The organism is Lutimaribacter degradans (assembly GCF_023703375.1).
Taxonomy (GTDB): Bacteria; Pseudomonadota; Alphaproteobacteria; order Rhodobacterales; family Rhodobacteraceae; genus Lutimaribacter; species Lutimaribacter degradans.
Genome location: NZ_JAMQGO010000014.1, coordinates 1 through 57,671, shown reverse-complemented (window position 1 = coordinate 57,671; position 57,671 = coordinate 1). Strand labels below are relative to the sequence as shown.

The following is a 57,671-nucleotide window of genomic DNA, read 5'->3' as shown; positions in this document are numbered from 1 at the left end:
GCTTTGCGTCGATCCTCACGCTGGTCGCGGCGCCGGTATTTTACTACATCGTCTTCCCTGGCGCCCGAAAACTGGAAAAGGCACAGATGGCATAGGCACCTTGCAATCCCGGGGCGCGCGGTACCGATCATGCGTTTTCCGCTGCCCGTGCGCCCGTGGCGTGCCCAAGGTGTGGTGCAAAGTCCCCGATCGGGTGGCAAAGGTCAGGCTTGGGCGGGCCGGGCGCTTGCCGCGCGTTGAACCGTTTTTCGGGCTCTGCTAGCGTTTTCCCGAAAAAGTCGGGGCAGATCCCGATACGTGGTTCAAGGTGTAGCCATCGGATGAGTAACCCTTATGAAACCCTTGGCCCCGAGGCGTATTGGCGCCCCGCTGTCGCGGCGGCTGGCCCCTTTGGCTTGACGGGCCTTTGGTCGCCCAAGTATCGGGTGCGCCCGCAAGACCGTATCGTGACCGCGGGTAGCTGTTTCGCCCAACATATTGGCCGCGCGCTGAGTGAGCGCGGGTTTCAGTGGTACGATGCGGAACCCGCCCCGCCTTTTGTTCAGGATGACGAGGCATGGCGTTATAACTACGGCATCTTCAGTTTCCGCACCGGCAATATCTACACGCCCAAGATGCTGCTGCAGTGGTTGCGCCTGGCCTTTGACGCGGGCGAGGTGCCGGACGAGATATGGGAAGAAGACGGTCGATTCTACGATCCTTTGCGCCCGGTGATCGAGCCCGGCGGTTTTGCCTCTGAAGACGAGCTGCGCGCCGCGCGTGCTGCCACCCTGGCCGCTATCCGCGATGCGGTGCAACGCGCGCATATCTTTGTCTTCACTTTGGGCCTGACCGAAAGCTGGGAAAACAGCGAAACCGGCCTGCAATATGCGCTGTGCCCCGGCACCGTGAAAGGCGCTCGGTTTGACCCCGAGCGTCACGTTTTCCGAAACGGTGGCTTCCGCTCGCTTTACAAGGAATTGCAGGCGGCTCTGCGGTTGATGCGTCAGAAGAACAAGAACCTGCGCGTGCTTTTGACTGTGTCGCCCGTGCCGCTGACGGCTACGGCCTCGGGGCAGCACGTGTTGAACGCGACCAGCTATTCGAAGTCGACATTGCGCGCGGTGGCGGGGCAGATCACGGCCGAGTACAGGTTCATCGATTATTTCCCGTCATACGAGATCATCACCCACCCGGTGTTTCGGGGCATGTTCTACGGGCCCAATATGCGCAGTGTCGAGAAAGCGGGCGTCGACACGGTGATGGGCCATTTCTTTGCCGACCAGGCCCGTGTATTCGGCGCGCCCAAGATGACCAAGCGCAAGCGGAAGGCGTCAAAGCCAGTGATTCAGGATGACGAGTTGAAATGCGAAGAGGAGTTGTTGGGTGCCTTCGCAAAATAAGTCGCTTTGCGTGTTCGGCGACAGTCACATAGGTAGCGTCCGCAAGGCGATCGGTGATGGCAAGGTCAAGCTGCGCGGCATCGACGTGGAGTTCTGGGGCGCCACGGGCGAGAATTTTCGCAACATCAACCTTGTCGACGATGCGATCCGCCCGCAATCCGACGAGGCGGCCGAAGTTTTGAAATCCATCAATGCCCGCGGTCGGCTGTCGATCGCGCCGGGTGACTTTGACCTTGTGCTCTTTTACGGCGCCCGTCTTCGTCTGTCCTCCTTCGTGCCGTCGCTGGTTCATCATATGCGCAAACCGCATGGCTATATGAGCGAGGCCGTGTTGCGCGCCGCGGCGCGCCGTTTCATTGGCAATTGCCGGGCTGCTCGGCTGGCCAAGTGGCTGGCCGGTGATGGCCGGACGCGCGTGTTTTTTGCTCCCACCCCTTTCTTGACATGGGGGGTGTTGGACCACCGCCAGGACAAGCGCACGCTTGCCCTTTACCCCGAGGTTGAAAGTACCACGGCCGAAGAACGCGCGCGCCTTATCGGTGCGCTTTCGGCCGAAATGGCACAGGACGGTGTCACCTTGGTGCCGCAGCCGGAAGAAACCGTGGTCCATGGTGTCTTCACCGACCAGAAATACGCGGTCGAGAATGCAGCGGAAAGCGGCGACATCTCGCACAAGTCGGCGGAATTTGCTGCGCTGATGGTCGATAGCGTCGTTCGGGCGGCGAAATAGGCCATCAGGGCCGGATGGGCGAAAATCACCCTTGATTTCACGAAAGTGGCGTCGTATCCGTCACCCCGGCCTAGGGGTATAGCTCAGCTGGTAGAGCGACGGTCTCCAAAACCGTAGGTCGCGGGTTCGAACCCTGCTGCCCCTGCCAATTTTTCCAGAATTGATAACGTGACTTCAAAAGCCCCGGCGCCCCCGGCAGGCCGATGTATTTTGCATGATCAGTCGCTGCCGATTGCGGGCGGCCGACTTTGCACCATGAAAAAGGCCCGCCTTTTCGGGCGGGCCTTTCAGTTGTTCCGGGCGGGTCGTTTACTGCGGAATTTCGCCCTTGATTCCCTCGATGTAGAAATCCATGCCCAGCAGGGTGCCGTCTTCGGCGGTTTCGCCTTCGGCCAGCCAGGGTGTGCCGTCCTGCCGGTTGATCGGGCCGGTGAAGGGGTGGTATTCGCCCGAGCTGATCGCGTCGATCAGCTCCTGTGCCTCGGCCTTGACGTCATCGGGGATGGCGTCGTTCATTTCGCCGATAACCACCTCGCCTTCGGGCATGCCGGCCCAGCTGTCGATCTGCTCATAGGTGCCGTCCATCAGCGCGCCCACGCGCTTGATGTAGTAGGGCGACCATTCGTCGATGATCGAGGCCACACGCGGCCCGGGGGTGCCGTCGTCGTTGGTCATGAAGGCTGCCATGTCGGAAGCCTGGCCAAAGCCCCATGCATTGCCGTCTTCCTTGCCGATTTCCGCCAGCGGCGCGGTCGAGTCGGTATGTGCGGTAATCACGTCAACGCCCTGGTCAAGCATCGCGCGGGCCGCGTCGGCCTCTTTCGCGGGGTCGAACCAGGTGTAGGCCCAGGTCACCACCAGTTCGACATCGGGGTTGGCCATCTTGGCATGATGGAAATAGCTGTTGATGCCCATGATGACTTCGGGGATCGGGAAAGACCCGATATAGCCGATCTTGTTGGTCTTGGTCATCTTGCCGGCGATATGGCCCACAACGGCGCGGCCCTCGTAGAAGCGCGCGTTGTAGGTCGATACGTTCGGGTGTTCACGCTTGTAGCCGGTGGAATGTTCGAACTTGATGTCGGGGAACTTGGCAGCCACGGCATTGGTGGCATCCATGTAACCGAACGAGGTGGTAAAGATTATGTTGCATCCCGACAGCGCCATCTGGGTCAGCACGCGCTCGGCATCCGAGCCTTCGGGCACGCTTTCCTGCCAGGCGATTTCGACCTTGTCGCCATATTCCTCTTTCAGGGCCAATGCGCCCTGGTGGTGCTGATAGGTCCAGCCGCCATCGCCGATCGGGCCGACATAGACGAAACAGGCTTTCGTCGGGTCTTGTGCAAACGCGGCGGTGCCGAGGCTGGCCGCAAATGCGGCGCTTGCAAGCAAAGTTCTTCTTTTCATGGTCATCCCCTGTTGGTGGTTGAATGATGCCCCTAAGACGAGGCGTGGAATGGACGGCCCAGAGAGGCGGGTGCCCCGTGCATCCCCCGGGCCGAGATGAAGACAAGCACCAAAATGGTTATCACATAAGGCGATGCCGACAATAGCGCCACCGGAACCGCGGCGCCAGCGGCCTGCAGGTTCAGTTGCAATACGGTTATGCCGCCGAAAAGATAAGCACCGACTGCCACGCGACCTGCCCGCCAGCTTGCAAACACCACGATGGCAAGCGCGATCCAGCCCGCACCGGCGGTGACCCCTTCGGTCCATTGCGGCACGCGCACCAGGCTGAGATAGGCCCCGCCCATTCCGGCGCAGGCGCCACCGAACAAGATCGCCAGCAGGCGCACCCGCACGACCTTGTATCCCAGCGCGTGGGCGCTGTCGTGGCTTTCGCCGACCGCCCGCAGGATCAGCCCCCCGCGCGTGTATTTCAAAAAGGCCCAGACGGCGACGACCAGCAGAAGCGACAGGTAAACCATGATGTCGTGTGAAAAAATCATTCGGCCCAGCACCGGCAAGTCGGACAACACGGGAATGTCCAGCCGTGGCAGCGATGGTGCCTTTACGCCCTCGTAGGGTTTGCCGATCAATGATGACAGGCCCAGCCCGACCAGCGTGAGGCCCAGCCCCGTGGCGACCTGGTTCGACAACAGGATTTGCGTCAGGACCCCGAATGTCAGCGACAGCGCAGCCGCCCCAAACGCGCCGAACGCAAAACCCAGGATCGGCGAGCCGGTATTGACCGCCACGGCAAAGGCCACGACGGCGCCGGTGATCATCATTCCCTCGACGCCAAGGTTCAGCACGCCGGCCTTCTCGACCACCATTTCACCGATGGCGGCCAACAATATCGGTGTGGCTGACACCATGATCGAGGCGACCAGGAGGATCGGGTTGATTGAAGACAGATCCATCAGGCAAGCTCCGGTTTGGTCAGGCGGATGCGGAAATTGGTGAACACGTCCACCCCCAGTAGGAAAAACAGCAACATCCCCTGGAACAACTGGATCGACGCACCGGGCACGCCCAGCATCAACTGTGCCAGTTCGCCGCCGATATAGGTCAGCGCCATCAAAAGCCCCGCCAGCAAAATGCCAATCGGGTTCAACCGGCCCAGAAAGGCCACGATGATCGCGGTGAACCCGTAGCCCGAGTTGAAATCGATGGTGATCTGGCCCGCGGGCCCCGAGACCTCGAACAACCCGGCCAGCCCCGCCAGCGCGCCCGCCAGCCCGAGGCACAGAAAGACGACGCGCGCCGGGCTTACCCCGGCAAAGCGGGCCGCCTTGGGGGCGTCGCCCGTCAGGCGGATATTAAAGCCCTGAATATGCCGCGTCAGCATCACGTAAACGCCTATCACGCATATGAAGGCGAAAACCACGCCCCAATGCATGCCGGTATTGGGTATCAACTCGGCGTTATGCGCGGCCTCCCATTGCTTGAAGTTCCGGCTGCCGGGAAAGCCCATGCCTTCGGGGTTGCGCAACAGCCCCGACGACATCGACGCCAGGATGTTCTCGGCCACGTAGACCAGCATCAGCGATACGAGGATCTCGTTTGTGCCAAAGCGCGTTTTCAAAATGGCCGGGATCATGGCCCAGGCCCAGCCACCAAGCGCGCCGCACAGGATCATCAGCGGAAAGACCAGCACGCTGTCAGACGGATACAGTGCAAGGCCGGCGCCCGCGCCGCATATGGCGCCCATGATGTATTGCCCTTCGGCGCCGATATTCCAGATCCCGGCGCGAAACCCGATCGACAGGCCAATCGCGATCAGGATCAGCGGCCCGGCCTTGACCAGAAGCTGGGGCCGCGAAAAGGGCGCGAATTGGGGGTCGAACAGCGGGTCCCAGAAAATCGTGCGGATCGCCTCGAACGGGTTCGCGCCGAGAAACCAGAACAGCGCCCCGCCCACGACCATTGTCAGCAGCACGGCCAAGAGCGGGGCAAGAACTGTCCACAGCCGCGAGGGCTGCGGGCGTTTTTCCAACTTGATCATCACAGCAGTCTCCGCGCCCTGGCGCCGTGCGGATATTTACACATGCGCCACCTCCATTCCGTGGGCCCCGCCCATCATAAGCCCGATCTCCTCGACGCTCAGCCTCCGTGTGGGGCGAATGTCGCTCAGCCGGCCTTCGTTCAGCGCGCCGAAGCGGTCGCTGATTTCCATAAGTTCATCAAGGTCTTGACTGATGACAAGCACGGCCGCGCCGTTGGCTGCCAGATCCAGCAACGCTTGCCGGATGGCGGCGGCGGCGCTGGCATCGACGCCCCAGGTGGGCTGGTTGACCACCAGCACCTCGGGTCGCTGCATGACCTCGCGCCCGATTACGAATTTCTGCAAGTTGCCACCCGATAGCGCCCGCGCGACGGTGGCGGGGCCTGGGGTGCGCACATCGAACCGCTCGATGATCGCCTCGGCAAAACCACGCGCCTTGTTCCAGTTGAGAAACCCGTTCCGCACCAAGCCTTCGCGTTGGGCGGCTGTCAGGATCGCATTTTCCGTCAGGCTCATCTCGGGGGCGGCGGCATGGCCGAGCCTTTCCTCTGGCGCAGTCAGCAAGCCCAGCCGTCGCCGTGCCCCCGGCCCCAGCCGGCCCACCGGCTTTCCCTTAAGCTGTATGGTGCCGGCCGCGCTGCGCAACTCGCCCGACAGCGCGGCAAGCAACTCGTCCTGCCCGTTGCCCGCGACCCCGCCCAGCCCGAGGATTTCACCGGCACGCACCGTCAGGCTGATATCTTTCAGGGATGTTCCGAATTCCGATGGGCTTTTGGCTGACAGCGAAGTGATTTCCAGCGCCACGTCGCCCAAGGCGCGCGCGGCGCGTTCGGGCGGTTGAAAGGCGCTGCCCACCATCATTTCGGCCATTTCGCGCGCGGTCGTCTGCGACGGCACGCAGGTGCCCACGTTGCGCCCATGACGCAAAATGGTGGCCTGGTCGCACAGGGCGCGTATCTCTTCCAGCTTGTGACTGATATACAGGATCGCCACGCCCTCGCCGGTCAGCTTGCGCAGCGTCTCGAACAGGATATCAACCTCTTGCGGTGTCAGAACGCTGGTGGGTTCGTCCATGATCAGCAAGCGCGGGTCTTGCAACAGGCATCGGATGATCTCGACCCGCTGCCGTTCACCGGCGCTCAGTTCGCCCACGGTGCGATACGGATCGAGCGGCAGCCCGTAGGTTTCGCTGACCTCGCGGATCCGGGCGGCCAAGTCGCGCATGGCGGGCGGGTTTTCCATGCCCAAGGCCACGTTTTCGGCCACGTTCAACGCGTTGAACAGCGAAAAGTGCTGAAATACCATCGCCACGCCGGCCGCTCGTGCCGCGCGTGGTTCGTTCGGGGCAAAGGCGGTGCCACGCAGCGTCATGCGGCCGCTGTCAGGTTTGACCAGCCCGTAGATCATCTTGACCAGGGTAGATTTGCCCGCGCCATTTTCGCCGAGCAGGGCATGTACCTCGCCCTCGGCGATGGTGAACGAGACATCATCATTGGCCACGACACCGGGATAGGCCTTTGTCAGCCCCTCGATTGTCAAAAGCGTATCCGTCACCCCGTTGTCCTTTCCCTGTCGCGATCATGCCGCCGCGTTTGTTCAACTATCCCCGCTGCCACCCCGATGGCAATGGCCTGGGGGTGTTTGCCAAGGGCCGGATCGCCGATGGGGCAGGCGATGCGCGCGATTTGCGCAGGCCCGTGGCCCATCTCACCAAGGCGCCGCCGAAACCGTGCCCGTTTCGTGGCCGACCCGATGACCCCCGCGCTGGCAAAGCCCCGCCGCAGGGCTGCATCGCAAAGCGAAAGGTCCAGCGCGTGGCTGTAGGTCAGGACAAGGTGATGCGCGTTGCCGGGCGCGTGGGGCATCAGCAGCGCGGGGTCAGGCACGGGTACGATCTCAACGCCCGGCGACGTTTCACCGGGAAACCGCGCGATATCGGTATCGATCCACACGATGTCCAGTTCGGGCAGGGGGGCCAGCACGTCGACGATGGCCCGCCCGACATGGCCTGCACCCCAGATCCAGACCGGCACAGTTGGGCGCAGGACCGGCTCGATCATCCAGCCGTCCAGCAATTGCGGTACGGGCCGCTCGCCGCGCGCCCGGGCGCGGTCCAGCACGCGGGCCACCGATAGCGGCATGTCGGTGCCGCCGTCACTTGCGCGTGCGAAAACGCCATCCGTTATCTTGCCTGCCAAATGCTCGGGCGACGCAGATTGCCCGCCTTCGAACGCTTCCAGCCGCGCCGCGTCGAACAGGTCGCACAGCACCACCACCGCCCCGCCGCAGCACTGGCCCAGGTCCGGCCCTAAAGCGTGTCGGCGTAGCCAGCCCTCGCCGGTGCGCAGCGCCTTGCGCGCCGCCTGCGCGGCCTGAAATTCCAGCGCGCCGCCACCTATCGTGCCCGATTGCCCGCTTTCCCAGATCAGCATCGCGGCGCCAACCTCGCGTGGCGACGACCCTGCGACCCGCGCAATTACCACGCGCGCTACCATGCCGTGGTCTGCCACAGCGGCGCGCAAGGTGGCGAGATCGAGGCTCACCGGCGCACCCGTTCGATGGCAGCCAACAGCCGTTCGGGTGTGGCGGGGGCATCCAGCGCGGGATAGGCCGGCCCACAGGCTGCCACCGCGTCCGACAGCGCCATCAGCGCCGAGATACCCAACATGAAAGGTGGCTCACCCACCGCTTTTGACCGATAGATCGTGGCCGCCGGGTTAGGCTGGTCCCAGAGTTCGACATTGAACACCGGCGGCGTGTCCGACGTGGCGGGTATCTTGTAGGTTGATGGCGCATGGGTGCGCAGCCGGCCCGCGTCGTCCCAGACCAGTTCCTCCATCGTCAGCCAGCCCGCGCCCTGCACGTAACCGCCTTCGATCTGGCCGATATCCAGCGCCGGGTTCAGGCTGGCGCCCGCATCATGCAGGATATCGGTGCGCAGGATGCGGTTTTCGCCGGTGAGCGTGTCCACGGCCACTTCGGTTACCGCGGCGCCATGAGCGAAATAGAAAAACGGCCGCCCCTGGCCGCGGGCGCGATCCCAGGTGATGTCGGGTGTTTTGTAGAACCCCGTGGCCGACAGGCTGACGCGCCCGAAATAGGCGCTTTGCGCCGCTTCGGCAAAGCTCATATCCGCTTGGCCGACATGCACCCTTCCCTGGGTGAACCGCACGCTTTCGGGGGTCGCCTGGTGGGTCGCGGCCAGGTGCTCGGCGATCCGGGCCTTGATTTTTTCGCAGGCGTTCTGAACGGCCATCCCGTTCAGGTCCGACCCGCTGGAGGCGGCGGTGGCCGAGGTGTTGGGCACTTTCTGGGTGTCGGTCGCGGTGATGCGCACGGTATCGAGGTTCACGCCGAACGCATGCGCCGCCACTTGGGCCACCTTCTGGTTCAGGCCCTGGCCCATCTCGGTGCCGCCATGGTTCAAGTGAATCGAGCCATCCTGGTACACATGCACCAACGCACCGGCCTGGTTGAGATGTGTCAGCGTGAACGAGATGCCGAATTTGACCGGGGTCAACGCGATCCCGCGCTTTATCGTTTCGTTCGCGGCATTCCAATCGGCCACAGCCTGGCGCCGCGCCGCGTAATCGGCGCGGCTGGCCAGCGCCTCGGTCATCTCGTGCAGGATGAAATCGGTCACCTCCATGCCGTAGGGCGTGGCTGAGCGCGCCTTGGCCGGGCTGGGGGAATGGTCCGCGCTGAACCGCCGGCCGGTGCCCGGGCCTGTGGGCCGCGCGGCGTCGTAGTAGTTGACCTGCCGCACCGACAACGGGTCACGGCCCAGCACATGGGCGATATGATCCATCACCCGCTCGATCCCCACCATGCCTTGAGGTCCGCCAAAGCCGCGAAAGGCCGTGGCGCTTTGTGTGTTGGTGCGCAGCCGGTGGCTTTCGATCCGGGCGGCGGGCAGGAAATAGGCGTTATCGGCATGCAACATCGCCCGGTCGGCCACTGGCAGGGTCAGATCCTGCGCCCAGCCCGCGCGGGTGTAATGGCGAAACTCGACCCCGGTCAGCCGGCCCGTGTCATCGAACCCGGCACGGTACTCGATACGGAAATCATGCCGCTTGCCGGTGATCATCATGTCATCGTCGCGGTCGTAGCGCATCTTGCACGCTCGACCTGTCGCACGTGCGGCCACCGCGCAGGCCACGGCCAGCGCGTTGCCCTGGCTTTCCTTGCCGCCGAACCCCCCGCCCATGCGCCGGGTTTCCACCCGCACGTTGTGCATGGACACGCCGAGCGCCTCGGCCACCTTGTGCTGGATCTCGGTCGGGTGCTGGGTCGAGCTGTGCACGACCATGTCGCCATCCTCACCCGGAAGCGCCAGGGCGGCTTGACCTTCAAGGTAGAAATGTTCCTGCCCGCCCATCTCGACCCGCCCTTCGACGGAGTGTGACGCGGAGGCCAGCGCGGCATCGACATCGCCACGCGCCCAGGTAACCGGGCCACCCTCGAAATAGCTTTTGGCGGCCAACGCATCTTCGACCGTCAGGATGGGCGTTTCTTCTGCATACTCGATCCGTGCGGCGCGCGCGGCCCGGCGGGCGTCCAGGTGGCTGTGGGCCACCACGAGGAACAGGGGTTGGCCCACGTAATGCACGCTGCCATCGCTGAGCAGCGGTTCGTCGTGGATGGATGGGGACACGTCATTGGCAAAGGGCAGGTCATCTGCTGTCAGCACCGTCACCACGCCGGGGGCCGTGCGCACGGCGGCGAGGTCCATCGTGGTAATGCGGCCGCGTGCGATGCTCGACAGGCCGAAACACAGATGAAGCGTGTTGCGCGGCGTGGGCAGGTCATCGACATAGCGCGCCTGGCCGGTGACATGCAGCGGGGCCGAGTCGTGTGGCAGGGGTTTCCCGGTGCTCATGGCTGCACCTCGCGCAGGTCGGTGCGGGTGCCCGCAATATCTTGGAAATAACGCTCCAACAGGTTCTGGGCCACGCGCAGGCGATAGGCGGCACTGGCGCGCATGTCAGAGAGTGGCGTGAAATCGTCGGCCATTGCCGCTTGTGCGGCCCGGATGCTGTCCAGCGTCCAGGGCTGGCCCGCCAGGGCCTGTTCCGCATTGGTGGCGCGTTTGGGAACGCCTGCCATGCCGCCAAAGGCGATTCGTGCCGATGCGATGGTGCCGTCGCGGGGGATGATATTGAAGGCTCCCAGAAGGGCGGAAATGTCTTGGTCGAACCGTTTCGAAATCTTGTAGCACCGGAAAACGGGGGCGTCGGCGGGCAGGGTGACTGCCTCGACGAATTCGCCCTTTGATCGGTCCTGCTTCCCGTAGTCGATAAAGAAGTCTTCAAGCGCGATGTCGCGGCGCGTGTCGCCATGGCGCAGGTGCAGCCGTGCGCCCAGTGCGATCAGCGCGGGCGGGTTGTCGCCGATGGGCGAGCCATTCGCGATATTGCCGCCGATCGTTGCGGCCGCGCGCACCTGCGCCGAGCCATAGCGCCGGGTCATCGCAGCGTAAGAGGGGTGATGTGCCTCCATCAGCGTCAGCACCCGGTCCATCGTGACGCCTGCACCGATGCGGATCTTGTCGGCGTCGATTTCGACCTGTTGCAGGTCGGCGCAACGGTTGAGGAAGATCACCGGGTCAGGCTGGCGCAGTTGCTTGGTCACCCACAGGCCCACATCCGTTGCCCCGGCCACCAAGGTTGCATCGGGGTGGGCTGCGTAAACCTGCGCAAGCGCATCGGCCGTTTCAGGCTGCCAACGTTGCCGCGGGGCCGGCTGGCCGTCGTCATCCTGGTTGCCGCCCCCTGCGGACATGTCCGAAGAGATCAAATCGGGGTCGTCTTTCACATGGTCGGGCACCGGCGCCGATCGGGCCGCGCGGGCGGCGCGCAGGATGGGGGCGTAGCCGGTGCAACGGCACAGGTTGCCAGCCAGCGCTGTTTCATGGTCGCCGTCGCCGTTCAGGTGCGCGGCGGCCATCGAGGCGATGAAACCCGGCGTACAGAACCCGCATTGGCTGCCGTGATGATCGACCATCGCCTGTTGCACGGGGTGCAGGCTGCCATCGGGCGCGGTGATTCCCTCAACCGTGCGCAGGGCCTTGCCGTGCAGTTGTGGCAGGAAAAGGATGCAGGCGTTCAACGCACGGGCGCCGCGTTCGTCTGTCACCATCACGGTGCAGGCGCCGCAGTCGCCCTCGTTGCATCCTTCCTTGGTGGCGGTCAGGCCGCGGTGGTCGCGTAGCCAGTCAAGCGCGGTCATCAACGGATTGATGTCGCGCAACTCCACTCTCTCTCCGTTGAGAAGAAAGGTGATATCCATGGGGTTCAGCCTGCCGCCTTACCAAAATGACCGGGTTTCCCGGCTGCGCGCCCTCGATGCGGCGTAGAAAGCGCGCGGTTATCCCTGTTGTGGAAACGAGGCTAGGCAAGGCAGGATGCGTTTGGCAAGCAAAAACGGCCCCCGCGCGGCACGCAGAGGCCGATTCAGCGATCAGAAGGGCAGGAAATCTTCGTCAAGCGTATAGCTTTTGATGGCATGCAGGGGTTGCGCGCCATCATAGGAAAAAACGAAGACATGCGCGGAATCAGCACTCAGGGTCATGCGGCAGAACAGCATGTCGGGGTCGAACTCGGCCGGGCAGGTGGCCAGGTCGACATGGTCTATGGCGGTTTCGAACATCTCGTATGTCAGCGGGCCGTCGTTCAGCAGCACCGTGCCCGGCTGTGCGCTGTCATCCGAGGCATGGGCCGCACCAGCCAAGGCCATCAATGCGACGCAAGAGGTGACAAGTAGGGTTTTCATCGGGGTCTCCTTGCAGGTTGGCGGGTTTATGTTGATAAAAATAGTCGGAAATAGCCAGCCGTCATCCGACCCCGTGACCGGATGCCTCGCCCACGGCAGCGATGGGGCTTTCCCGTCGCGTCGTCGCGGCATATCGTGCGCCTATGACAAATCCCCGATTCATCCACCTGCGCGTCCATACCGAGTATTCGTTGCTGGAAGGTGCCGTGCGGCTGAAAAAGCTGCCCGGCCTGTGCGAAGACATGGCCATGCCCGCCGTGGCCGTGACCGACACCAACTCGATGTTCTGCGCGCTGGAGTTTTCGGTAACCGCCAGTGACGCCGGAATTCAGCCCATCGTGGGGTGCCAGGTCGACGTGACTTATGATGCCGCGCAGCCCGGCCAACGGCCCAAGGCGCCCGCGCCAGTGGTTTTGCTGGCGCAGAACGAAACCGGGTATGAAAACCTGATGCGTCTGTCCACTTGCCTTTACGTGGGCAAGGGGGGCGAAGAGCCGCAGGTTTCGCTGGACCAGCTTGAGGAATTCGCGGACGGGTTGATTTGCCTGTCGGGTGGGTCGAACGGGCCGGTGGGCATGTTGCTGCAAGAAGGCGCGCGCGACAGGGCCGAAGCGCTGATGGGGCGGCTGACGGCGATCTATGGCGACCGGCTTTACGTCGAATTGCAGCGCCACCCCGAGGAAGGCGGGCTGCCGGAGGCCGAGGTCAAAACCGAGCGTGGTTTCGTGGAAATGGCCTATGCGATGGATTTGCCGCTGGTGGCCACGAATGATGTGTATTTCCCGAAATCCGAAATGTACGAGGCCCATGACGCGCTGATCTGTATTGCCGAGGGCGCTTATGTCGACCAGTCCGAGCCGCGCCGCCGCCTGACGCCGCAGCATTATTTCAAGTCGCAGCAGGAAATGCTGACACTGTTCGCGGACCTGCCCGAGGCGCTTGATAATACCGTCGAAATCGCGCGGCGCTGCGCCTACAAGGCCGAAAGGCGCGATCCGATCCTGCCGAAATTCGCCGATGACGAGGTCGAGGAACTGCGCCGCCAGGCGAAAGAGGGGTTGGAGGCGCGGCTCAAGGTCATCCCGCATGCTGCGCCGGTCGAGGAATACGAAAAGCGGCTGGACTTCGAACTGGGTATTATCGAGGGCATGGGATTTCCCGGCTACTTCCTGATCGTGGCCGATTTCATCAAATGGGCGAAAGAGCAGGATATTCCGGTGGGCCCCGGTCGCGGGTCCGGCGCGGGCAGTCTTGTGGCTTATGCGCTGACGATCACCGACCTTGACCCGCTGCGCTACAGCCTGCTGTTCGAACGCTTTTTGAACCCCGAACGGGTCAGCATGCCCGACTTCGACATCGACTTTTGCATGGATCGGCGCGAAGAGGTGATCCGCTACGTGCAAGAGAAATACGGCCGCGACAAGGTGGGGCAGATCATCACCTTCGGGGCGCTTTTGTCCAAGGCGGCGGTGCGCGATATCGGGCGAGTTTTGCAGATGCCCTACGGGCAGGTTGACCGGCTGTCCAAGCTGATCCCCGTTGAAGGGGTCAAACCCGTGTCGATCGCCGAGGCGCTAAAGCAGGAAGAGCGGCTGCGTCAGGAAGCCCGCAACGAAGAGGTGGTCGACCGGCTGCTGAATTACGGCATGCAGGTCGAGGGACTGTTGCGCAACGCCTCGACCCACGCCGCCGGGGTGGTGATTGGCGACAGGCCGCTGGATCGGCTGGTGCCGCTGTATCAAGATCCGCGGTCCGACATGCCCGCCACGCAGTTCAATATGAAATGGGTCGAGCAGGCCGGTTTGGTCAAGTTCGACTTTCTGGGCCTGAAAACCCTGACGGTGGTGCAGAACGCCGTCGACCTGATCAAGAAGGGCGGGCGGCACCTGCATATCGCGCCGGATGGCACGCAATTGTATGATCCGCCCGAAGGTGCCGTGGATGATATCGGCGCCATCCCTTTGGATGACGAGGCGACCTACAAGCTTTACGCCAGTGCCAGGACGGTTGCGGTGTTCCAGGTGGAAAGTTCGGGCATGATGGATGCGCTGCGGCGCATGAAACCGAACTGCATCGAAGATATCGTGGCGCTCGTCGCGCTTTATCGCCCTGGCCCGATGGAGAACATCCCGACCTATTGTGAGGTCAAGAACGGCCTCAAGGAACGCGCCTCGATCCATCCGCTGATCGATCATATCCTGGAAGAAACGCAGGGCATTATCGTCTACCAGGAACAGGTGATGCAGATCGCGCAGGAAATGGCGGGCTACAGCCTTGGTGGCGCCGACCTGCTGCGCCGAGCCATGGGTAAGAAGATCAAGGAGGCGATGGACGCCGAGCGCCCGAAATTCGAATCCGGTGCCGCCGAAAACGGCGTCGACAAGAAAAAGGCGACCGAGGTTTTCGACCTGCTGGAAAAATTCGCCAATTACGGTTTCAACAAATCGCACGCGGCCGCTTATGCGGTGGTCAGCTATCAGACCGCTTGGCTCAAGGCCAATCACCCTGTTGAATTCATGGCCGGGGTCATGAACTGCGATATTCACCTGACAGACAAGCTGTCGATCTATGCCGAAGAGGTGCGGCGGGGGCTGGATATCGAGATCGTGCCGCCTTGCGTCAATCGCAGCCTTGAAACCTTCGACGTTCAGGACGGGCGGCTGGTTTACGCGCTGGGCGCGCTCAAGAACGTGGGGCTTGAGGCGATGCGCCTGATCACGGGGGCGCGGGATGACAAGCCTTTCGTTACCCTGTTCGATTTCGCGCGACGCGTTGATCTGAAGAAGATCGGCAAAAGACCGCTGGAAATGCTTGCGCGCTCTGGCGCCTTCGATCAGCTCGACGCGAACCGCCGCCGGGTGTTCGACAGCCTCGATGCGCTGGTGAATTATTCCGCCGCGATTCACGAGCAGAAGAATTCAAACCAGGTGTCGCTGTTCGGTGAGGCGGGCGACGACCTGCCCGAGCCGCGACTTTCGCCGGTTGATGACTGGCTGCCCGTCGAGCGGCTGGCCGAGGAGCACAAGGCCATCGGCTTTTACCTGTCGGGGCATCCGCTTGACGATTACCTGCCCGCCCTCAAGCGCAAGAGGGTCATGACGATCGAGGCCCTGCGCGAAAAGGCCGAGCAGGATGGCGCGGCGATCGGCAAGGTCGGCGTGCTGGTTTCGGGCCTGCAAGAGCGGAAATCAGGCCGCGGCACGCGCTTTTTCCGCATGAATATCAGCGATCCGACGGGGCAGGTGCCCGGCATGGTCATGTTCTGCGACGATTTCGAAGCGACGCGGAAGGTTTTCGAACAGACCAACCAGGTGGTCATGACGCTTGAGGCCCGGTTCAACGAGGGGCAGTTCGACCCGATGGGGCGTTCGGTCGCGCCGATGGATGGGATCGTTGCCGATGCGGGCGCGGCGGGCCTGCGAATTTTCATCGACGATCCGGGTGCCATCGTGCAGGTCGACAACGTCTTGGCCAAGGCCGCCGAAACGGTGCGTGGTGCGGGCAAGGGGCCGATCCATTTTTGCCTGATGGGCCCCGACCTGCCCGGCGAGGTCGAGATCGACACCGGCGCCGAGTATCCGGTCAACCCGCAAATAAAGGGGGCGATCCGCTCGCTTGCCGGTGTGCTTGAGGTGCAAGAGGTCTGATATGCGCTGCGCGCGTCTGTCGCTGGACGGCGCATGGGTGGATTTGCTATCACCCCCATTAATGGGGAGTGAACCATCGTGAGACATGTCATCGCCGCAGGCGTGGCCGCCCTTGCCCTGGCCGGGTGCAGCGATCCGATGGAGCGCGTCACGCGGTTATCGGATGTCGAGCTGAACGAGGCGGCGCCCACCGTCGAAATGGCCGAGCCGGCATCCGAAGCCGAGGCCGAGAAAACGGGTGGCCTGTTTGCGCGCCTGTTCCAGCCCAAGACAACCGCGCCGGGCCGGGCCACGGCCGGGGACGCCGCCGACGACACCACCCGGGAAAGTCGGCCCGCGGCCACGGAAGATGCCGCCGAGAATGCCAAGCCAGATACGGGTGATGCGACGCCAAGCGCGCCGTCCGACGATGACCGCCCGCGCGGGCTGTTCGGCTTGTTCGCCCGGAATGGTCAGGGTGGCTCGGCGCCTGGCCGCATTGACCCTGACGCGCCCGATGCGCAGGTCGTGTCGCCGGGAACGGCGGTGCCCTATGGCACGGTCGCACGGGTCTGCGACATGCCGCGCCGGGACATGGGCCAGAAAGTGGCCGACTACCCAGAACGCCGCGCGCAATACACGCTTTACGACAGCGCGCCGGGCGGCACCGGCCCCCGCGCCTTTTACATGACGGGCTTTCCCGACGGCTGCGCGCGCCAATTCACTGCCGCGTTGGCGATGTTTGGCAGCCCCCGCATGCATGAGCAATTGCGCTACGGCGCGCCGGCCGACTCGCTGCCCTACAGCGACACGGACAAGGCATATGAACGCATCAAGCGCAGGGTCTGCGGCGTCGGGCGCAACAAGCCTTGCGGTGCGCGTATTTCGCGGCTGGAGCGCGATACGGCCTTTGTCACCATTTACGAACGTTTCGGTGAAAATGCGCGATGGGCCACTATGCTGGTGCATGGCGGTGCGGTTGTCGCGGCCGATCTCAAGTCTGGCAACTGACACCGCCTGTCAGTAATGCGGCGGCCGCTCGTCCGCCAGAACGATGCCACCCGTGCCTTCGGCTTCGCGATTGGCCTCGCGTTCCATCAGCATGGCAACGCGCCGGGTCAGTCGGTCGATCTCGGTCTGTTGGGCGGTGACCACGTCCGACAGCTCGTCGACAGTGCGGATGAGATGCGCCAGCTTTTCTTCGAGAACGGTCATGGATAGCCTCTTGCGGGAATGCGACAGGGCGGAAACTATCACGGCAACAGCGCCAATGGGAGGGGCAGATGACCGTAAAGACAACACTACAGGAGCGCATTGCCATCGTCACGATCGACCGGCCAGCACAACGCAATGCCGTTGATCCCGATACTGCACAGGCGCTCTATTCGGCCTTCCTGGATTTCGAGTCGAACGATGCGCTCGATGTTGCCGTTCTGTCTGGCGCCGGGGGCAGTTTCTGCGCTGGGTTCGATCTGAAATCGGCCGGCAGCGGCTTGGCCGACGACTGGCTGGCCGGGTTGGACATCCCCGACGATTGGACCGATCCGGCCAGCCAGCCCTTGCCGGCGCCGATGGGGCCATCGCGATTGATGCTGTCGAAACCCGTGATTGCTGCGGTCGATGGGCACGCCGTGGCGGGCGGCATGGAACTGGCCGCCTGGTGCGACATGCGGGTGGTATCGTCCGACGCGGTGTTCGGTGTTTTCTGCCGACGCTGGGGCGTGCCCTTGATCGACGGCGGCACCGTGCGGTTGCCACGCCTGCTGGGGCAAGGGCGCGCGAACGATCTTATCCTGACGGGTCGGCCTGTCGGCGCGACCGAAGCACAGGCGATGGGGCTGGCCGACCGGGTGACGGGGTCGGGCCAGGCGCTGGAAGAGGCGTTGATCCTGGCGCGCAGCCTGACACGGTTTCCGCAGGCATGCATGCGGGCCGACCACCTGTCGGCGCGGATGTCCGGGGCCGAACTGGCGGTGGGCTTGCGGCTTGAATGGCGCTCGGCCCGCAGTTTCTGGGCCGAGGGGCGCGCGGGTGCCGCGCGGTTTGCCGGCGGCAAGGGCCGCGGCGGCCGGTTCGACGAGATCTGAGCAAGGGCAGGGTGCCCGCGTGCCCTGCGGATCGCTTGCCCTTGGACAGGGGGTGCGCTAGACGCGAGCGCGAGTTTGCCGCGCAAGGATACCCCTGATGGCCAAGCAGAAAAAAGCCCCCCGCCCAAAGGCCGAAACGCCCAAAGGCTTTCGCGACTATTTCGGGCACGAGGTCACGACCCGTTCCGAGATGCTGCGCAAGATCGCCGGGGTCTATCATCGCTATGGCTTCGATGCACTGGAAAGCAGCGCGGTTGAAACGGTCGAGGCGCTGGGCAAGTTCCTGCCCGATGTCGACCGCCCGAACGAGGGGGTCTTTGCCTGGCAAGAGGATGAGGGCGACTGGCTGGCGCTGCGCTATGACCTGACCGCGCCGCTGGCCCGCGTCTATGCCCAGCACCGCAACGATCTGCCAACACCTTACCGCCGTTACGCGATGGGGCCGGTCTGGCGCAATGAAAAGCCGGGGCCGGGGCGGTTTCGCCAGTTTTATCAATGCGATGCCGATACGGTGGGCACGGCCAGCATGGCCGCCGACGCCGAGATCTGTGCGATGCTGGCCGACACGCTGGAAGAGGTCGGCATTCCCCGCGGCGACTACATCATCCGGGTCAATAACCGTAAGGTGCTGAACGGGGTGTTGGAGACGATGGGGTTGAGCGACGATACGCAGCGCGATGCCGTTCTGCGCACAATTGATAAATTCGACAAGGTCGGCGAAACCGGCGTTCGTGAGTTGTTGGGCAAGGGTCGTCTCGACGCCTCGGGAGCCTATATTGACGGTGTTGGACTAAGCGAAGCACAAATGCAGCCAGTCCTAGGATTCATTAACTATTTCGAAGTAGTTCAGAACGAGTTATCTCTGGAAGCCTCACAAGCACGCGATGAGGGTAATGCTGACCGGGGAAGTCAACTTGATAACGCCCGCCATTCTGTGATGTTCGAATTCAAAGATGACCCAGTCGCTTCCGATCCAGAGGCTTTGGCTATTTGGAACAATCGTGTTTTTAACCATTTGAAGCGTCTCATTGGTTCATCTTCGATTGGTTTTAGTGGTGTAGAAGAACTTAGAGAAATCTTCGAACTGCTCGGAGCACAAGGTTACGGGGCTGACCGAGTCCGAGTAGACCCCTCCGTGGTCCGTGGCCTCGGCTATTACACCGGCCCGGTCTACGAGGCAGAGCTGACATTCGAAATCTTTGACGAAAAGGGCCGCAAGCGGCAGTTCGGCAGCGTCGCCGGGGGTGGGCGCTACGATGATCTGGTGAAACGTTTCACCGGGCAGGCGGTGCCGGCGACGGGGGTGTCCATCGGTGTCGATCGCCTTTTGGCGGCTTTACGCGAGAAGGGGCGGATCGAGGCCCGTGAGGAAGGGCCGGTCGTGGTAACGGTGATGGATCGTGACCGGATGGCCGATTACCAGGCGATGGTGGGCGAGTTGCGCCAGGCCGGCATCCGGGCCGAGGTTTACCTGGGCAACCCCAAGAATTTCGGCAACCAGTTGAAATATGCCGACAGGCGACATTCGCCCGTCGCCGTGATCGAGGGCGGTGACGAAAAGGCGAAGGGTGTCGTGCAGATCAAGGACTTGATCCTGGGCGCAAAGATCGCCGAAACTGCGACGCTGGAGGAATGGAAAGACCGGCCCAGCCAGTTCGAGGTTCCGCGCGATCAACTGGTCGCCAAGGTGCGCGACATCCTGGACGCGCACAAGCCATGACCCGGCTGGCATACGAAACAAGCCAGGCGGCGCGCCTGCGCGAGATATTCGTGCAGGCGGGGGCGCAGCCCGTCGAATGTACCATCCTGCAACCGGCCGACACGTTGCTTGACCTTTACGGCGAGGATATTCGCGGACGTGCCTACGTGACATCCGACGCGCTGCGGGGCGAACAGATGCTGCGCCCGGATTTCACCGTTCCCGTGGTGCAGATGCACATGGCGCATGGCGCGGCACCGGCGCGCTATACCTATGCCGGGCCCGTGTTCCGCCGGCAAGAAGACGACGCCGCGCGCGCCAACGAATACATGCAGGTCGGGTACGAAGTTTTCGACGGCGCCAACCTGGCAGCGGCCGATGCCGAGGTGTTCGCGTTGATCCGCGACGCGTTGGGCGCGGCGCCGTTGCGCGCAGCGACGGGCGATATCGGTATACTGACGGCGGCGGTTTCCGCGCTGAACACCACAGAAAGGCGCAAGGCCGCGCTGATGCGCCACATATGGCGGCCCCGCCGCTTTCGAGCGCTGATCGATCGCTTTGCCGGGCGCACGCCGGTGCCGCCGGCGCGGGCGACCTTGCTGGCGGCGCCCGACCCCTTTGCCGACTGTGCGCCGATGATCGGGTTGCGCAGCCGACGCGAAATTGCCGCCCGTATCAGCGCGTTGCATGCAGACGCCAAGGCCCCACCGATCCCCGAGGCCGAGGTTGCCCTGATCGATGCCATACTGTCTGTGCGCGAAACCCTGCCCTATGCGTTGGAAAGGCTGCGAGACATCGCGGTGGACATGCCTGCCATCGCCCCCGCCGTCGAACAGTTGGCCGCGCGCATGGCCGCGTTGCAGGATCGTGGCGTCGATGTCGAACGGTTGGATTTCGAAGCGAGTTATGGCCGCACGACGATGGAATATTACGATGGCTTCGTGTTCGGTTTTTACGCCGAGGCGCGGCCTGACCTGCCCCCGGTTGCCAGTGGCGGCCGCTACGATGCGCTGACGCGGGTGCTGGGGCAGGGGCTGGAGATTCCGGCGGTGGGCGGTGTGATCCGCCCCGGGCTGCTGGCCGACCTGGAGGGCACTGCATGAGCATCAAGCTGGGTGTGCCGTCCAAGGGGCGGCTGATGGAAAAAACCTTTGACTGGTTCGGCGCGCGGGGCGTCAGGTTAAGCCGGGCCGGATCGGACCGCGAATATGCCGGTGCTGTCGATGGTATCGACGGGGTCGAGCTGGTGTTGCTGTCGGCGGGCGAGATTCCCCGCGAACTGTCTGCCGGGCGCATCCACCTGGGCGTGACGGGCACAGACCTGGTGCGCGAAAAACTGGGCGGATGGGAACAGAAGGTCGAAGAGCTGGCCCAACTGGGGTTTGGCCATGCCGATCTGGTGATCGCGGTTCCGGCGGCATGGGTTGACGTCGATACGCTGGACGACCTGGATGCGGTGGCGTCTGCATTCCGTGCGCAGCACGGGTTCCGCTTGCGCATCGCCACCAAGTATCACCGGCTGGTGCGCGATTTCCTGCGCGACCAGGGTGTGGCCGATTACCAGCTTGTCGACAGCCAGGGCGCGACCGAGGGCACTGTGAAGTTCGAAACCGCCGAAGCGGTGGCCGATATCACGTCAAGCGGGGACACGTTGCGCGCCAACCACCTGAAGGTGCTTTCAGATGGATTGGTGCTGCAAAGCCAGGCAACGCTGTTCCGTTCTCGCTGTGCCGTGCTTTGCGATGACTCGCGCGCGGTTCTGGCCAAGCTCCTGGAACAGCTGTCGCTCGATTGAAAAAGGGCCACCGCGCAATCACGCGATGGCCCCCGAGGTAAGCCACGGGCTGTCCGCAATCAGAAGCGGAAGGTGCCGCGCAGCTGTACGGTAGTGGCGTCAAGGTCGACCCCAGAGCCGTTGAAATCGTCGAACTCGTGATACAGCGCCTCGCCACCCAGCGAAAACTGGTCGGTGATCATGTGTTCGTAGCCCAGGCCGACGAAATACCCGTTGTCGTTGCCCAGCGTGTCGGTTTCGGCGCGGGCAAGGCCAGCGGTTGCATAGGCCAGACCGTCGCCGATCTTGTAACCGCCGCGCATCTTGAGCCGTGCAACGCTTTCCAGTGTTGCAGCGCCGCCAAGGTCGATATCGGCAAAGTCATAGTCAAGGCCACCGCCAAGCACCCAGTTACCGAAATCGTAATCATAGCCTGCGACCAGGCCGCCGATGAGACCATCTCCTTCGGGGCCGGTGCTGGCTTCAACATCGCCATATCCAAGTTGGCCACCCATGTAGTAGCCCGTCCAGTCGCGTGTCATGGGTGACATTTGCGGAACCGGCTGTGGGGCGGCTTCGGGGGTGACGCTGTCCAGGTTGCCGGCAAAAGCGGGTGCGGCGGCCAGCGCTGCGGCTGCTGTGAGTGCGGAAATACGATAACGCATCGTTCCTGCCTTTCTTGTTGATTGTGCCCGTTCAGGGCGGGCCATGATTGCTTTTAGGGCCGTGCCTTGGCCCGTGTAATCCGACATAAGATTTGCACGTGGGATACAAGAGCCGCCGCCCTGCCGGGCGGTCACGGTTGCGCGATGGGCGGATTGCCGCGCCGATTGCCGTGGATTTCAGGGTTTTTCTGGCGGGTTCTTGCCGGCGGAGGACCGGTAGGGCCAAGCAATCGCTCTGGCACCATCTCCCGTATCGACGAGGGTTTCGGCCCGCTGCCGAGGGCCGAAACCCTAGAGCACGCCAATCTCGGCCAAGGCGCCGGCCAGTTCAGGCGGCAACGCGTCTTCGGAGTGCCGGTTCGCCGGCAGGTCGGGCGGCGCGTCGGCGGGCTTGAGGTAGCGCCAGCCCTGGAAGGCGCGCTTGGGCGCCAGGGTGGTGCGGGTCAGGCCGGGTTCCAGCACAAGGCCACACCGCCGAATACCATCTCCGTGGTCAACCTCGTCCATCGCCAGGATGCGCTGGCGGCATTGTATCGCCCCCTTGATCACCCAGTAGATCGAGCCGCCGTTCAATATCTCGGCCTCGCGCTTGGGCCACATCCGGGTTACATGGCGCGGCAGCCCGTCGTCGAAACGCTTGCGAAACGCCTCTTGCCAGGCGGTCAGGCTGTCGACGCTTTCGGTGCCGGCGCTCAGCTTTACAAGATGCATCAGCTTGTCCACAGAATCCCCCACATATGCGGCATATATGGTAGCCTTTGTTTGGCCGGCTTCAACCTGTTGTGAAATCCGGCGCCATAAGGCATTCTGAGTGCCTTCCATCGAAACGCCCGACGAGGATTCGCGCCATGACCCGTTTTGCCGCCCCGATCGCTGAACAGATCTGGGACATGAAATACCGCTTCAAAGAGGCTGACGGCACCGCCATCGACCGCAGCGTTGAAGATACCTGGCGGCGCATCGCGCGGTCTCTCGCCGAGGTCGAGGCCGAGCCTGCGAAGTGGGAAGACAGCTTTTTCCACGCTCTGGAAGATTTCAAATACCTTCCTGCGGGGCGGATCACGGCCGGTGCAGGCACCGAACGCACCGTGACGCTGTTCAACTGTTTCGTGATGGGCACAATTCCCGACAGCATGGCCGGAATTTTCGACATGCTGAAAGAGGCCGCGTTGACCATGCAGCAGGGCGGCGGGATCGGATACGATTTCAGCACAATCCGCCCCAAGGGCGCGGCGGTTCACGGCGTGGCGGCGGATGCAAGCGGGCCATTGTCGTTCATGGACGTGTGGGATGCGATGTGCCGCACCATCATGAGCGCGGGCAGCCGCCGGGGGGCGATGATGGCGACGATGCGCTGCGACCACCCCGATATCGAGGATTTCATCACCGCCAAGTCCGACGCCGCGCGGCTGCGCATGTTCAACCTTTCGGTGCTGGTGACCGATGATTTCATGGAGGCCGTCAAGGCCGACGGCCCTTGGGAACTGACCTTTGGTGGCAAGGTTTATCACACGGTCGAGGCGCGCGACCTTTGGAACAAGATCATGCGCGCGACGTATGATTACGCTGAGCCGGGCGTGATTTTCATCGACCGTATCAACAAGGCCAACAACCTGAACTATTGCGAAACCATCGCGGCCACAAACCCCTGCGGCGAGCAACCGCTGCCGCCCTATGGCGCGTGCCTGTTGGGGTCGATCAACCTGGCGCGGCTGGTGGATCGCCCGTTCGAGGATGGCGCCGATATCGATACCGCAGCGCTGGATGACCTGGTCGCCACCGCCGTTCGGATGATGGACAACGTGGTCGATGCGTCGAATTTTCCCCTGCAGGCCCAGGCACAAGAGGCGCAGGCCAAGCGCCGGATCGGGCTGGGCGTGACGGGTCTCGCGGACGCGTTGCTGATGGTTGGCCTGCGCTACGGCAGCGACGAGGCTGCGGCGCAATGCGAGGCGTGGCTGAAACGCGTGGCGCGCGCCGCCTACCTGGCCAGCGTGGAACTGGCCAGGGAAAAAGGCCCGTTCCCGTTGTTCGATGCCGAGAAATTCCTAGCCTCGGGCGCGATGCAGCAGATGGATGATGATGTGCGCGCCGCGATTGCCGAGCATGGTATTCGCAATGCGCTGCTGACCTCGATCGCACCCACCGGAACCATCAGCCTGTATGCCGGCAATGTAAGCTCCGGTATCGAGCCGGTTTTTGCCTACAGCTACACACGCAAGGTGCTGCAAAAAGATGGCAGCCGCACCGAGGAAGAGGTGGTGGATTACGCCGTGCAGATGTGGCGCGACAAGTTCGGCGATGCCGCGTTGCCCGACTATTTCGTCAATGCCCAGACTTTGGCCCCGCTTGATCACGTCAAAATGCAGGCAGCGGCCCAGAAATGGGTCGACAGCTCGATCTCCAAGACCATCAACTGCCCCGAGGATATCGGTTTCGACGATTTCAAGGATGTCTACCTTCAAGCCTATGAAACCGGCTGCAAGGGTTGCACCACGTATCGCCCCAACGATGTGACGGGCAGCGTGCTCAGCGTCAGCGAAAACAGCGAGACGCGCCCCGAGGCGGATCAGGGGGCCGATGTCATCTACATGTCCGAACCGCTGGATCGCCCCAAGGCGTTGGAAGGTGCGACCTACAAGCTGAAATGGCCCGATAGCGAGCATGCGATCTACCTGACCGTGAACGACATCGTCATCAATGGCCACCGCCGCCCGTTCGAGGTTTTCATCAACTCGAAGAACATGGAGCATTTCGCCTGGACGGTGGCGTTAACCCGGATGATCAGCGCCGTTTTCCGGCGTGGCGGCGACGTGTCTTTCGTGGTCGAGGAACTCAAGGCCGTGTTCGACCCGCGTGGCGGGGCTTGGCAAAATGGCAAGTACATTCCCTCGATCCTCGCGGCCATCGGGGGCGTGCTGGAACAGCACATGATCGCCATCGGTTTCCTGGAAGGTGAAGGGATGGGCCTGAAATCCGACCCACAGGCACAGGTCGTGAACATGGAGAACAACCGCGGCAAGGCCTGCCCCAGCTGCGGACAATACGACCTACGCATGATCGAGGGCTGCATGACCTGCATGAGCTGCGGCCACAGCAAATGCGGCTGATCCGCGAAGGCGGTATGTGAAAAGAACATTGGTCGTTCTTCTGGAACACGAAGAAGAAATCTGACCGCTTGCGCAATTTTCTTTGCCGGTTCTTGCCCGCACCACCGCAGATGTTCTTTGGCGGTGCGGGATCAGGTTTTTGCCTGCGCTTGACCGGCTGCCGAGGGGGAGGGACTACCGGCTCGGTCCTTGAGCAAAAAACGACAAGAGGCGCGCAGGGCCGGGCCCCTTGGGCATCGCGATAAAACGCGCAGCGCCTGAAACGGCGCCGCCCGTCCAGTGTCGGGGCGGCCTAGGCAAATCCCTGTCGGAACTTCCAGGCTGCCAGCAGGTCAACGGGCCGGGTGCACGACGCTTTCGGACAGCAGGTTTTCGTGAAGCCCGTCAAGCGCGTAGCGCAGGCTGTAGGTGTCATTGTCTCCCTTGTGGAAGACCAGGACGAGACGAGGCTCTTTCATCCTCGCCGCCGCCGCGAAAAACGGACCATAGGGCGCGATGGCCGTGATGCTGATCAGGTCATCCTTTTCACCGCATTCGGCCGTCACGCCCTTCACGCCGCGCACGAGATCGGTGAAATTGCGGGTGCAACGCACGCATAGCTCGAGCCTCTCGTCGTTGCTGCACGTCTTGCCCCGCTCCAGGGCATGGATCGTCAAGCGCCTGTCGCCCGCCATATCCCACAAGGCGAGTTCCTTGAAACCCTTGATCTGCGGCTTGGTGATGTTCTCTTCCATCGCGCGCACGTCCATCATCACTGAAAATTTCAAGGCCGCCGTGCCAAGAACGGTTTCTGCCATGCAGTAGGACAGATCCTCGATACTTGCCCCCGAACCGAGTCCCTCCTTGCACATTTCCAGTGCGCCGCGCGGGATGCGCGGGCCGAAGCTGAACAGCATCATGTCATCCGGGAGTTCCGCCCGATGTTCCTCCCTGGCCTTCTCGTGATCCAGGATCCAGCGGTGAATGCGTGCGAGGTAATCCGCCTCCCCGGCCCGGAAATCATACCAGCTGATCGGCAGGAAGACGGAATTCGTCTGCGCTTCCAGCGACACCCGCATCATATCGCGCCTCGTGTCGTGCCTGGATACATACATGGCCGCGCCGCGCTCGCGGCTGTCGTTGCGAGCCTCCATCGCGTGCCAACCAGTCTTTTCGTGAAGGCGCGGCGCCGGCGGGGCCGGTTCTCCCAATGACCTTCCCTGGGCGGCAAGCGTGGCCGGACCAATCATCGCCAGCATCATCAAGACAAACCTGAGCATCCAAATCATCCTTATCTCCTTCACTTCCGGCACACACCTTGGTCATTTCGGCGCGAAACGAAAGCCGGAAAACCGCTGATCGGCGCAACGGATGCGCCCTCCAACATGCGGGAATGCCCCCACTTGTGATTCCTTTGCCGAAACCAGATCATTTCGAAACCGTTCATCGTCCAAGGCTCACGAACGGTCGGAAGGGCATGTTCATTGACGGGCGCGGTGTCCGGCGCTTCGGAATAGTAGGCGCGAGATCGGGCAGTGTCTGAGGTAAGGCAGATCAAGGTTGTGCGTCCGAGTCGCGGATCTACGCACTTCGGCCTGACAGGTTGCCGGAATTGCAAAAGTCGATCGATCGAAACGGGATTTAAAAGTCGACAGACCCGGTACACGCCAATGACTTACTTGGCGAAGTCAAACGCTTGGGGTGTTGAAATTGACCCTGGCCGGACGTTGAAACTGCCTTCAGGACAGGGCAGCCACAGCCCGATTTTCCGACATTCGCCGTAACCGCGGGTTCTTGCACCAGATGAATTTACAAAACTCGGAAAGGCTTTCGGTGGACGCCTCGATTCCTCTGTCGCCTGACCTGCGCCTGCTGGCCTTTTCTTCATGGCAAAAGCCTGAAGGTTTGCGCGAGATCCACCTAAGCACAAGCATAAATCCCCTGGTCATTATTTTCCGAGGAAGACATGATTTCCAAGAAAAGCCTGCTACTTGTTAAGTCCAATTCGAGTCAAAACCGCTCAGCCAACCCTGAAAAGACATGGAGGCTGCCATCCGCTTTTCAGTCGCTATCGCGCTCGTCCTCGTGCTGTCGGCTGCAGGGCTGACATACGAGATCGCCGCAGGCCGTGTGCTCGCGCCCTTCTTTGGTGCCTCGCTGCTGACCTGGACGACCGTTATCGCGACGGTTCTCGGCGGATTTTCCCTTGGCAGCGCTCTTGGAGGGATCGTGGCAGAACGGCCGCGCGCAGTCGCCTTGCGCAATGTCCGCAGCGCGCTTGTCGCGACAGCGGTACTCATGGCCGTGTCGCCGGCGTTGCTTGGCGTGCTGTATGCCTGGGGCGCGCGCGGCACACATGGCATGATGATCAGCGTGTTCCTCGTTTTCTTTCCGGCGTCTGTGTTTGTGACTCTTCCGTCGCCCTTGCTTGCGAAACTGGCAATCGAGGCGCGGCCGGGCCGGGAGGGATCGTCGCTGGGTTTCGTTCTGGCCGCAGGGTCTATCGGGGCTATTTTCGGAGCGATCCTCGCCGGGTTCGTCACCTTGCCCCTGATTGGCTCGACGGCGACCTTTGTGGCCTGCGGGGCAGTGGCGCTGCTTTGCTTGCCCTTTGTGCGCAGCGGCGGGCAGGCGAATCCCGGCGTGACTGTCGCGGCGGCCGGTTTTGTCGCCTTTGCAGCCCTGGCCGGATCCCCGGTCTGCCAATACGAATCTGGCTTGTCCTGCTTGCATGTCGCCCAGCGGGGCCCGGAAGTGCGCCTCGTCTCGGATGGCACGGTGCAAGCCGCCGAACGGGTCACGCCGGTAGAGGCTGACGAGAGCACGGTCGAGCTTGTCCTGAGCTACACCGAGTGGATGTGGGCGCGCATGGATCGCGACCTGGGGCCTGAGGCATCGGTGCTGTTCGTCGGCGGCGGCGGTTACACCCTGCCAACAAAGCTGCTTGCCTCGCGACAGGAGGCGCAGGCGGTGGCCGTCGAGATCGACCCCTTGGTGACGGAGGTGGTGCGTGTGCACATGCCAAGTGCCGCGGAAATGATCGCGCAGGCCGGCTATCACGTATCCGAAGATAAAGTTTCCGAAGGTCGGCTTGGCATAGTGCATGCCGACGGGCGGGTCTTCTTGAACGAAACAGATCAACGCTTCGACGCCGCCGTGATGGATGCGTTCTCTTCCGGCTCGGTCCCGGCGCATCTGGTCACGCGGGAGACCTTTGCCCGCCTGCGGGAGATCGTCGATGGCCCTGTTTATGTGAACCTTCTGGATGCTCCCGATGGCCCCCTCGCGCGCGGTGTCCACGCGATCCTGCGGGCGCTATATCCACATGTTCAGGTCGTTCAGGGCCAGGTGAACGCACGGGGCCGAACCAATATCCTCTTCGCGGCCTCCCGCCAACCACTTGATCCTCTTGACAGTTCGCCAGACGGCTACGGCCCCACGCAAATCTCTGACGCGCGCGCCTTCACCGATGATCGCGGTTGGATCGGGCACCGGTAAATCTTGCAAGCCACTCGGTGTTTTCGGCTTTTTTCGAGGCTTCGCCACACCGTCAAGCACCGCGTGGCCGTTCTGCCAGATCAGCCAGTCGCTACGCCCAAGACGGTCAGTGATGGACGAATTCACGCAATGCTGAACTTTCCTGCCGGAAGACGAATTATTTTGCGCGACAGCCTTTTAACATTTCGGGTTGCTCACGGCAGCCGTCTTGACGTCCAATCTTATGATCAGGATCTCCGAATGGGCCGGATGCGGAGGCCGCGCAAGGCGCTAGCTCGCCGCGTGTTGACGCGACAAACGATCGCTTCGATAGTTCGGATAGCAGCCAGAGACACCCCGACACGTCGAATGGAAGGACATGCTTTGATGACTATGAAACTAAAGAGCCTCGCGGCTCTTGGCGTCGCATTGACCGCGCAAGCCTCTTTCGCGGAAGAAGTTCAGCTTGGCGAAGACTTGACCATCCACTATGAGACTGTGGGCACGGGAGGTACGACAATCCTGTTTGTCCCCGGCTGGGCGATGAGCACCGAGGTGTTCGAAAAGCAACTCGAGACATTCGAAGGGTCGACGGATTACACATTCGTTACCTTCGATCCGCGTGGTCAGGGCGACAGCTCCAAAACCGTTGGCGGTCATTTCTACCAACAGCACGGCCGCGATCTGAACGCCTTCATTGAGGCGCTGGAACTAGACAATATCGTACTGGGCGGATGGTCTTTCGGCGGAAACGCGGTTCTGTCCTATGTCGATCAATTCGGGACCGAGCGCCTGAAAGGTTTCGTGATGATCGATGCCGCGCCGAAGTCGACCGGGGCGGACAACACGACCGAATGGGTTTGGTACAGCCATGATGATGCGGATGGCTTCGAAGCCTTCTTCACGATGGGCCCATTGCTGTATCGCGATGACATGATCGCGGGGTTCGCGGAGTGGATGCTTGCGGACACGTCGGCAGAGAACATTGCATGGGCCAGTGCGATCGCGGAAAAGACCAACTCGACAACAATGGCCTTGTTGAATGCGGCCGGCACTTTCGACGATTACACCGAAGACCTGACCGCGATGGATGGTGAAATCCCATTGCTCTACATCGTGCAGGAAGAATGGGGTCCCGTCGTGTCGGAATGGGCCGCCGCCAATACTCCAAGCGCGATGGTTTCTGCAACGATGCCGTCCCACCTTGGTTTCTGGGAAGACCCGGATGGGTTCAACGCCGAACTGATGACGTTCTTGGAAGGTATCGACTGACACGGGTCGGCCGAACTGGACAGATAGACAGCCACGACGGTCTGGGCCGGATCACGCCCGGTACTCCACCGGGATTTTCGGCCATCTTGCGGCAGCGCGGCGTGCGGGGTCGCCGTGATGTTGGCGCGCCTCACCTTGCGGCCCAGTAGGATGCAACGGATATTCGATGACCGTCACGGTCGCGCCGCAGGGACAAAAGGCTACTGATGTGCGGCGTCAACTTGCAACTTGGGTAAGCGGGCTGCACGCAGATAAAGTAACGCGGCATAAAGGATCATTGTTATGGGCGGCTTGGCAAACAGGGTGGTCGGCCTTCTGCTTTGCGCGATCACGCTGCTTGTCGTTTGCAGGGAATGGGGCGTCGCAGGGTGGACGCAACCTGCCAAACCAGTGCTGGTTCTTGTCCTTGTGGCGATCTTGCTTTTCCAGGTGCGATTGTCCCGTAAGGCGTTTATCGCCGTGGGTTTGATTATCAGTATCGCGCTGGTCGCCACGACCCCTGGTTGGCGCGCGATCATCACGCGTGGGCTCGAGACTGCTGCGTTCATCGGCGCATTTTTCACCGCGCTGTCAACGCTGCGTACCGTGGCGCAGACCTCGCCGGCGATCCAGCGGGCCGGAACCTTTCTAGCAGGCCAACCCCCCGGCAGGCGCTATGCGGCATTGACCGTGGGCGGCCAGGCGTTTGCCTTGCTGCTGAACTACGGATCCCTTCAACTGCTTGGCTCGCTCGCGACAAGCAATGCGAACACAGAACCCAACCTGGAAATCCGCGGGCACCGTATTCGGCGAATGCTTCTGGCGATCCAACGTGGTTTTGTCTCGACCCTGCCGTGGTCGCCGCTGTCCTTTGCGGTGGCGATCACCATCAGCGTCATTCCGGATGCCACCTGGGGCAAGGCATTGGTTCCAGGGGTGGTAACATCGATCCTGCTGGCGGGAATTGGCTGGGCGCTCGACACGATATTCAAGCCGCGATTGACAATCACGCCGGTCCGCAGCGCGGCGGTAGGCACTTGGGCAACGATGCTGCCGCTGGCGGTGTTGTTGACCATTCTGCTTGTGGGCGTGGTAACGCTGAGCACGCTGACGCAGGTTCGGGTTGTCGGCATCATCGCTGTCTTGGTGCCGTGCATCGCCGTTTTTTGGATGCTTCTTCAGCACTGGGACGAGAATCCCGCATCCACCACGCGGGCGCGCATCAAAACCTATGTGCTGCAAGAGCTGCCTGGCTATCGCGGGGAACTGACCCTGCTGATGATGGCGGGTTTCATAGGCACGGCCGGGTCGCAACTATTGGCACCGATGGTGCAGGCGACAGGGTTCGATCCGTCCTACTTCCCGACCTGGACCATCCTGGTCTTGCTGGTCTGGATCATCCCGCTGGCCGGGCAGATCGGCATGAACCCGATCCTTGCTGTCACGCTGATTGCGCCGCTCATTCCGGCAGCCGGTGACCTTGGGGTGCAACCGACAGCGCTTGTGGTCGCGATCACGGCCGGATGGGCGCTAAGCGGGGCAAGCTCGCCCTTTACGGCGACAACCCTTCTGATCGGCTCTTTCGCCGGTATCAGCGCAACCCGCGTCGGGCTGGTCTGGAACGGTGCCTATACTCTGGCTTGTGGCTTTGTGTTGTCCCTCTGGGTCATTGCATTCGCCTACCTGTCTTGACCACGCGGCAGTCCTCCCGATCAAAAGGGGATGCTGAAGTAGAATTTTCTCGGCAGGATGGCCGAGGGAATTCCGATGAAGAGTGCCAGCATTGAAATAGCCTGCCGCGCCGCCGAACATGGGCAACGGCGGGGTGATCCCAGCCCACTAACTGAAGAGAGCCGCGTAGGTCCGACAACGATACCCCTGCAAAAATGGGTAGATTACCGCTGGAAATCTCAGGCGCTGGCGATGACGCACGACGCTAATTGATGACGTGCAAGAGCGTTGGCCGCCCGCTGCGCGCCATTTCTGAAGCAGCAGAGCGCCTGCCATCAATCCAATGGCTCGCCTTGATATCCAGGCTGGGTGCTCAGGCTGGCGGTGAAACCAGTATCGGAGCACGAGAAAGGCGGTTTTCGCCGCCCGTTTTCCAACAAGCTGCAATATGATCATGCACATCGCCAAATGTGCAACGCGCCTTCAGGGCGCGCGCTTTCGTTCGGGGCATGGCGACCGGATTTGGTCGAGAACATCCCATATCCCTGGGTCGCCGAGTTTATCGGCGAAATGGGTCATTATTTTGGGAACGACCGTGCTTTTGGCGCTTTGTATAGCTGAGGGCTGGCCTATGAAAACCATTCCTCGGTAGCGGTGTCACTTGGGTGGTCAGATTCGTCAGGCACAAAGAGCCAATAATGGTGTATAATCGAAGTGCATTTTTGGCGGCCCTAAAAAGGAATTGTTCCCTTGATGTATCTTTTTTTATTGCTGCTCCCGCTCATTGGCATGATTGGGTCGGGCTCTGACGATGCGGAAACCGTTGAAGAGGATCATGATGATGATCCCGATCCTGATCCCAATGTGACGCGCACCGGGCAATTCGTATCGGATGATCTGTTCGGGGCAAACGCCGTCTACAGCATAAATACCGACAAAGGGACACCGACTGAAACGCTGCATGGTTCTATCGAAGCGTTTGAGTTGGAAAATCTCCGCTATCCAGGAGGCCAGGCAGAACCCGACGGCGTCGATGGCATAGACTTTCTGGATATCACGCAACTGGGCGAGGATGGTTCCCTCCGTCCAGAGTTGACTGATTTCCTGGACAATATCGAAGGCGGCGTCACGCTTGTCATCCCGACTGCAGGTTCCTCTGTCGAAGAGTACGGCAAGGGGCTGGCAGATTGGACCGAAAAGGTGATGAATGACTATGGCGACAAGATAGACGCCTTTGAGATCGGCAATGAATATTGGTCTTATATGGGCGAGACAGAGTACGGCCAAAAGGCAGACATCGCGATAGATGCGCTGGCGCAAGGCATTGCATCCGCGGATCAGGGTGATCCTGATATTCTTGTCCAGATGGCGACACCGAACGCCGAGTCAGAGTTTCACGCCAGCGTCGATGATCGTGGGTATTTGACGCGCGTCACCGATGCCAACAACGCGATCATAGACCAACTGAGCGAAGAATCGCGCGCGAATGTGGATGGGGTGGTCGAACATTACTACTGGAACGATTCCCCGTTTCCGTTTGATGGCCAATCCACGGAAGTGCGGCATATAGATAAAGACTTCGAAGTGTGGAGTGATCGGTTCGGTCGCGATCTCGATCTTTACATCACTGAATGGAACATCAAGGCGAACAACGATGTCCGCACTGGTGTTCAAAGCCTGCCGCTCTTGACGGAGATGGTGGAAAACATGGTCGAAATGGGGGTCGATACGGCGCATGTCTGGCCGATCAATCACAACACCACCAATGATATCGGCGGCAGTTTCGACAGTGGCAGCGTGCTGACGGACGATCAAGGACGGGTAATCGAGAACGTGCGCGGCGCCATGTTCGACCTCATGGCGAAGAGCCTGCCGGGCAAGGAGCTTTTGAGGCTCGACCTGGAAAACCTGCCTGAAACAAGCGATATCGCCGCCTATGAGGGCGATGGAGAGATCGTGCTCTATATTGGCAGTCATTCACTTGAGCCGGTCGAACTTGAATTTGATCTCAGGGACGTGGCACCTGACTTCAAGTCCGCCACCGGAGTGGTGGTCGGCTATGACCCGGCCACGTCCGACGGCCAGAGCTACGTCCCCGGACAGGGTATGCAGCCGGACGTGTCCGTGGAAATCGACGGCAGGCCCTATTACCTGACCGAGCACGATACGCGAGCTCTTTTGACTGACCAGGTTTTCGCCGACCCGCAGATCAATGTCAGGCTTTTGCCGTATCAGGTGCTCGAACTGACTATCCGCAACTGACACAAGATGGACCTGTCGCCTGTTTGAGCCGATCCAAGTGCTTCGGCCATCTTCCGTTCGAAGGCGGCAGGGCTTTTCCTGCCCGATGCTTTTCGCCTGCCGCGCGGAACGTAGAAGCCGTTGATGTATCGAAAGGTGGCCATCTCGGCTGGCCTTTATGCTTCCCATGGGCGCGAACAGCGCGGCGCAGATACCTTGCCCCATTGCATATTTGTTGACCGATACACCCAGGCCGCACTCGTGCGCCGTGCCAACGGCACATGTCGCGTAGCTTGCGCCGCCGCGCAGGGGCAAACCGATAAGGGCTTGGCCCGACCGCTTGGGATGATTAGCTGTTATCCAAAGGAGAGCGCCATGCAGAAATTCTCGCTTCTCGACCTGTCGCCCATACCCGAAGGCAAGACCGCGACCGATGCGCTGGCCGCGACAGTCGACCTTGCCCGTGCCGCCGAGCGGTCGGGCTATCACCGCTACTGGCTGGCCGAGCATCACAACATGCCCGGCATTGCCAGCGCGGCCACCGCCCTGGTGATCGGGCACGTGGCCTCGGCAACCTCTACCATGCGGGTCGGTGCGGGTGGTATCATGCTTCCCAACCATGCGCCGCTTGTCATTGCCGAACAGTTCGGAACCCTGGCCACGCTCTATCCGGGACGGATCGATCTGGGTCTGGGCCGGGCACCCGGCACGGATATGGCGACGGCCCGGGCGCTGCGTCGTCACATGGCACCCGAGGACAGCTTCCCCCAGGATGTGCAGGAGTTGATTGGCTATTTCGGAGACAGCTCGGACGGAACTCCCGTGCGCGCCATCCCCGGAGAGGGCACCCATGTTCCGGTCTGGATCCTGGGCTCCAGCCTGTATGGCGCGCAGTTGGCCGCCTTCCTCGGGCTGCCCTATGCCTTTGCATCACACTTCGCGCCGGCCATGCTGGAAGAGGCGCTGGCCGTGTACCGCAGCACGTTCCGGCCATCGGACCGGCTGGACAAACCCTACGTGATGATGGCGGCCGGGGTTTGCGCGGCGCCAACCGATGCCGAGGCGGCGTATTTGCGATCCTCGCAACTCCTCGCCTTTGCGCGCCTCAGAACCGGCCGACCCGGCAAGCTGCCCTTTCCGACCCATGATGTGGACCGGGAGATACCGGCGCCGATCATGGCGCAGGTGCAGCAGGCACTGTCATGTTCCGCCACCGGCTCGGCTGCAAAGGTCAAAGAACATCTGGGCGGGATCATCGACGCATTTCAGCCCGATGAACTGATGGTGACCGGCATGATCCATGACCACACGGCGCGAGTCCGGTCTTTCGAAATCGCGGCGGAGGTTCTAACCGATCTATCAAAAGGCCCTGTCGCCGCCTGAGTGGGGCGTAATCCCCCGATGCCTCCGGCGATCCTCCTGCAACATCCTATTGGCGCCGGCCCCCACGTCTGGAGGTTGCCCGGCTCGACTTTACAAGCCACAGGATCATATCGCAGATATCGTGCCCCATTCTTCGTGCATCGAGCGAGAGGATTGGGGCACGGACGTCGCCTTTCGGTCGGCTTTGAAGGTCGGCGGCCTTGTATATGACGGGAACACAGGGCGGTCTTGCCAAGCATGGCGGCGCAACCCGCCTACCGTTCGTTTCCTTTTGGAAACCCAGTCAGCGCAGTGCGCTTGCTTCAGCCTCGACGGTGAGTGCGCGGCCAGCGCCGATCGCGCTAAGAAAATCGTCGATCACCTCGGTCGCCACGTCTGACGCAGGTGTGAACCCGCTGTCAGGGCCGTCGGTCACGCTGATCGCAATGCGCCAATCCCCGCCCTTGCGGCAAGCCAAGAAGCGACCGGCAGGGTCGGATGCAGGGGAAACGGCGATCAGGCGGCACAGACCTTGCTCGGTGTCGAAGGTGCCCAGAACACGCGCTGTCCCGAACCCCGCCACGTCATATGTCTGCCCGGTTGGGACATCCGACACCGTTCGGGCCACGTCGGCAAGCCCCGGCGTGCCAGCCGGACCGTCGGGGGATCTCAGCCCCCAACCCAACCCGACGCCCGCCGCCAGCGTCGCGGCAAGGGCAAGCGGCCAGGCGACGCGCGGCAGGACCGGGAGAATGTTGTTTGCCGTCTTGGTCGCGGGCTTGTCCGTGGCGGCGGGCGTTGCAAGAACAGCCTTGACCAGGCGATCCGGCACGCCGTCCTGCGTGTAAGCCGCGCGCAGTGCATTCGCAGTTTCGGTGAAGACGGCGTAACGGGCAGCGAGCGCAGGATCATTTTCGATCCTGGCCCGCAGGGCGTCGGCCTGCTCGGGTTCAAGTTCGCCATCGGCAAGGGCCATCAACATGTCATCGCTCACGCTGTTTTCTCTAGGGTCGCTCATTGCGCTTCTCCTGTTTCGCGCGCGGTGTTTGGGTCATCCCCAGCTCTTCCGCCAGCGCGGTCCGGGCTCGGGCCAATCGGCTCATCACCGTGCCGTTCGGGATATCCAGTGCCTCTGCGGCCTCGCGGTATCGCATCCCCTCTACGCAGACCAACATCAATACGGCGCGTTGGTCCGGTGGGAGCCTGTCCATCGCGGCGCGCACCCGTGACAGCTCCAGACGTGCCTCGGTAACCTTCCGCCCGTCTTCACCGACCAAGGGGTGGGATGCGGCGGCATCGTCGATGGCCACAACCGGGCGCGCGGCCCTGTATTGGTCAATCCAGGTGTTGCGCATGATGCGAAACAACCAACTGTCCAGCCGGGTGCCCGAAGCGAAACTCGAAAGATTGCCCAACCCTTTCTCGACAGTCTGCTGCACCAGATCGTCGGCCTCGTCCCAGCTTGGCGCCAGGGATCGGGCGAATGCTCGCAAACGCGGGAGCAATTCAATGATCTGCTGTTTCAACTGGTCCGTCACGTTTTGTCTTCCTCGTGGGGCTGCGCGGGGTCAAACTGGTCACATCAAGGAAAACGGTTCCCGACCGGAATTATTCCGAAAACGTGATCAGAAAACTTCTGGATGATCTGGAATAGAATGCTCACCCTTGTCGTTGTGTATGAACATACACTTGTGCCTTGTTGCATGAAGGAGCCTTAGACCGATGCCCGAGGATGACCATCCGGACATGACCCGCCGAAAGCTTTTAACGCGTATCGGCCTGGCTGGTGCAACGGCCTATACCGCGCCTGCGCTGACGCATTTGGGTATGGCGCATGCTTCCGGCGGCTCTGGCGGCGGCGCTGGTGGGGCTGGCACCGGGGGTGGTGGTTCGGGCGGCGGTGCCCGAAATATCTGGGGCAACAACCGTAGTCGCCCGGACCCCCGGAGCAACAGGCGGCGGGTGGTTCAGGCTGCGCCGACACCACCTGATCTGGAAATCATTCTGGCCCTGCCCGCCGGTGTCGCGGTGACGCCAGCGCGCGATGCAGGCTACACAGTTCTGGGGGAAGCGCCCAACAACACGATTGGTGGAACGCTTTACCGGCTTGGCCTTCCTGCGGGCCGCTCTGTCGAAGAAGGGTTGGACGAATTGACCGATCTTTTGCCCGACGCTCTGAGCGACGAAAACCACGTCTACACGCCGGACGATTTCTTGTGCGATGATGATGGATGTGCCGCGCACGAGATGATCGGCTGGTCAGGCTGGCCCAGCATCTATGCGCCTCGCATCGGCGTGATCGACACCGGTATCAACCAAGACCACCCAGCGCTTGCTGGGCAGAACCTGAAGGTACACCAAGCCGACCTTGGGGGGCGAGCGGCGGCAGGGCGCAAGCATGGAACGGCCATAGCGGCGATGCTGGTGGGCCGGTTGGAGTATCGCGTACCGGGCTTGCTACCCAATGCATCTCTTGTGGCGGTCGAGGCATTTCATCGTGGTTACTACGGTGAACAAGCCGATATCTTTTCGCTGGCCGAGGCGATGGACATTCTTCTGGCTGCAGATGTCAGCGTCATAAACATGAGTTTTTCCGGCCCCCGCAACGCTGTTCTGGAAGAATTGATCACCCGAGCGGCCACAAGGGGCGTTGCCACGGTGGCCGCCGCTGGAAATGACGGGCCCGGGGCAGAACCGGCCTATCCGGCCGCGTTTGAAAAGGTGCTGGCCGTCACTGCTGTTGATCATGCTGGACGGGCCTATCGGCAGGCAAACCACGGCCATTACATCAATTTCGCAGCCCCGGGCGTGCGGGTCTGGGTCGCGGCGTCAGTATCGGGCGGGCGCCTCAAGTCTGGTACCTCCTATGCCGCACCGTTTGTTACCGCCTCGCTTGCCGTGCAACGCCTGCGCGCGCCCGCATTGCCGCTGGAACAAACGATCACGGAAATGTCTCGTTGTGCCAAGGATCTAGGGGAAGACGGGCATGACCCCGTGTTCGGGCATGGGCTGGTCGCGGCGCCTGGGCAATGCTTTGGGGAAGAGGCCGAATTTTTCCCCGCCTCGGGGGAATAAAAGGGGGTAGCACCACGTTTTATTCACATGGTCACCGCGAGTGACCGCAAGAAAACGCAAAGGAGTAGAACGATGGCTGACGATAAGAAAACAAGCATCTCTCGCCGCCATATGCTGGTGCGGCTCGGATTGGCAACCGGGGCAGCCTATGTGGCGCCGGTAATGATGCATCTGGGTGCCGCGCACGCGTCGGGCGGATCAGGCGGTGGTGCCGGTGGATCAGGCGGTGGCGCTGGTGGCTCGGGCGGTGGATCCGGTGGATCGGGCGCATCGGGCGGGTTTGGCGGCAGCGGCGCTTCGGGCGCGTCGGGCGGTTTCGCAGGCGGTTCGGGCCCGTCAGGTGGGTTCGGTGGCAGCAGCGGCTCGGGCCCGTCGGGTGGCGGTCGCCGCTGAGGCCATGAACCAGTGCCTGGCCAGACCTTGCGTGAGTCACTCAATGATTTTGACTTGAGAAGCTGACATGGCCGAAAACGGACAGAACAAACCCGCAGCCGAAGCGCGCAGAACGCGCGCTTCGGTTTCTCGCGCAACCCGATTAAGCTTTGCGGGGCTTTCACACGAAGTCGAGTTGAGAGAGAGCGACGAGATTCACGAAAGCCTGCGCAAGACAATGCCGGGCTGGCGTCCCGCGTTGCAATCAGTCGCAACCACGCGCGATGCTCCGCACTCGGCCATTTGGCGCGGCTCTGATGGGCGTTTTAGCTTCCAGTCCTGGTGGGGGGAAAGCCCTTTGAAAGGGCTCGGCCTGGCCGGGGCCACCTGTGGCGCGGTGGCTGATCTTATCCAGTCCTATCTTGATGAAAGGCCGGGCACGCTGGGCCTTCATTGTGGTGCTGTGCGAATTGGGATCCAACTTGTTGCTTTCACGGGTCCGTACCGGGCTGGCAAGTCAACATTGGTCACCCGGCTGGGCGCCGAGCCGGATTGCGCGCTGTTCTGCGACGATATTCTGCCGATCGAACCGGACGGAACGGCGCTGGCGCTTGGGGTTCAGCCACGCTTGCGCCTGCCTTTGCCCGACGGTATCTCGTCTGGTTTCCGTGATTATGTGGCGCGCGCCAAGACAATTCACGACCATCGCTACGCATTCGTTTCAGACCCGCAACAAGCCGCTTTGGGCACAAGTGCGCCGCTGTCTGCAATGGTTGTCCTGTGCCGGAAAGACGGCGCGCGCGCCCGGTTCCATCAACTCGACACAAGCGATGCGGCAGCGTTCGTGATTCGGCAGAACATCGCCGACCCAGGGGATGCAGACTCTCACTACGACCGAATTGAGGGGCTCGTTGAAAACCTGGTTTGCCTCACGCTGGTATATTCCGATCTTGAAGAGGCCGTAGCACTTATCCGCGATACTTTCGGCCAGTCCCACGTTCCAGATCTACAAGAATCCCTGGCGCCGCCCTTGATGATGAATGATCCAGCCGATGCAGCAGAGCCGGCTGATTTGAGGAAGGAATTCGCCCGCGCGGAAGATGTTGTGATGCGCCGAATTGGTTCAGACATGTTCTTGTGGCAGATGGAAACGCGAAGTTTTTTCAGGCTCAACCATGTGGGCGGTGCCGTTTGGATTCTTTTGGAAACACGCCAACCCGGCAGCAGTATCGTCGCGACGTTGGAAAAGGTCTTCCCCCACGCACCTGCGCAAGTGGTCGAACACGACGTGGCAAAGCTTTTGGGCCAGTTGCAGAAACGAGGTTTGGTTGACCCCTGACATGCCGTGCCCGACCCTAGTCAATGGGTTTGCGCAAGCCCGGTGAAGGCTGAGCGCTCGGGCCGCCTTATCTGTCGTCGGCCCGAGAGCGTCATTTTATTCATGAACCCGCATCAGTCGAGAGCATCATGCCCGATGGCCTTGCAGTCGGACAGGTCGGAGCCACCCGCACCGGCCACATTCTTGGCGAGGTCGCGCAGCGCGCTGCGAAGACCCTCTTCCAGCACGGGGTGATAGAATGGCATGGCAAGCACGTCGGCGACCGTCATTTTCGCTTCCACCGCGAGGGCAAGCAGATGCACCAGATGTTCGGCCGCCGGCACACACATCTCGGCGGCCAGCAGGCGGCCGGTCTGGCGCTCGGCATGGATGCGCAGAATGCCCGCGCCGGTCTGCGCCATGCGGGCGCGCGGCTGGTTCGAGAACTCGGCACTGCCGGTCGCGATGTCCTGGTCGTTCAATTCCGACAGCGGTGGACCGATCCTTGCCACCTGCGGTGCGGAAAACACGATGGAAAGTGGCGTCCGCCTGCACAGGCCGGAATCTTCTGCGTCCGGCGCGGCCATGCGGCCGGCTATGTGCCCCTCGTCGGCGGCCTCGTGCAACAGCGGGCGGTAACCGTTCGCGTCGCCAGCTAGGAACACCGGCAAATCGCCGATGCGAAGCGTCGCCGGCTCGATCTCGGGCATGCCCCTGTCATCAAGTGGCACGCCAAGCGTTTCTAGCCCGAGATCATCGATGTTTGGCCTGCGGCCCATCGCGGCCAGTACCGCGTCGGCCTTGAACGAGCCGCCAGCGCCGGTCACGCGTATGGCATCGCCCATTGCCTCGAGCTCGGCCGGTGCGCCCAGGTGAAGGGCGACCTCGGACTCGATCAGCGGGCGGAAAGCGGCCAGAATTTCGGCGTCGTCGATTCCCGCCAGGCCTTCGACCGCGTCGAAGCCAGCCACTTCCAGCCCCAGCCGGGACAGCGCTTGCGCGATTTCCACGCCGATGGCACCCATGCCGATAACGGCGATGCGGCGCGGCAGGTTCGACTGTTCGAACAAGCTGTCCGTGGTCAGGATGCGGTCGCCGAAGTCGCGCCAAGGCCCCGGAACGACCGGGCGGCTACCGGGCGCGAGGATGATCGCGCGGGCCTCGATCGTCTTGCCGTCGACTTCGAGCCGACCGGGGCCAAGCAAACGCGCCCGGCCCGACAGGGCGCGCTCGCCAAGCTTGTCGGGCACCGACTCGGGGCCTCGCACAAAGCTGTCGCGCATCTGGCGCACGCGCGCCATGACAGCGGGAATATCTGCGTGCAGCCCGTCGGCACCGCGGATGCCGAACTCTTCCAAAGCGCCACGACGGTGAAACGCGTTTGCCGCCTCGATCAGCGCCTTTGACGGCATGCAGCCAACGGCGGCGCAGGTCGTGCCCCAATGCCCGCTGTTCACCAGCAGGAAATCCTTGGTGTAGCGACGCACCTCGCGCAAGGCTGAAAGCCCGGCACTTCCGGCGCCGACGATAACGGTATCGACCTTCATCGCATTACTCCTTCAAGCAGGCTTCGGAATTGGTTGCGGGCTCGGTGTCGGTCCTGAGAGCCCAGCGTTGCCCGTCATTCGCGCACGCAAGCTCGGTGTCCGGCACTATGAGATTCGTGGTCTCGGACATGGGCTATATCCTCGTGGGGCAGTGATTTTCGCATTTCTATTTTTGCATACTTTCATGCCGCGTGACCATGGGTTATCCTTTGAGACTCAAGAAGTTTTCAAAATCGCGAAACATGGAAGGGATTTTCCAAATGACCGACAAGAACGCTTATATTGAAAAAGCCAAGGCCCGGATCGACCAATGGAACGCCGAGATCGACAAGATGAAGGCGAAGCTGGAAGAGGCCGATGCAGATGCGAAGATCGAGTATCAAAAGCAGCTCGACGAGGCGCGCAAGCAGCGTGACGAAGCCGAGGCAAAGCTGAAAGAAATGCGCGAGGCCAGCGACGACGCCTGGAGCGACATGAAGGCCGGTTTCGACAGGGCATGGGACAGCATGTCAGACGCGTTCAACAGCGCCATGTCCAGGTTCAAGTGAAGGCCTGCACCGAATTTCTTGGTGCTATCCGTACGGCTACTGGCGCCGCGATGTTGGCCCTGACGGACGCCTTGTGCAGGTGTGCCAAAGCGCGGCGGCAGCATCTGAGCCAATAATGTGACCGGCAGACCACGCGCTACGGCGCTTGGCAAGCGGGTGCAAGTAGCGCCCAGGACGCGCTGAAAACCTGCTTTTCAGATGCTTTGAGCGGGGCACGCCAAGACGCAAACGCCACCTGCCGGGTGACAGAACGGTCGCGCGGGGAAATCATCGCGGTCGGCCAAATTGTTTTTTGGGAACCTATGGACACTACTATCTGGATCGTCGTTGCAGCGGCGCTTCTCACCGCCATCATGACCGGCGTTGGTGCGCTGCCCTTCCTGTTCGTCAAAAAGGTCGGCCATCGCACGGTGGGGTGGTCGAACGCTGCTGCCGCTGGCCTTATGCTTGCGGCCAGCCACAGCCTGGTCGCCGAAGGCGTGTCGCTCGACATTACGTTGACGCTGCTGGGCGTGCTGCTGGGGCTTGGCGCGATCGTGCTGGCGGACCGGCTGCTGTCGGGCGCCGGCGATGTCGAGGTGGCCGACCTGCAAGGTGCGGGCGCGGCCAAGGCGTTGCTGATCCTGGGTATCATGACGGCACATTCCTTTGCCGAGGGCGTAGGCGTGGGCGTGTCATTCGCAGGGTCGGATGGGCTGGGCGCCTATATCACCACGGCCATCGCTTTCCATAACGTGCCCGAGGGGCTGGCCATCGCTCTTGTCCTTGTGCCGCGTGGTTCCCCTGTCTGGAAAGCCGCGCTTTGGGCAATCTTTACCAGCCTGCCGCAGCCGATCATGGCGGCGCCGTCCTACCTTTTCGTTGAGACCTTTCGGCCCTTCCTTCCAATAGGTCTTGGCCTGGCGGCGGGCGCGATGATCTGGATGGTGTTCTCGGAGCTTTATCCCGACGCGTTGGAGAAGGTTGACAGCGGGTCAACTGCCACCGCAGTGACGCTGGCATTTTCGGCCATGATGGCTTTCCAGATGCTTGTGCTCGCCCACTGATCGCGCGAGCGGGCGCCGAACCGGGATTGCCGCCTTCCGGCCTGGCCTGCTCGCGTTTTGTCGCTCCTTCGATTTCGAAGATGCGTGTCGGGCACCGTGCCAACATGTTTTGTCGTTTTGCATCGGGTCAGGTGCGGACGGCTCCGCGCGTTACACGGGCGGTCCACCAGAAGATGACGGGAGTGAGCACTACTGTCGGCCCAAGCCACACCACGAGGTCGGGCAGGAAGCCCAGGTTCACGACGCCTGCAGCGGTGATCGTTGCGATGGTGCCGCCCAGCATCCGGCCCAGATGACGCGCGATGCGTGTCTTGCCGGTGATCGGGCCGCGCGCCCAATCGCGCCAATCGGCCAGCGCCATGGTCAGGCCGATGGAACCAAAGGCCAAGAGGATCACCGGCTGCGCGCCGCTTGCTGTCAGCAGGCCCTGCGCGCCCCAGCCCAGCATACCAAGGCCCGCCAGTGCCATTACCGCCCCGCCCGCATGGTCAAGGCGCCTCGGGCGTCCGTCGCGCACCATCGCAGCGCGCCAGCCGGTAAAGACGAGGTAGAGGCTGAAAACCCCCACGGCGAAGAGGAAGGCATTCGGGTTCGCCACTGCAAGCACCAGCGCGCTCAGCCCGACGATCAGCATGGCGAGCGTATAGGCGTTGCCAGAGCGTCGATGCAGACGGCCGCCCTTGGCGCTGCCGACGGCAATGCCAGCCGCTGCCAGCGCCGCGACGCCAGCCAGGATATGTAGCAACAGTAGAATCTGGGTCATGGTTCAATGTCTCCGCTTTTGGTCGAAGTCCATGTTCTGGACGATATGCACCGGGTAGCGGCGGCACCTCGGGCCGGACCAGCGAAGTTGCGGAAACGGTTGGGAAATTGCGTGAACGGCATGTATGGTTGCGTTCACGATGCGCGAACGACTTGCCCAATTGTCTCTCCGCCTGGGGCCGCCTCTCGGGCTGGGCCTCGTTCTGGGGCTGATCGGGCCATTCGGCACCTATGACCTGCTACCCGCGGCCGCGCGGCTTGCCTATTGGCTGGCGGTTGTCTCGATGAACTGGCTGTTGGCCGACGCTGTTCTGCGGCGGGTTGAGGCACTGGCGGGTGATCGGTTGCCTGCTCCAAGGCTTACAGTGCCTGTGGCGGGCGCTTGTCTCGCCGCTGTGCCCGCGACGGGCGTGGTGGCGCTGGCCAACGGGCTCTCGGGGATCGGCTGGCCGGGGAATATCGCGGTCCTTTTCGGGCAAGTCCTGCTGCTGCTCACCGCCATTGCCTTGCCGGTCTATAATCTGGAGAGCATGGAGGCGCAGAACGCGGCGCGGCCCGACCCGGCGACACCCGAGGGTGTTTCTTCACCGCACCCATCGTCGGGGGAAAAGGCGCCGCAACCGGGGGTGGACGGCCTGTCGCTATTCCAGGCAAGGCTTCCTGGGCCGCTTGGCGGGCGTATTCTCTGCCTCGAGATGCAGGATCATTACCTTGTCGTGCACCATTCCGGCGGCTCCGAGATGATCCTGTGCCGGATGGAGGATGCCGCGCGCGAACTGGATGGCCTCGGTCGCCGCGTGCACCGCTCCTGGTGGGTGGCGGCCGATGCGGTGATCGGTGTCGAGCGCGAGGGTCAGCGCACCCTCTTGCGCCTGACCGATGATCGCCGCGTGCCCGTGGGCCGGTCATTCCGTCCCGATCTTAAGGCCGCCGGCTGGCTGTGACCGGCGGTGGCGCAGGTGCCGCAACCGGGGATGGCTTGCCCCATGTCTTCCCGCGAACCTGCATGGCCGCGGCCCGATGCACTCCGCACGGTCACTACCGATCTTGGTGAGTGTGTGACGACATCGATCGGGCGAGGGCGCTGCGCCGTGAACCTGGATCGGGGAGCAAGAGGCAGCGGTAGGGGTGATGACCGCACCGAAGGCAGCTTCCTTCATCGTGGTCCAGGCGAACGGTCAAATTTTACCGTTCGCCTGGACCAGGTTTTTCAAGAATTGGCGCTTGTTTATTCGGCGTCCTCGGTAAGGTGTGAATCCTCGCGCACCTCGAACCACATGGCGTTGAGAATGGCGAAAAGCGCGGCCAGCGGAAGGCCGAGTATCCAGGCAAAATACCACATTGGGTGTCCTTTCCTTAGTAGGCGTTCTTGTTTTCGGTGATCTCGTCCATGGTGACCTTGCCCCACAGCACCTTGTAGACCCAAGCGGTGTACAGAAGGATCAAGGGCATGAAGATCACGGTCACGACCAGCATGACGAACAAGGTGAAATGTGATGACGAGCTGTCCCAAACAGTCAGGGACGAGCGCGGGTCGATCGACGAGGGCAGGATAAAGGGGAACATCGTCAGCCCGACCGAAGCGATGACACCGGTGATCCCCAGTTTGGAGAACAGCAGCGCCGACAACTCGCCACCCCGCCAGAGTGACAGATATGCAAGCGCCATGCCCGCAAAGCCCATCGCGGGCGCGATGATGATCCACGGCCTCACGGCATAGGCTGCCAGCCACGAGCCTTCGCGCGCAACCTCGGTCAGCAGCGGGTTGGAATGACCGCCCGCAGCCGCCTGCGTGGTCATGACGTAGCCGTCGATGCCAAATGCCAGCCACAGCCCGGCAAGCGCGTAACCCGCCATCGCGAACAGCCCGGCAAAGGTGCCAAAGCGTCGTGCGCGTTCCACCACCGGCCCTTCGGCCTTGAGCGCGACCCATGCCGCGCCATGGGCAATCAGCATGGACAGTGACACGGCACCAGCCAGCAACGCGAACGGGTTCAACAGGCCAAAGAACGACCCCTCGTATAGCGAGAACAGATCTTCGGTCAGGCGGAACGGCACACCTTGCAACACGTTGCCCACGGCTACGCCGAAGATCAGCGCAGGCACCGCGCCACCCACGAAAAGCGCCCAGTCCCAGCCGTAGCGCCAGCGCGGATCATCGCGCTTGGAGCGGTATTTGAAGGCCACGGGCCGCAGGATCAGCGCCGCGAGAATCAAGAACATGGCAAGGTAGAAACCCGAGAAGCTGACCGCGTAAAGCGGTGGCCAGGCGGCGAAGATCGCACCGCCGCCAAGGATGAACCACACTTGGTTGCCTTCCCAGACGGGGCCGACGGTGTTGATGACAAGGCGGCGTTCTTCGTCGGTTCTGGCGATGAAGGGCAGCAGCGCGCCGACCCCCATGTCGAACCCGTCTGTCAGGGCAAAGCCGATCAACAACACCCCCAGAAGGCCCCACCAGATGACACGCAGGATGTCGAAATCTATCATTTCATACAGGATCATGGCGTTCACTCCGCAGGGTTGGCAAATGGATCGCGCCCATCATGGGTGCGCAGGCGGTGTTCGTGGCGCACGCGCCATTTCTCGGTTTCCTCGACGTCCTGAACCGGGCCCTTGCGGATGTATTTCAGCATGAGGCCCATCTCGATGACGAAGAGAATGGTGTAGAAGGTGATGAAACCTGCCAGCGTCAAAAGGATCGATGTGACCGAAAGGTTACTGACGGACAACGCCGTGGGCAGAACCCCATCCACCGTCCAGGGTTGGCGACCGTATTCGGCAACGAACCAACCCAGTTCAGCCGCAATCCACGGCGTCGGGATGATCGCCACCGCCGCGACAAGCGACCAGCGCGGATAGGTCCGGCTGCCAAAGTTCGAACGCACGAAGAAATAGGCCATCACCCCGATGAACGCAAAGCCGAGCCCAACCATGATGCGGAAAGCCCAGAACAGGGGCCAAACGGTGGGAACGGTATCGTTGGCGGCCTGCTCGATCTGTGCCTCGGTCGCGTTGCGCGGGTCTTCGGCATACCGCTTCAGCAACAACGCATACCCCAGGTCGCCGCCGTGTTCTTCGAAGGTGGCCATGATCTCGGGCGATGTCGCCTCGCGTTCCTGCCGGATCGTCATCAAGGCGTCATAGGCGATCAGCCCCGAACGAATCCGCTCTTCGGATTCGGCGACGAGATCCTCGATACCGGGAATGTCCTTGGTTAGCGAGCGGGTGGCGATCAGGCCCATGGCATAGGGAATCTTGATCGCGTAATGGTTTTCCCGCGCTTCCTGGTCGGGCAGGGCGACAAGGGTGAAGGACGCAGGCGCTTCCTCTGTGTGCCACATGCCCTCCATCGCCGCGAGTTTCATGCGCTGCGTGTGGGTGGCGCTGTAGCCGGATTCATCGCCAAGAAGCACGACCGAAAGCGCGGCAGCCAGCCCGAAGCTCGAGGCGACGGTCATCGACCGGCGCGCCAACTCGATATGGCGCCCCTTGAGAAGATACCATGCCGAAACGCCCAGCACGAAAACCGACGCGGTGACATAGCCGGCCGAAACAGTGTGGACGAATTTGGCCTGCGCCACCTCGTTGAACATCACGTCGAAAAAGCTGGTCATTTCCATGCGCATGGTCATGGGGTTGAATTCGGCGCCGACGGGGTTTTGCATCCAGCCATTGGCGATCAGGATCCACAGGGCCGAGAAGTTCGAGCCGATGGCGACCAGCCAGCCGACCACCATATGCGCGACCTTTGACAGCTTGTCCCAGCCAAAGAACCACAGCCCCACAAATGTCGCTTCGAGGAAGAACGCCATCAGACCTTCAATGGCCAAGGGCGCACCGAACACGTCGCCGACGTAGTGGCTGTAGTAGCTCCAGTTCATGCCGAACTGGAATTCCATGGTGATGCCCGTGGCGACCCCGAGCACGAAATTGATCCCGAAAAGCGTGCCCCAGAACTTGGTCATCTGGCGCCAGATCGGGCGGCCCGTCATGACATAGACGGTCTCCATGATGGCGATCAGGATCGACAGGCCCAATGTCAGCGGCACGAACAGGAAGTGATACATGGCCGTCATCGCAAATTGCAGGCGAGACAGCTCAACAACGTCGAGTTCCATAATGTCTACTCTCCGGCCCCGAAGGGCACCTTTGGCTTCGTTACGGGTAGAACAGTAAGGTTTGGCCAAGATAAATCTTTGACTCAGATCAAAGATATATTCGAAAAGCACTATTTGTTTCGACTTTAGGTTCTGATCCGAAGTATCGAACCGCCCGACATTTTTACCCATTCGGTTTCGATGGGGCTGTGCGCGGCCAGAACCAATGCGCTGTTTGGGCAAATCGCGCGTATACCGTCAAGAACGGCGCGCGCCGTCGTGCCGTCAAGACCTGTGGTCGGCTCGTCCAGCAGCAGGATTGCCGGCTGCCGCATCAGCACGCGCGCTAGCGCCAGGCGACGGGTTTCGCCGCCCGAAAGGCCCGTGCCCGCTTCGGTCAGTTCGGCTTGCAAGCCGCCGCGTGAGGCCAGAACGGGCGACAGCGCCACAGCGTCGAGAACCCGGCGCATTTCCGCCTCGTCGGCGGTGGGCATGGCAAGCTGCAGGATGTTGGCAACCGTACCGCGGGTCAGCACACTGCGTTGCGCCAGCAGGCCCACCTCGGCCCGCAAATCGGGCTCACTCCAGTCGGCCATGTCGCGCCCACCAAGCAGCGCGCGGCCTTCGGCCGGTTGCAAAAGCCCGGCGGCGATATGCAGTATCGTGCTTTTCCCGCAACCGCTTGGGCCGGTCAGGGCGACGGTATCGCCGGGGCCGACATCCAGCGTGATACCAGACAGGACGGGGGCCGAAGCGGTGTCTTCGCGCCAGCCGACATCCTGCAAGCTCAGCCGAAGATGTGCGGGGCGTTCTCGGGCGGACGCGGGGCCCTGCGATTCGCCGGTTTTGTCGAGTTGCCGTCCGACGCGGCGCGCGGCGTCCATCATGCGCCCCAAGTCGGCCATGCCACGCCGCAGCGGCGCGAATATTTCCGCCAGGGCAAGTGTTGCGAAAAATCCCAGCGCGGCCTGTGCGGGGGTCAAGATGCCGCTCTGCGCCAGCGAGGCGCCAAGGCCCAGCGTTGCGATGGCTGCAAGCAGCGCCGACAGGGCAAGGGCCAGTGCTGCCCTATGCTCGGCGCGATCCACCTCTGCGCGGGCGGTTTCCATCCTGCTTGCTGCATCGTGGAAATCTGCCTGTGCGCGCTCCAGAACACCGTGCATGACGAGATCGGTCTTGGCCCGCATCAGATCCATGCTTCGTGTTCGCAGCGCCTGCATTGCTGCCTCGGCCCGCCGTGCAGCTTGGCGCGAACGCATGGCTGCCACGCCCAGGGCCGCGGCCCCACCCAGCCCCAGCAGGCCGATGCTCCAAAGCGCGATGATCGGGGCCGCCAGCCAGGCCAATACCACGAATGTCAGCGCGAGGGTTGTCGCGCCCGCAATCAACGGAATCGCAAGCCGCAGCATCACGCCATCCAGCGCGTCGACATCGGCAACGATCCGGTTCAACGCTTGTGAGCCGCGCATGCGTGCCAGTTGCCGCCACGGCCGCGCGGCAACCCCGCTCAGCAGGCGCACGCGCAGGTTGGCCAAGGCGCGCAGCGTGGCGTCGTGGGTCAGAATCCGCTCGCCATACCGCGCGGCCGTTCGGCCAAGTGCAAGGAAACGCACACCGGCGCTGGGGCGGAAGACGTCGAAAATCGCGCCCGCCCCGGCGAGGCCGGCGGCAGCGGCGGCGGTGATGAACCATCCCGACAGGCCCAGCAGCGCCACGCCCGCAACCAGAACCGCGACCGAAAGGGCAAGACCGCGCCGCATCGCCACGCGGTCGCCGCGCCAGAGAAGCCGGTAGATCCGCCAGAGCCAGCGCATCAGCCCACCCCCCCTTCGAGTGAAATGACATGATCCATCCGGCCCGCCAGCGTGGCGTCATGTGTCGCCACGATCAGGGTGCGCCCCGAGGCCGTCAGGTCGAGAAGCCCATCGGTCACGGCGTCGGCGGTTGCCCGGTCCAGGTCGGCGGTCGGCTCGTCGGCAAGGATCACATCGGTCTGCGAAAGCCACAAGCGCGCGATCAGCAGGCGGCGCGCCTCGCCGCCCGAGACACCGACGCCGGTTTCGCCAAGACGGGTGTGAAGCCCATGCGGTAGCCGCGCCACGATTCCGTCGGCCTGGGCCTTGCGCAGGGCGGCGTTCAGGGAAACCTCGTCTACCGCTTGACCGTTCAGCAACAGGTTTCCCAGAAGGCTGCGGTTCAGGAAATGGATATCCTGCGGCAACCAGCCGAGACGCGCGCGCCATGCGCTGGCAGTGTCCGCATCAAGCGGTTGCCCGGCAACCTCGATCGATCCTCGGTCGGGTATGCGCAACCCGGCGAGGCAGGCCAGAAGCGTGCTTTTGCCAGAGCCGCTGGGGCCGGTCAAAGCCACGCGTGCGCCCGGGGCAATGTCGAGATCGGGGAAAACGATCCTGCGGTTTGCGACCCGTACACCAAGCGACCGGGTTCGGATATGCGCCGGCCCCTGCAGGGGCGGTGCGGGAGTGGTGCCTCCGGGCAGCGCCAAAAGATCGCCGGCATCAAGCGCGTCAAGCTCGTCATTAACCGCTTCGGCGGCAGCCTTGTCATGCCACGCGGCAGCCAGTTCGCGCAGGGGGTCGAAGAATGACGGGGCCAGCATCAACAGCCAGATACCCTCGGTCGCATTCAGTGGCGTGGTCCAGTAGCCAAAATCTATCTGCCCCAACAGAAGGAACCCGACATAAACCGCCACCATCGCAACACCGATGGCGGAAAACAGTTCAAGCACGGTGGATGACAGGAACGCCAGGCGCAAAACGGCCATCGTCCTTTCGCGCAAGGCGTCCGCACGTTGCTGGAAATCGGCGGTCATGCGCTCAACGGCGCCAAGGAGCCGAAGGTCGGGCAAGGCGCGCAAACGGTCCAGAAGCATCGTGTTGAGGGTAGAAACCTCTTCGAGTTGTTGCGCGCTGGCCTGTTTCGCGGCCATGCCGACCAATGCCTGGAATACCGGGATAAGCGGCCCCGCCAACAACAGGATTAGCCCCACCGCCCAGGAATGCCACGCAGCCAGCCCGAGAATAAAAAGCGGAACGGCGCGTACACGCGTCATCGCGGGGCGGTATCGGGTCAGCGCGGGGATCAGCATGTCCAGCTTTTCGGTCAGCAAGGCCCCCAAGGCGCCGGAATCGGGGCGGGCCTCATCCACGGGGCTGCGCGCGGCCTCGCGATCGAGCAGGGTTTGCCGGATAACCGCAACCGAACGCCGCGCATCCCGAACAAGGCGCTGCTGCGCGAAATTTTCAAGGCCGGCGCGCAAGATCCCCAGGACCGCAAAAATCGCGAGCTTCGTGACCATTTCACGGGGCGTCATCGTTTGCAGCAGGCCCGCAATCAACGAGGCCGCAAACCATGCTTGCGGAATCCATAGAAGCGCCGAAAGCGCCCAGGCCCCTTGTGCGATGGGGTTTGCGTCTGCTCGATGTCCCATGCTCGACTTTTGATCCTTGCGTGATGCAAGCACGCTTGCGTGGCCTTCCTTAATACCCAGTGGACAGAAAGCTAAAGACTCAAGATTGTCACAGGTGCCTTTGGCGCTGGCCACCCCCCAGATGTCTGCAAGGTGTTGGACATTGCCGGATCGCGCCGTTCCAGGGTCTGCCTACGGGGTCAGGGGGCGTCGCACTGCTTCCAGGCCTTGCCGCAAAGAAGTTTGCACTGAAGATCGCCTGACTTTCGGTCAGGTGACTGGCAGCCGCAATCGCAGTCAGGCCCCTGGGTGTCCTTGCCCCCGTACCCTGTCTGCGTGCCGCCGTCATCCGGGCCGGGGCCATCATCGCTATCGTCAGTGCCGGTCATGCGCCCCGGGATACCCATTCGCTGCTCAAGCCGTGAAAGGCGGATATCCTGGTAGTTGCGGTAAGCCTCCGAGCCCGGCGGCTGTGCCAAGCGCGCCTCGGTGTTGCGTGCTGTCGGGTAGGCGATCACGCCTGAAACCTCGTAGCGTTTTGGCGGAAGAACCTGGCAAAGATCGGCACCCTGGCCGGCCGACATCATCGCGGCCATGCCCCCTTCGCAAACTTGCGCCACACCGCGAAAGCGCAAGGTTTCGCCGTTATATTCCTCGATGACAATGCGGCTTTCCTCGGCCGGGTTCTGTATGCCCATGCGCTCGCCGTTCTCCGAGGCGGCAAACGCCTTGATAGGGCCTTCGTGTCCGATGGTGAGCGGCTCTTCGAAGAAGAGCGTGACCCGGGTCCGGTCCCTGGCGCCATCCTCGGAATCCAGCACGACGGCCACAGACCCCTCGATCTGGCGACGCATTGTCCGGGTCATGCTTGGCGTCAGGCCCGGCATAGTGGCGAAATTCCCGATGAAGATGTCCCGCATCGTCGCCTGGCCTGGGGTTTTCTCGCCCTCGGCGCTGACCGGCGCGCGCCCCTTTTTCGAGGCATAATCGGTCGTGGCAGGTTCTTTGCTGGCCCCGCCGGATGAAAGCTCGGCCACATCAACCGAAGCGGTGACCCTTATATCCTCTACCCGGAAGTCGCGCCGCGCATCCTGGATTTTGCCGGGCACCCAGGTTGCCACCAGCAGGAACTCGGTGTCCTTGCGCGGCCCTGCCTGGACGATCTCGGGAAAATAGAAGAAACGCTGGTATTGCCCACCGGACATGCCATCGTTCGGCACCAGCAGGCAGGGCGCGCCACCACCCCGCCGGCCATTCTGCTCGACATGTTCGAAACAGTCCTGCGCATCCGGCGCATCCTTGAAATCGTTGCCCTCGGCCCAGCCTAGATAAATGTCATCGACCACATCGTTCGGGCCAGTGATCCGAAGCTGTATGTCGGGGCGCAGCAGGGCCGTATAGGGGTTAACCTTCAGGTGGATGCAATTGCCGGAATACTCTGCCAGTTGCAGCGTGGTGCTGACACTGTCGGCGCCCGTCGCGATGCGAAGCTCCCGGCACCCGCTAAAGCCTAGGTTCAACCACTTTTCCTTGGACATCCGTTTTTCAAACCTGTGCGCGGCCCAGCTTGCGTATTCGGCCAGGAACTGGGGCAAGACATGCTCAAGACCGTCCAGCCCGCCGTCGATGCTGTCGAGCCATCGGTCGACCAGCGCGGTGGCATTCTGTGCCACCGCGTCGCCGGTCATGCTGCGGTAAAGCGGGTGCAACCCTCTCGGATCCCCGTCAAGGTAGCGCTCGATCACGTGGAACCAGAACCCGTTGGTCTGGTAATCAAGGTTGTCTAGCGCGCTTTTCTCGATCGAGGCCAGTAGCTGTTGCTGCGTTGTGCCGCTGCTGCCGTAATCGGCCCTGGATTGTTCTGAATGGGGCTTGTTAAGCGGTACGTTATAGGCGCGCGATAGGAAAAAGCGGCGGTAATACTTGTCGGAATAGGGCCCGAAATAAGACTTGCCGCCGTGGTGGTCGCGGGCGTGCAGGACGCCGATCGCGTCAGCCGCCCCTTCGGTTATCCAGCGGGCGTTCGACGCCTTGCGATGGGCGATGCTGGCGCTTTTCGCGCCCGGTGCTGTGTTGTTCTGTACCAGGTGGGCAAGTTCGTGCGCGGCGGAAAGATGAAATGTCGGCATCCGCTTTACCAGGTCGTTTGCTCCCGGTCCGACCTCGATCCTGTTGGCCGATAGCTTGCCTGTCTTCGCGACCGAGAAAAAACCGCTCGGCTTGCAGGTCAGGTAGTTGGCCTTTCCCGGCAATTCGCGGGTGAACCCCATTATCCGTTGAACCTGTTTGCCGTGCGGGCGAGGGTAGAGCACATCGTTGGTAAAGCCGCGGCCAAGCATCCAGTCGAACGCCAAATCGAACGTGCGCTCCGAAAGGGTCATGGCCTCGGGTTTGAGATGCGCCCCGAAACATCCCTCTACGTCCTCATATGCGCGGCTGTGAGCGGCTATCCAATCGTAAAAGTCGCTCGGGTGGTCGACCGGTGCCTCCCAGGGCTGATAGTTGCCCATAAGCTCATGATACTTTAAATCTTCGGGCTTCTTTGCCCCGCGCTTGCGGTACCCTGCCTTGATTTTCTTCTCCAGTTCACGCTGCGCCGACGGATCCTTCACCGCCGCGACACGATCGGCATCCTCGGGCAAAAGCGTATCGCCGTCATGAACGACGAAAATCCATGGCTCGTCCTTTGGCCCCGCGGCCTGCAAACCTTCCCCGCTCAGAAGTGCAAGCATGGTTGCCAGCGCGGGAACGACCGATGCGCGCATCATTGGACCTCCCTCAACAACTCTCTGAGGCGGCGGTAATCGTGTGCGGCCTCGTCTTTACCGTGCTCGTGCGTTTCGTAGTGGTTCAGGAAAGTGCCAAGGTCGTAAAACAGCGGAAGTATCACGCTATCGGGAAGGCGCGCAGGGTCCGAGACGCCGGCGCGCGCCCGGATCTGCGCCATCATCTCGGCGAGCGTCGCATCGTCAAACCCGTCCAGCAGGGCCTCGATCGGCCCGCCATCACCGCTTTCGCCGAGGGCGGGGCGGGCATCTGCGACCGCTTCCTCGAGAACCGAAATAAGCGCGCCGCGTAGCTCGGGGTCGAGGGGCGCAAGCTCTTCGTAGCCATGCGCCTTGGCGGTGCCGCCCGCGAAAACGAGCGCCAGGACGATTGCAACCGTTCTCATCGGGCCACCATTGCACAGGCCATCGGGTTGATGGCCATCATCGCCGCGCTGATCCGGCCAGACATCATCATCAGACCCTTTTCGGCCTCTTCGACGGTCATGCCGCGCTCTTCTGCCAGGCTGGCCATGGCATCATCGCCGCGTGCGTCGGCATCCTGAAGGTCGACCATCAGTTCCAGTTCAAGCGGAGACAGGTTCTCAAGCAGCGCGTCGGCCACGCAGGTGCAAACACCCACCCGGCCGTTCTTGGCCGCACAATTTCGCACGAAACGCGTTTTTGGATCGTCGCCCTCGGGAAGGTCCACCGCCCGCTCGGCCTTGCGCTGTGCCTCCTCGGCGGCATCGTCGCAGCCTTCGAGACCGCGCTGGGCCGCTATCAAAAGCTGCGCCGCCTCGTTCAAAGTTTGCCGGCCGGCCTCTTGCAAGATTTTTGCCATTTCCATCTGATCAATGGCATCGGCGGCCTGCATCATGGCCGCAAGCCGTGCGGCTTCGGGTGTTTTGGCGCGCTCAAGCACCGTTTCCCGAAACACGTCGCGATGACAGCCGCAGCCTTCGCGCGGAATACCGTCGGCCTCGCACTGTCTGTCGATCAGGGCAAGGGTCTCTTCCGTCATGGGCTGGGCGGATGGCCGGTTTTCCGCGCGCGCCACGGACGGAGCAGCCAGGGTAATCGCGACGAGAACAGAGAGGAACGGGCGCATCTTGAGATCTCTCCGGTTATTCTGATGCCAGATCTGGGAAGGCACGCTTGCAACTGGGGGTCAGGCCAGAAAGGAACGCCGCATGCGCGGCGGGGGCGAGCCCGTCCTTGATGAAACCGGGCGTGCCGCCCTCAAGTATCGTCGCGCAATCCTTTTCAGGTTGCGCACGCGACGCCTTGCGCAGCGCATCGAAGGTTTCAGGCGCCACGACGGGGGGTGCAATATCCTGTATCTCGCCCGCGGATAGATCCGTGACCCAGGCCATGTGCGTTCCGCTACGCTCATCACCGACCAATGAACCGGACGGATCCACTGGCTGCTGGCCGTAGCTTGTGTGGACGCGCCCGACCATGCCGATCTTGCCCAGTTCTTCTTCCAGCGCGGCTGCAAGCCGTGGGTCGGCATAGGCACGATCCACCGCGAAAGGCGCCTCGGAATAAGGATGATCGGGCAGCAGCCACACGTCGCTTTCAAGGTGGTGGCGCGTGCCATTGGGGTTGTCACCCATGCGGAAAACGATTTCTGTCCCGATTTCGTAATGCACCGCCTCAATTCCGGCGACGCTGCGATCCTTGTCGCCGCGCGAGAATGACACCTCGAAGCGGTCGTAATGCAGGTCGCGCCCGAAACTTTTCCAGCCTTCGGCCTCAGCGGCCTGCTTGCCGGCATCACGAAACGGGATGAAAAGGCCCATGCGCCGTTCGCCGCTTGCAAAGGTCGCCTTTGCCGGGTCGGGGTCGATATCGCCATTGCGCACCGACCATATCGCTGTGAATTCCGGGCCCTGTTCGACGTAGCGCACGATTGCCCCGTCGTGGTCGGGCGGCGTATCGTCAAAATTCTCGGCTGCCACATCTGCCTCGTGAAGGTGATAGGTCAGCCCGGTTTCCGACCAGGCAAGAGCGGGACAGACGATTGCGGTGAAGGCGATAGCCAGCGCAGTGATGCCAGGTTTCTTCAATTTCGGTCTCCTCGTGCTCGGGGGCGGCTGGTCGCGCAGCCTGTTGCTGCGGTCCGAAACTGTCTTTTTAACAGCCTATACGCGAGCACTTGTTCTTTCAAATGGCGTGTTTGCGCTTGGTGTGCGCTGGTTTGCGAACGCGGCCCTTCGCGTCTGGTGCCTGTGATCGCCACCTTGCTTGGGAAGCCGAAAGCCTTTGATGGACGGCGAACTGGAAATGGCCGCGCTTGTGTGGTTCACTCTACGTCAACATCAGATCTCATACGAAATTGACGAAACAGGGGACATCATGGGACGGTTAGCAGCATTTCTTGCGGCGGCAACGCTGGCGGGCGGTGGCGCCTTGGCGGCGGGAATGGCCCACGCGCAGGACCAGAACGCGCAGCAAGAGGACGTGATGATCGTCTTCGACGGCTCGAACTCGATGTGGGGCCAGATCGATGGTGTCGCAAAGATCGAGATTGCTCGCGACGTGATGGGCGACCTGCTGGGCAACTGGGCGGATGACCGTCATGTTGGCCTGATGGCCTATGGGCACCGCCGCCGCGGCGATTGTTCCGATATCGAAACGCTGGTCGAGCCGGCCCCGGGCACGTCAGCCGCGATCATGGACCGTATCAATGCCATATCGCCCGTCGGCAAGACGCCCCTGACAACAGCGGTTGAACAGGCGGCGCAGAGCCTGGCCTACACCGACCGGCCTGCCACGGTTGTCTTGATCTCCGACGGGCTGGAAAGCTGCGACCGTGATCCTTGCGCCCTGGCCAGCGCATTGGAGAAGGGGGGCGTGGGCTTTACCGCGCATGTCGTGGGCTTTGGCCTGGGCAAGAACGCCGATGCCGAGTCGCTCGCCTGTATCGCGGATCGGACCGGCGGAAAATTCCTTTCGGCCGACAACGCGAGCGAGCTGAGCGAAGCGTTGACCGCAGTCAGCACCGCCTTGGCCGAACCGACGCCGGAACCCGAGCCGGAGCCGGAACCCGAACCGACAATCACGCTGCGCGGGCCCGACCAGGCGCTGGCAGGGTCTGCCTTCGATCTTTCGTGGGAGCCTTCGTTCGAGCCGCGCGACTATGTCACCATCGTGCCCGTGGGCGCGGATGAGGGGAGCTATACCGATTATCTCCGCGTGAAGGACCGCTTGGATGGCACGTTGCGCGCACCGGGTGACACGGGGTCGTATGAATTGCGCTATGTCAGCGAGGAAACCCGCAAGACGTTGGGAAGCGCGCCAATTGAAATCACCGAACCCGAGGTGACGGTAAGCGCGCCCGAAAGCGCCCTGACCGGGTCGAGTTTCGAGGTGAGCTGGACGGGGACGGTGCATAACCGCGATTTCGTCACCATCGTGCCGATGGGCGCC

The 57,671-nt window shown here is 62.3% G+C and carries 47 protein-coding genes and 1 tRNA gene (1 of these 48 running past the window's edge); 23 read left to right on the top strand and 25 right to left on the bottom strand.

Going from position 1 to position 57,671, the window contains the following annotated elements; translation table 11 throughout:
• The 4 genes from M8744_RS16025 to M8744_RS16010 form a co-directional block, all read left to right on the top strand.
• On the top strand, window positions 1-95 hold the end of the coding sequence (locus M8744_RS16025) for an efflux RND transporter permease subunit (protein WP_251419644.1). 2,959 nt of this gene lie to the left of the window's left edge; only the last 95 of its 3,054 coding nucleotides appear in the window; the start codon falls outside the window, past its left edge; the stop codon is at window positions 93-95.
• Window positions 96-320: 225 nt separating this feature from the next.
• Entirely contained in the window at window positions 321-1,382 is a 1,062-nt protein-coding gene (locus M8744_RS16020; RefSeq protein ID WP_251419642.1) for a GSCFA domain-containing protein, read from the top strand.
• Window positions 1,366-2,112 carry a hypothetical protein gene (locus M8744_RS16015; protein ID WP_251419640.1) on the top strand — a complete coding sequence of 249 codons (747 nt, stop codon included), beginning with the start codon at window positions 1,366-1,368 and terminating at the stop codon, window positions 2,110-2,112. The genes M8744_RS16020 and M8744_RS16015 overlap by 17 nt, the downstream gene beginning before the upstream one ends.
• A 72-nt stretch (window positions 2,113-2,184) precedes the next feature.
• Window positions 2,185-2,260, top strand: a tRNA-Trp gene (locus tag M8744_RS16010).
• Window positions 2,261-2,421: 161 nt separating this feature from the next.
• On the opposite strand, the gene M8744_RS16005 is transcribed toward M8744_RS16010, so the two are convergent.
• The 8 genes from M8744_RS16005 to M8744_RS15970 all read right to left on the bottom strand — a co-directional run bounded on the left by M8744_RS16005 (window position 2,422) and on the right by M8744_RS15970 (window position 12,331).
• Window positions 2,422-3,519 carry a BMP family ABC transporter substrate-binding protein gene (locus tag M8744_RS16005; protein WP_251419638.1) on the bottom strand — a complete coding sequence of 366 codons (1,098 nt, stop codon included), beginning with the start codon at window positions 3,517-3,519 and terminating at the stop codon, window positions 2,422-2,424.
• Between the two features lie 32 nt (window positions 3,520-3,551).
• A complete protein-coding gene (locus M8744_RS16000) occupies window positions 3,552-4,475 on the bottom strand; it encodes an ABC transporter permease (protein WP_251419636.1) in 924 nt (307 codons plus the stop codon).
• Window positions 4,475-5,560: an ABC transporter permease gene (locus tag M8744_RS15995; protein WP_251419634.1), complete on the bottom strand. Its 1,086-nt coding sequence runs from the start codon at window positions 5,558-5,560 to the stop codon at window positions 4,475-4,477. Before M8744_RS15995 ends, M8744_RS16000 begins: the two co-directional genes overlap by 1 nt.
• Window positions 5,561-5,596: 36 nt before the next feature.
• Window positions 5,597-7,114: an ABC transporter ATP-binding protein gene (locus M8744_RS15990; RefSeq protein ID WP_251419632.1), complete on the bottom strand. Its 1,518-nt coding sequence runs from the start codon at window positions 7,112-7,114 to the stop codon at window positions 5,597-5,599.
• Complete coding sequence (gene xdhC / locus M8744_RS15985; RefSeq protein WP_251419630.1) at window positions 7,111-8,103, bottom strand: xanthine dehydrogenase accessory protein XdhC; 993 nt, start codon at window positions 8,101-8,103, stop codon at window positions 7,111-7,113. Before xdhC ends, M8744_RS15990 begins: the two co-directional genes overlap by 4 nt.
• The gene (gene xdhB / locus M8744_RS15980; RefSeq protein WP_251419628.1) at window positions 8,100-10,439 is read right to left on the bottom strand and encodes a xanthine dehydrogenase molybdopterin binding subunit; all 2,340 of its coding nucleotides are present in this window, start codon (window positions 10,437-10,439) and stop codon (window positions 8,100-8,102) included. The genes xdhC and xdhB overlap by 4 nt, the downstream gene beginning before the upstream one ends.
• The gene (gene xdhA / locus M8744_RS15975; protein WP_251419626.1) at window positions 10,436-11,848 is read right to left on the bottom strand and encodes a xanthine dehydrogenase small subunit; all 1,413 of its coding nucleotides are present in this window, start codon (window positions 11,846-11,848) and stop codon (window positions 10,436-10,438) included. Before xdhA ends, xdhB begins: the two co-directional genes overlap by 4 nt.
• Before the next feature lie 171 nt (window positions 11,849-12,019).
• A complete protein-coding gene (locus M8744_RS15970) occupies window positions 12,020-12,331 on the bottom strand; it encodes a hypothetical protein (protein WP_251419624.1) in 312 nt (103 codons plus the stop codon).
• A 143-nt stretch (window positions 12,332-12,474) separates the two neighbouring features.
• On the opposite strand from M8744_RS15970, the gene dnaE reads away from it, so the two are divergent.
• Together dnaE and M8744_RS15960 are read left to right on the top strand one after the other, a co-directional pair.
• Entirely contained in the window at window positions 12,475-15,978 is a 3,504-nt protein-coding gene (gene dnaE / locus M8744_RS15965; protein WP_251419622.1) for a DNA polymerase III subunit alpha, read from the top strand.
• A 78-nt stretch (window positions 15,979-16,056) separates the two neighbouring features.
• Window positions 16,057-16,968 (top strand): hypothetical protein, encoded by a 912-nt coding sequence (locus M8744_RS15960; RefSeq protein WP_251419620.1) that lies wholly within the window; start codon window positions 16,057-16,059, stop codon window positions 16,966-16,968.
• A 9-nt stretch (window positions 16,969-16,977) separates the two neighbouring features.
• Here M8744_RS15960 and M8744_RS15955 read toward each other — a convergent pair whose 3' ends face one another.
• Window positions 16,978-17,172, bottom strand: a complete 195-nt coding sequence (locus M8744_RS15955) for a SlyX family protein (protein WP_251419618.1) — start codon at window positions 17,170-17,172, stop codon at window positions 16,978-16,980.
• 68 nt (window positions 17,173-17,240) lie between these two features.
• Between M8744_RS15955 and M8744_RS15950 the strand changes: the two genes are divergently transcribed.
• The 4 genes from M8744_RS15950 to hisG all read left to right on the top strand — a co-directional run bounded on the left by M8744_RS15950 (window position 17,241) and on the right by hisG (window position 21,538).
• On the top strand, window positions 17,241-18,044 hold the full coding sequence (locus tag M8744_RS15950; protein ID WP_251419616.1) for a crotonase/enoyl-CoA hydratase family protein: 804 nt from the start codon (window positions 17,241-17,243) through the stop codon (window positions 18,042-18,044).
• 97 nt (window positions 18,045-18,141) lie between these two features.
• On the top strand, window positions 18,142-19,764 hold the full coding sequence (gene hisS, locus M8744_RS15945; RefSeq protein ID WP_251419614.1) for a histidine--tRNA ligase: 1,623 nt from the start codon (window positions 18,142-18,144) through the stop codon (window positions 19,762-19,764).
• On the top strand, window positions 19,761-20,846 hold the full coding sequence (locus M8744_RS15940; protein ID WP_251419612.1) for an ATP phosphoribosyltransferase regulatory subunit: 1,086 nt from the start codon (window positions 19,761-19,763) through the stop codon (window positions 20,844-20,846). Before hisS ends, M8744_RS15940 begins: the two co-directional genes overlap by 4 nt.
• On the top strand, window positions 20,843-21,538 hold the full coding sequence (gene hisG / locus M8744_RS15935; RefSeq protein ID WP_251419610.1) for an ATP phosphoribosyltransferase: 696 nt from the start codon (window positions 20,843-20,845) through the stop codon (window positions 21,536-21,538). Before M8744_RS15940 ends, hisG begins: the two co-directional genes overlap by 4 nt.
• Before the next feature lie 59 nt (window positions 21,539-21,597).
• Here hisG and M8744_RS15930 read toward each other — a convergent pair whose 3' ends face one another.
• Window positions 21,598-22,182: an outer membrane protein gene (locus M8744_RS15930; RefSeq protein ID WP_251419607.1), complete on the bottom strand. Its 585-nt coding sequence runs from the start codon at window positions 22,180-22,182 to the stop codon at window positions 21,598-21,600.
• Window positions 22,183-22,473: 291 nt separating this feature from the next.
• Window positions 22,474-22,905: a DUF1489 family protein gene (locus tag M8744_RS15925; protein WP_251419605.1), complete on the bottom strand. Its 432-nt coding sequence runs from the start codon at window positions 22,903-22,905 to the stop codon at window positions 22,474-22,476.
• 125 nt (window positions 22,906-23,030) lie between these two features.
• On the opposite strand from M8744_RS15925, the gene M8744_RS15920 reads away from it, so the two are divergent.
• Entirely contained in the window at window positions 23,031-25,292 is a 2,262-nt protein-coding gene (locus M8744_RS15920; RefSeq protein WP_251419603.1) for an adenosylcobalamin-dependent ribonucleoside-diphosphate reductase, read from the top strand.
• Between the two features lie 332 nt (window positions 25,293-25,624).
• Here the strand turns inward: M8744_RS15920 and M8744_RS15915 are convergent, their stop codons facing one another.
• Window positions 25,625-26,560 carry a hypothetical protein gene (locus M8744_RS15915; protein ID WP_251419602.1) on the bottom strand — a complete coding sequence of 312 codons (936 nt, stop codon included), beginning with the start codon at window positions 26,558-26,560 and terminating at the stop codon, window positions 25,625-25,627.
• A 751-nt stretch (window positions 26,561-27,311) separates the two neighbouring features.
• Between M8744_RS15915 and M8744_RS15910 the strand changes: the two genes are divergently transcribed.
• The 5 genes from M8744_RS15910 to M8744_RS15885 all read left to right on the top strand — a co-directional run bounded on the left by M8744_RS15910 (window position 27,312) and on the right by M8744_RS15885 (window position 35,294).
• Window positions 27,312-28,769 carry a fused MFS/spermidine synthase gene (locus M8744_RS15910; RefSeq protein ID WP_251419600.1) on the top strand — a complete coding sequence of 486 codons (1,458 nt, stop codon included), beginning with the start codon at window positions 27,312-27,314 and terminating at the stop codon, window positions 28,767-28,769.
• A 366-nt stretch (window positions 28,770-29,135) separates the two neighbouring features.
• Window positions 29,136-30,020, top strand: coding sequence for an alpha/beta fold hydrolase (locus M8744_RS15905; RefSeq protein ID WP_251419598.1), 885 nt, complete (start codon window positions 29,136-29,138; stop codon window positions 30,018-30,020).
• A 459-nt stretch (window positions 30,021-30,479) separates the two neighbouring features.
• Window positions 30,480-31,691, top strand: a complete 1,212-nt coding sequence (locus M8744_RS15900) for a hypothetical protein (protein WP_353049797.1) — start codon at window positions 30,480-30,482, stop codon at window positions 31,689-31,691.
• Window positions 31,692-32,420: 729 nt separating this feature from the next.
• Entirely contained in the window at window positions 32,421-33,932 is a 1,512-nt protein-coding gene (locus M8744_RS15895; protein WP_251419594.1) for a hypothetical protein, read from the top strand.
• A gap of 354 nt (window positions 33,933-34,286) precedes the next feature.
• Window positions 34,287-35,294: an LLM class flavin-dependent oxidoreductase gene (locus tag M8744_RS15885; RefSeq protein ID WP_251419592.1), complete on the top strand. Its 1,008-nt coding sequence runs from the start codon at window positions 34,287-34,289 to the stop codon at window positions 35,292-35,294.
• A gap of 283 nt (window positions 35,295-35,577) precedes the next feature.
• On the opposite strand, the gene M8744_RS15880 is transcribed toward M8744_RS15885, so the two are convergent.
• Both M8744_RS15880 and M8744_RS15875 read right to left on the bottom strand, forming a co-directional pair.
• The gene (locus M8744_RS15880; protein ID WP_251419590.1) at window positions 35,578-36,291 is read right to left on the bottom strand and encodes an anti-sigma factor family protein; all 714 of its coding nucleotides are present in this window, start codon (window positions 36,289-36,291) and stop codon (window positions 35,578-35,580) included.
• Window positions 36,278-36,811, bottom strand: coding sequence for an RNA polymerase sigma factor (locus M8744_RS15875; protein WP_251419588.1), 534 nt, complete (start codon window positions 36,809-36,811; stop codon window positions 36,278-36,280). Before M8744_RS15875 ends, M8744_RS15880 begins: the two co-directional genes overlap by 14 nt.
• A 184-nt stretch (window positions 36,812-36,995) precedes the next feature.
• On the opposite strand from M8744_RS15875, the gene M8744_RS15870 reads away from it, so the two are divergent.
• From M8744_RS15870 to M8744_RS15860, 3 genes are all read left to right on the top strand, one after another.
• Window positions 36,996-38,348 carry a S8 family serine peptidase gene (locus tag M8744_RS15870; RefSeq protein ID WP_251419586.1) on the top strand — a complete coding sequence of 451 codons (1,353 nt, stop codon included), beginning with the start codon at window positions 36,996-36,998 and terminating at the stop codon, window positions 38,346-38,348.
• A gap of 72 nt (window positions 38,349-38,420) precedes the next feature.
• Window positions 38,421-38,741, top strand: coding sequence for a hypothetical protein (locus M8744_RS15865; protein ID WP_251419584.1), 321 nt, complete (start codon window positions 38,421-38,423; stop codon window positions 38,739-38,741).
• Between the two features lie 67 nt (window positions 38,742-38,808).
• Window positions 38,809-40,059, top strand: a complete 1,251-nt coding sequence (locus tag M8744_RS15860) for a PqqD family protein (protein WP_251419582.1) — start codon at window positions 38,809-38,811, stop codon at window positions 40,057-40,059.
• A 113-nt stretch (window positions 40,060-40,172) separates the two neighbouring features.
• On the opposite strand, the gene M8744_RS15855 is transcribed toward M8744_RS15860, so the two are convergent.
• The gene (locus tag M8744_RS15855; protein ID WP_251419580.1) at window positions 40,173-41,585 is read right to left on the bottom strand and encodes a dihydrolipoyl dehydrogenase; all 1,413 of its coding nucleotides are present in this window, start codon (window positions 41,583-41,585) and stop codon (window positions 40,173-40,175) included.
• 260 nt (window positions 41,586-41,845) lie between these two features.
• On the opposite strand from M8744_RS15855, the gene M8744_RS15850 reads away from it, so the two are divergent.
• Complete coding sequence (locus M8744_RS15850; protein WP_251419578.1) at window positions 41,846-42,133, top strand: sll1863 family stress response protein; 288 nt, start codon at window positions 41,846-41,848, stop codon at window positions 42,131-42,133.
• Window positions 42,134-42,435: 302 nt separating this feature from the next.
• Entirely contained in the window at window positions 42,436-43,179 is a 744-nt protein-coding gene (locus tag M8744_RS15845) for a ZIP family metal transporter (RefSeq protein ID WP_251419576.1), read from the top strand.
• Window positions 43,180-43,306: 127 nt separating this feature from the next.
• On the opposite strand, the gene M8744_RS15840 is transcribed toward M8744_RS15845, so the two are convergent.
• Window positions 43,307-43,942 (bottom strand): hypothetical protein, encoded by a 636-nt coding sequence (locus M8744_RS15840; protein ID WP_251419574.1) that lies wholly within the window; start codon window positions 43,940-43,942, stop codon window positions 43,307-43,309.
• 139 nt (window positions 43,943-44,081) lie between these two features.
• On the opposite strand from M8744_RS15840, the gene M8744_RS15835 reads away from it, so the two are divergent.
• Window positions 44,082-44,885 (top strand): LytTR family DNA-binding domain-containing protein, encoded by an 804-nt coding sequence (locus M8744_RS15835; protein ID WP_251419572.1) that lies wholly within the window; start codon window positions 44,082-44,084, stop codon window positions 44,883-44,885.
• Window positions 44,886-45,169: 284 nt separating this feature from the next.
• Here M8744_RS15835 and cydX read toward each other — a convergent pair whose 3' ends face one another.
• The 9 genes from cydX to M8744_RS15790 all read right to left on the bottom strand — a co-directional run bounded on the left by cydX (window position 45,170) and on the right by M8744_RS15790 (window position 56,308).
• The gene (gene cydX / locus M8744_RS15830; RefSeq protein WP_251419570.1) at window positions 45,170-45,283 is read right to left on the bottom strand and encodes a cytochrome bd-I oxidase subunit CydX; all 114 of its coding nucleotides are present in this window, start codon (window positions 45,281-45,283) and stop codon (window positions 45,170-45,172) included.
• 14 nt (window positions 45,284-45,297) lie between these two features.
• The gene (gene cydB / locus M8744_RS15825; protein WP_251419568.1) at window positions 45,298-46,446 is read right to left on the bottom strand and encodes a cytochrome d ubiquinol oxidase subunit II; all 1,149 of its coding nucleotides are present in this window, start codon (window positions 46,444-46,446) and stop codon (window positions 45,298-45,300) included.
• Window positions 46,447-46,451: 5 nt separating this feature from the next.
• The gene (locus M8744_RS15820) at window positions 46,452-48,062 is read right to left on the bottom strand and encodes a cytochrome ubiquinol oxidase subunit I (protein WP_251419565.1); all 1,611 of its coding nucleotides are present in this window, start codon (window positions 48,060-48,062) and stop codon (window positions 46,452-46,454) included.
• A 125-nt stretch (window positions 48,063-48,187) separates the two neighbouring features.
• Window positions 48,188-49,855 carry an amino acid ABC transporter ATP-binding/permease protein gene (locus M8744_RS15815; protein ID WP_251419563.1) on the bottom strand — a complete coding sequence of 556 codons (1,668 nt, stop codon included), beginning with the start codon at window positions 49,853-49,855 and terminating at the stop codon, window positions 48,188-48,190.
• Window positions 49,855-51,492 carry a thiol reductant ABC exporter subunit CydD gene (gene cydD, locus M8744_RS15810; protein ID WP_251419561.1) on the bottom strand — a complete coding sequence of 546 codons (1,638 nt, stop codon included), beginning with the start codon at window positions 51,490-51,492 and terminating at the stop codon, window positions 49,855-49,857. Before cydD ends, M8744_RS15815 begins: the two co-directional genes overlap by 1 nt.
• A gap of 179 nt (window positions 51,493-51,671) precedes the next feature.
• On the bottom strand, window positions 51,672-54,239 hold the full coding sequence (locus M8744_RS15805) for a hypothetical protein (RefSeq protein WP_251419559.1): 2,568 nt from the start codon (window positions 54,237-54,239) through the stop codon (window positions 51,672-51,674).
• A complete protein-coding gene (locus M8744_RS15800; RefSeq protein WP_251419557.1) occupies window positions 54,236-54,643 on the bottom strand; it encodes a hypothetical protein in 408 nt (135 codons plus the stop codon). The genes M8744_RS15805 and M8744_RS15800 overlap by 4 nt, the downstream gene beginning before the upstream one ends.
• On the bottom strand, window positions 54,640-55,260 hold the full coding sequence (locus tag M8744_RS15795) for a hypothetical protein (RefSeq protein ID WP_251419555.1): 621 nt from the start codon (window positions 55,258-55,260) through the stop codon (window positions 54,640-54,642). Before M8744_RS15795 ends, M8744_RS15800 begins: the two co-directional genes overlap by 4 nt.
• Window positions 55,261-55,363: 103 nt before the next feature.
• A complete protein-coding gene (locus M8744_RS15790) occupies window positions 55,364-56,308 on the bottom strand; it encodes a hypothetical protein (protein ID WP_251419553.1) in 945 nt (314 codons plus the stop codon).
• Between the two features lie 289 nt (window positions 56,309-56,597).
• Between M8744_RS15790 and M8744_RS15785 the strand changes: the two genes are divergently transcribed.
• Window positions 56,598-57,671, top strand: a 1,074-nt coding sequence (locus M8744_RS15785; RefSeq protein WP_251419551.1) for a vWA domain-containing protein, incomplete at its 3' end; no start/stop codon positions are given.

What these genes read in the sequence shown, in the direction of transcription:
- hisS (WP_251419614.1), top strand. Translation starts at nt 18,142, where the DNA reads ATGGCCAAGCAGAAAAAAGCCCCCCGCCCAAAGGCCGAAACGCCCAAA.
- M8744_RS15840 (WP_251419574.1), bottom strand. Translation starts at nt 43,942, where the DNA reads ATGACCCAGATTCTACTGTTGCTACATATCCTGGCTGGCGTCGCGGCG.
- M8744_RS15835 (WP_251419572.1), top strand. Translation starts at nt 44,082, where the DNA reads ATGCGCGAACGACTTGCCCAATTGTCTCTCCGCCTGGGGCCGCCTCTC.
- M8744_RS16005 (WP_251419638.1), bottom strand. Translation starts at nt 3,519, where the DNA reads ATGAAAAGAAGAACTTTGCTTGCAAGCGCCGCATTTGCGGCCAGCCTC.
- M8744_RS15870 (WP_251419586.1), top strand. Translation starts at nt 36,996, where the DNA reads ATGCCCGAGGATGACCATCCGGACATGACCCGCCGAAAGCTTTTAACG.
- M8744_RS15860 (WP_251419582.1), top strand. Translation starts at nt 38,809, where the DNA reads ATGGCCGAAAACGGACAGAACAAACCCGCAGCCGAAGCGCGCAGAACG.
- cydX (WP_251419570.1), bottom strand. Translation starts at nt 45,283, where the DNA reads ATGTGGTATTTTGCCTGGATACTCGGCCTTCCGCTGGCCGCGCTTTTC.
- dnaE (WP_251419622.1), top strand. Translation starts at nt 12,475, where the DNA reads ATGACAAATCCCCGATTCATCCACCTGCGCGTCCATACCGAGTATTCG.
- M8744_RS15805 (WP_251419559.1), bottom strand. Translation starts at nt 54,239, where the DNA reads ATGATGCGCGCATCGGTCGTTCCCGCGCTGGCAACCATGCTTGCACTT.
- M8744_RS15880 (WP_251419590.1), bottom strand. Translation starts at nt 36,291, where the DNA reads ATGAGCGACCCTAGAGAAAACAGCGTGAGCGATGACATGTTGATGGCC.
- M8744_RS15905 (WP_251419598.1), top strand. Translation starts at nt 29,136, where the DNA reads ATGACTATGAAACTAAAGAGCCTCGCGGCTCTTGGCGTCGCATTGACC.
- M8744_RS15850 (WP_251419578.1), top strand. Translation starts at nt 41,846, where the DNA reads ATGACCGACAAGAACGCTTATATTGAAAAAGCCAAGGCCCGGATCGAC.
- M8744_RS15955 (WP_251419618.1), bottom strand. Translation starts at nt 17,172, where the DNA reads ATGACCGTTCTCGAAGAAAAGCTGGCGCATCTCATCCGCACTGTCGAC.
- xdhA (WP_251419626.1), bottom strand. Translation starts at nt 11,848, where the DNA reads ATGGATATCACCTTTCTTCTCAACGGAGAGAGAGTGGAGTTGCGCGAC.
- M8744_RS15910 (WP_251419600.1), top strand. Translation starts at nt 27,312, where the DNA reads ATGGAGGCTGCCATCCGCTTTTCAGTCGCTATCGCGCTCGTCCTCGTG.
- M8744_RS15995 (WP_251419634.1), bottom strand. Translation starts at nt 5,560, where the DNA reads ATGATCAAGTTGGAAAAACGCCCGCAGCCCTCGCGGCTGTGGACAGTT.
- M8744_RS15885 (WP_251419592.1), top strand. Translation starts at nt 34,287, where the DNA reads ATGCAGAAATTCTCGCTTCTCGACCTGTCGCCCATACCCGAAGGCAAG.
- M8744_RS15795 (WP_251419555.1), bottom strand. Translation starts at nt 55,260, where the DNA reads ATGACGGAAGAGACCCTTGCCCTGATCGACAGACAGTGCGAGGCCGAC.
- M8744_RS15940 (WP_251419612.1), top strand. Translation starts at nt 19,761, where the DNA reads ATGACCCGGCTGGCATACGAAACAAGCCAGGCGGCGCGCCTGCGCGAG.
- M8744_RS15950 (WP_251419616.1), top strand. Translation starts at nt 17,241, where the DNA reads ATGACCGTAAAGACAACACTACAGGAGCGCATTGCCATCGTCACGATC.
- M8744_RS16020 (WP_251419642.1), top strand. Translation starts at nt 321, where the DNA reads ATGAGTAACCCTTATGAAACCCTTGGCCCCGAGGCGTATTGGCGCCCC.
- M8744_RS15820 (WP_251419565.1), bottom strand. Translation starts at nt 48,062, where the DNA reads ATGGAACTCGACGTTGTTGAGCTGTCTCGCCTGCAATTTGCGATGACG.
- M8744_RS15915 (WP_251419602.1), bottom strand. Translation starts at nt 26,560, where the DNA reads ATGATTTGGATGCTCAGGTTTGTCTTGATGATGCTGGCGATGATTGGT.
- M8744_RS15855 (WP_251419580.1), bottom strand. Translation starts at nt 41,585, where the DNA reads ATGAAGGTCGATACCGTTATCGTCGGCGCCGGAAGTGCCGGGCTTTCA.
- M8744_RS15845 (WP_251419576.1), top strand. Translation starts at nt 42,436, where the DNA reads ATGGACACTACTATCTGGATCGTCGTTGCAGCGGCGCTTCTCACCGCC.
- hisG (WP_251419610.1), top strand. Translation starts at nt 20,843, where the DNA reads ATGAGCATCAAGCTGGGTGTGCCGTCCAAGGGGCGGCTGATGGAAAAA.
- xdhB (WP_251419628.1), bottom strand. Translation starts at nt 10,439, where the DNA reads ATGAGCACCGGGAAACCCCTGCCACACGACTCGGCCCCGCTGCATGTC.
- M8744_RS15920 (WP_251419603.1), top strand. Translation starts at nt 23,031, where the DNA reads ATGACCCGTTTTGCCGCCCCGATCGCTGAACAGATCTGGGACATGAAA.
- M8744_RS15970 (WP_251419624.1), bottom strand. Translation starts at nt 12,331, where the DNA reads ATGAAAACCCTACTTGTCACCTCTTGCGTCGCATTGATGGCCTTGGCT.
- M8744_RS15815 (WP_251419563.1), bottom strand. Translation starts at nt 49,855, where the DNA reads ATGCGCTGGCTCTGGCGGATCTACCGGCTTCTCTGGCGCGGCGACCGC.
- cydB (WP_251419568.1), bottom strand. Translation starts at nt 46,446, where the DNA reads ATGATCCTGTATGAAATGATAGATTTCGACATCCTGCGTGTCATCTGG.
- M8744_RS16000 (WP_251419636.1), bottom strand. Translation starts at nt 4,475, where the DNA reads ATGGATCTGTCTTCAATCAACCCGATCCTCCTGGTCGCCTCGATCATG.
- M8744_RS15800 (WP_251419557.1), bottom strand. Translation starts at nt 54,643, where the DNA reads ATGAGAACGGTTGCAATCGTCCTGGCGCTCGTTTTCGCGGGCGGCACC.
- M8744_RS15865 (WP_251419584.1), top strand. Translation starts at nt 38,421, where the DNA reads ATGGCTGACGATAAGAAAACAAGCATCTCTCGCCGCCATATGCTGGTG.
- cydD (WP_251419561.1), bottom strand. Translation starts at nt 51,492, where the DNA reads ATGGGACATCGAGCAGACGCAAACCCCATCGCACAAGGGGCCTGGGCG.
- M8744_RS15930 (WP_251419607.1), bottom strand. Translation starts at nt 22,182, where the DNA reads ATGCGTTATCGTATTTCCGCACTCACAGCAGCCGCAGCGCTGGCCGCC.